This is a genomic window from Pseudomonas sp. F-14 TE3623, assembly GCF_053629015.1.
Genome location: NZ_JBRJHM010000001.1, coordinates 3609555 through 3667225, shown reverse-complemented (window position 1 = coordinate 3667225; position 57671 = coordinate 3609555). Strand labels below are relative to the sequence as shown.

Annotated in this window: 47 protein-coding genes (1 of these 47 only partly in view); 21 read left to right on the top strand and 26 right to left on the bottom strand. The window is 60.2% G+C overall.

The features are described 5' to 3' along the window. Positions 1-498 precede the first annotated feature (498 nt). Positions 499-939 (bottom strand): carboxymuconolactone decarboxylase family protein, encoded by a 441-nt coding sequence (locus AB7M29_RS17140; RefSeq protein WP_217854730.1) that lies wholly within the window; start codon positions 937-939, stop codon positions 499-501. Positions 940-1143: 204 nt separating this feature from the next. Here AB7M29_RS17140 and pdxR point away from each other — a divergent pair, with 204 nt between their 5' ends. From pdxR to AB7M29_RS17125, 3 genes are all read left to right on the top strand, one after another. Continuing rightward, entirely contained in the window at positions 1144-2577 is a 1434-nt protein-coding gene (gene pdxR / locus AB7M29_RS17135) for a MocR-like pyridoxine biosynthesis transcription factor PdxR (protein WP_217854729.1), read from the top strand. Positions 2578-2700: 123 nt separating this feature from the next. Next, the gene (locus AB7M29_RS17130) at positions 2701-2994 is read left to right on the top strand and encodes an antibiotic biosynthesis monooxygenase family protein (protein ID WP_008010413.1); all 294 of its coding nucleotides are present in this window, start codon (positions 2701-2703) and stop codon (positions 2992-2994) included. 225 nt (positions 2995-3219) lie between these two features. Beyond that, entirely contained in the window at positions 3220-3636 is a 417-nt protein-coding gene (locus AB7M29_RS17125; protein WP_454247364.1) for a cupin domain-containing protein, read from the top strand. 202 nt (positions 3637-3838) lie between these two features. Here AB7M29_RS17125 and AB7M29_RS17120 read toward each other — a convergent pair whose 3' ends face one another. After that, positions 3839-8746, bottom strand: coding sequence for an NAD-glutamate dehydrogenase (locus tag AB7M29_RS17120; protein WP_217854727.1), 4908 nt, complete (start codon positions 8744-8746; stop codon positions 3839-3841). Between the two features lie 502 nt (positions 8747-9248). Here AB7M29_RS17120 and AB7M29_RS17115 point away from each other — a divergent pair. From AB7M29_RS17115 to AB7M29_RS17085, 7 genes are all read left to right on the top strand, one after another. Next, positions 9249-9602 (top strand): hypothetical protein, encoded by a 354-nt coding sequence (locus tag AB7M29_RS17115; RefSeq protein ID WP_123494334.1) that lies wholly within the window; start codon positions 9249-9251, stop codon positions 9600-9602. Positions 9603-9890: 288 nt separating this feature from the next. Continuing rightward, complete coding sequence (locus tag AB7M29_RS17110) at positions 9891-10850, top strand: AAA family ATPase (protein ID WP_007901181.1); 960 nt, start codon at positions 9891-9893, stop codon at positions 10848-10850. A 5-nt stretch (positions 10851-10855) separates the two neighbouring features. Beyond that, a complete protein-coding gene (locus AB7M29_RS17105; protein WP_052967568.1) occupies positions 10856-11800 on the top strand; it encodes a DUF58 domain-containing protein in 945 nt (314 codons plus the stop codon). Next, positions 11797-12291, top strand: a complete 495-nt coding sequence (locus AB7M29_RS17100) for a DUF4381 domain-containing protein (protein WP_038984065.1) — start codon at positions 11797-11799, stop codon at positions 12289-12291. The genes AB7M29_RS17105 and AB7M29_RS17100 overlap by 4 nt, the downstream gene beginning before the upstream one ends. After that, positions 12284-13363, top strand: a complete 1080-nt coding sequence (locus AB7M29_RS17095; protein WP_454247363.1) for a vWA domain-containing protein — start codon at positions 12284-12286, stop codon at positions 13361-13363. The genes AB7M29_RS17100 and AB7M29_RS17095 overlap by 8 nt, the downstream gene beginning before the upstream one ends. Beyond that, on the top strand, positions 13360-15096 hold the full coding sequence (locus AB7M29_RS17090) for a tetratricopeptide repeat protein (RefSeq protein WP_454247362.1): 1737 nt from the start codon (positions 13360-13362) through the stop codon (positions 15094-15096). Before AB7M29_RS17095 ends, AB7M29_RS17090 begins: the two co-directional genes overlap by 4 nt. Continuing rightward, positions 15093-16745: a BatD family protein gene (locus AB7M29_RS17085; RefSeq protein ID WP_454247361.1), complete on the top strand. Its 1653-nt coding sequence runs from the start codon at positions 15093-15095 to the stop codon at positions 16743-16745. The genes AB7M29_RS17090 and AB7M29_RS17085 overlap by 4 nt, the downstream gene beginning before the upstream one ends. 93 nt (positions 16746-16838) lie before the next feature. On the opposite strand, the gene AB7M29_RS17080 is transcribed toward AB7M29_RS17085, so the two are convergent. Then, on the bottom strand, positions 16839-18428 hold the full coding sequence (locus tag AB7M29_RS17080; protein ID WP_454247360.1) for an ABC-F family ATP-binding cassette domain-containing protein: 1590 nt from the start codon (positions 18426-18428) through the stop codon (positions 16839-16841). 213 nt (positions 18429-18641) lie between these two features. Here AB7M29_RS17080 and AB7M29_RS17075 point away from each other — a divergent pair, with 213 nt between their 5' ends. Genes AB7M29_RS17075 through AB7M29_RS17065 form a run of 3 tightly spaced genes read left to right on the top strand, consistent with a single transcriptional unit; the run spans position 18642 to position 24117 of the window. Further along, the gene (locus tag AB7M29_RS17075; protein ID WP_454247359.1) at positions 18642-19886 is read left to right on the top strand and encodes an exonuclease SbcCD subunit D C-terminal domain-containing protein; all 1245 of its coding nucleotides are present in this window, start codon (positions 18642-18644) and stop codon (positions 19884-19886) included. Next, positions 19883-23524, top strand: coding sequence for an AAA family ATPase (locus tag AB7M29_RS17070; RefSeq protein WP_454247358.1), 3642 nt, complete (start codon positions 19883-19885; stop codon positions 23522-23524). Before AB7M29_RS17075 ends, AB7M29_RS17070 begins: the two co-directional genes overlap by 4 nt. Continuing rightward, complete coding sequence (locus tag AB7M29_RS17065) at positions 23521-24117, top strand: glutathione S-transferase (protein WP_454247357.1); 597 nt, start codon at positions 23521-23523, stop codon at positions 24115-24117. Before AB7M29_RS17070 ends, AB7M29_RS17065 begins: the two co-directional genes overlap by 4 nt. Positions 24118-24136: 19 nt before the next feature. Here AB7M29_RS17065 and AB7M29_RS17060 read toward each other — a convergent pair whose 3' ends face one another. The 9 genes from AB7M29_RS17060 to AB7M29_RS17020 form a co-directional block, all read right to left on the bottom strand. Then, a complete protein-coding gene (locus AB7M29_RS17060; RefSeq protein WP_217854719.1) occupies positions 24137-24394 on the bottom strand; it encodes a hypothetical protein in 258 nt (85 codons plus the stop codon). After that, positions 24391-24603, bottom strand: a complete 213-nt coding sequence (locus AB7M29_RS17055; RefSeq protein WP_048394513.1) for a hypothetical protein — start codon at positions 24601-24603, stop codon at positions 24391-24393. The genes AB7M29_RS17060 and AB7M29_RS17055 overlap by 4 nt, the downstream gene beginning before the upstream one ends. A gap of 115 nt (positions 24604-24718) precedes the next feature. Then, the gene (locus tag AB7M29_RS17050; RefSeq protein ID WP_264082243.1) at positions 24719-24844 is read right to left on the bottom strand and encodes a hypothetical protein; all 126 of its coding nucleotides are present in this window, start codon (positions 24842-24844) and stop codon (positions 24719-24721) included. A gap of 206 nt (positions 24845-25050) precedes the next feature. Continuing rightward, the gene (locus AB7M29_RS17045) at positions 25051-25230 is read right to left on the bottom strand and encodes a hypothetical protein (RefSeq protein WP_007901164.1); all 180 of its coding nucleotides are present in this window, start codon (positions 25228-25230) and stop codon (positions 25051-25053) included. 155 nt (positions 25231-25385) lie between these two features. After that, positions 25386-26555, bottom strand: a complete 1170-nt coding sequence (locus tag AB7M29_RS17040) for a lactonase family protein (RefSeq protein WP_454248721.1) — start codon at positions 26553-26555, stop codon at positions 25386-25388. Further along, entirely contained in the window at positions 26548-26844 is a 297-nt protein-coding gene (locus AB7M29_RS17035; protein ID WP_038984082.1) for a DUF5629 family protein, read from the bottom strand. Before AB7M29_RS17035 ends, AB7M29_RS17040 begins: the two co-directional genes overlap by 8 nt. A 200-nt stretch (positions 26845-27044) precedes the next feature. Next, positions 27045-28625 carry an aldehyde dehydrogenase (NADP(+)) gene (locus AB7M29_RS17030; protein WP_454247356.1) on the bottom strand — a complete coding sequence of 527 codons (1581 nt, stop codon included), beginning with the start codon at positions 28623-28625 and terminating at the stop codon, positions 27045-27047. Positions 28626-28635: 10 nt separating this feature from the next. Further along, positions 28636-29628 carry an AraD1 family protein gene (gene araD1 / locus AB7M29_RS17025; RefSeq protein WP_454247355.1) on the bottom strand — a complete coding sequence of 331 codons (993 nt, stop codon included), beginning with the start codon at positions 29626-29628 and terminating at the stop codon, positions 28636-28638. A gap of 152 nt (positions 29629-29780) precedes the next feature. After that, on the bottom strand, positions 29781-31103 hold the full coding sequence (locus tag AB7M29_RS17020) for an MFS transporter (RefSeq protein ID WP_217854717.1): 1323 nt from the start codon (positions 31101-31103) through the stop codon (positions 29781-29783). A gap of 193 nt (positions 31104-31296) precedes the next feature. Here AB7M29_RS17020 and AB7M29_RS17015 point away from each other — a divergent pair, with 193 nt between their 5' ends. Both AB7M29_RS17015 and AB7M29_RS17010 read left to right on the top strand, forming a co-directional pair. Then, positions 31297-33033, top strand: coding sequence for an IlvD/Edd family dehydratase (locus AB7M29_RS17015; protein ID WP_217854716.1), 1737 nt, complete (start codon positions 31297-31299; stop codon positions 33031-33033). A gap of 222 nt (positions 33034-33255) precedes the next feature. Beyond that, positions 33256-33975: a FadR/GntR family transcriptional regulator gene (locus AB7M29_RS17010; RefSeq protein ID WP_032835696.1), complete on the top strand. Its 720-nt coding sequence runs from the start codon at positions 33256-33258 to the stop codon at positions 33973-33975. Between the two features lie 177 nt (positions 33976-34152). On the opposite strand, the gene AB7M29_RS17005 is transcribed toward AB7M29_RS17010, so the two are convergent. The 8 genes from AB7M29_RS17005 to AB7M29_RS16970 all read right to left on the bottom strand — a co-directional run bounded on the left by AB7M29_RS17005 (position 34153) and on the right by AB7M29_RS16970 (position 45268). Beyond that, positions 34153-36537 (bottom strand): efflux RND transporter permease subunit, encoded by a 2385-nt coding sequence (locus AB7M29_RS17005; RefSeq protein WP_048394525.1) that lies wholly within the window; start codon positions 36535-36537, stop codon positions 34153-34155. Between the two features lie 28 nt (positions 36538-36565). Beyond that, positions 36566-37633, bottom strand: coding sequence for a WD40/YVTN/BNR-like repeat-containing protein (locus tag AB7M29_RS17000; protein WP_454247354.1), 1068 nt, complete (start codon positions 37631-37633; stop codon positions 36566-36568). A gap of 1118 nt (positions 37634-38751) precedes the next feature. After that, entirely contained in the window at positions 38752-41409 is a 2658-nt protein-coding gene (gene pepN / locus AB7M29_RS16995; RefSeq protein WP_454247353.1) for an aminopeptidase N, read from the bottom strand. A gap of 10 nt (positions 41410-41419) precedes the next feature. Continuing rightward, positions 41420-42250, bottom strand: coding sequence for a DUF2797 domain-containing protein (locus AB7M29_RS16990; protein ID WP_454247352.1), 831 nt, complete (start codon positions 42248-42250; stop codon positions 41420-41422). Further along, a complete protein-coding gene (locus tag AB7M29_RS16985; RefSeq protein WP_038984092.1) occupies positions 42247-42507 on the bottom strand; it encodes a YeaC family protein in 261 nt (86 codons plus the stop codon). Before AB7M29_RS16985 ends, AB7M29_RS16990 begins: the two co-directional genes overlap by 4 nt. A gap of 30 nt (positions 42508-42537) precedes the next feature. Continuing rightward, the gene (locus AB7M29_RS16980) at positions 42538-43410 is read right to left on the bottom strand and encodes a rhomboid family intramembrane serine protease (protein ID WP_454247351.1); all 873 of its coding nucleotides are present in this window, start codon (positions 43408-43410) and stop codon (positions 42538-42540) included. Beyond that, positions 43407-44381 carry a metallophosphoesterase gene (locus tag AB7M29_RS16975; protein ID WP_195840098.1) on the bottom strand — a complete coding sequence of 325 codons (975 nt, stop codon included), beginning with the start codon at positions 44379-44381 and terminating at the stop codon, positions 43407-43409. The genes AB7M29_RS16980 and AB7M29_RS16975 overlap by 4 nt, the downstream gene beginning before the upstream one ends. Then, the gene (locus AB7M29_RS16970) at positions 44378-45268 is read right to left on the bottom strand and encodes an NAD(+) kinase (protein WP_007906781.1); all 891 of its coding nucleotides are present in this window, start codon (positions 45266-45268) and stop codon (positions 44378-44380) included. The genes AB7M29_RS16975 and AB7M29_RS16970 overlap by 4 nt, the downstream gene beginning before the upstream one ends. Before the next feature lie 124 nt (positions 45269-45392). On the opposite strand from AB7M29_RS16970, the gene AB7M29_RS16965 reads away from it, so the two are divergent. Continuing rightward, positions 45393-46343, top strand: a complete 951-nt coding sequence (locus tag AB7M29_RS16965) for a DUF1853 family protein (protein WP_217854711.1) — start codon at positions 45393-45395, stop codon at positions 46341-46343. Positions 46344-46553: 210 nt separating this feature from the next. Here the strand turns inward: AB7M29_RS16965 and AB7M29_RS16960 are convergent, their stop codons facing one another. Then, positions 46554-47114, bottom strand: a complete 561-nt coding sequence (locus AB7M29_RS16960) for an NADPH-dependent FMN reductase (RefSeq protein ID WP_052964269.1) — start codon at positions 47112-47114, stop codon at positions 46554-46556. Positions 47115-47298: 184 nt separating this feature from the next. On the opposite strand from AB7M29_RS16960, the gene AB7M29_RS16955 reads away from it, so the two are divergent. Together AB7M29_RS16955 and AB7M29_RS16950 are read left to right on the top strand one after the other, a co-directional pair. Then, positions 47299-47535, top strand: a complete 237-nt coding sequence (locus AB7M29_RS16955) for a hypothetical protein (RefSeq protein WP_052964268.1) — start codon at positions 47299-47301, stop codon at positions 47533-47535. Positions 47536-47623: 88 nt separating this feature from the next. Next, positions 47624-48517 carry a LysR substrate-binding domain-containing protein gene (locus tag AB7M29_RS16950; RefSeq protein ID WP_454247350.1) on the top strand — a complete coding sequence of 298 codons (894 nt, stop codon included), beginning with the start codon at positions 47624-47626 and terminating at the stop codon, positions 48515-48517. On the opposite strand, the gene AB7M29_RS16945 is transcribed toward AB7M29_RS16950, so the two are convergent. The 5 genes from AB7M29_RS16945 to AB7M29_RS16925 form a co-directional block, all read right to left on the bottom strand. Beyond that, positions 48483-49097: a GNAT family N-acetyltransferase gene (locus AB7M29_RS16945; RefSeq protein ID WP_052964266.1), complete on the bottom strand. Its 615-nt coding sequence runs from the start codon at positions 49095-49097 to the stop codon at positions 48483-48485. The two genes, AB7M29_RS16950 and AB7M29_RS16945, sit on opposite strands and share 35 nt — an antisense overlap. Before the next feature lie 14 nt (positions 49098-49111). Then, positions 49112-51367 carry an Orn/Lys/Arg family decarboxylase gene (locus AB7M29_RS16940; protein ID WP_454247349.1) on the bottom strand — a complete coding sequence of 752 codons (2256 nt, stop codon included), beginning with the start codon at positions 51365-51367 and terminating at the stop codon, positions 49112-49114. Positions 51368-51594: 227 nt separating this feature from the next. Next, complete coding sequence (gene dnaQ / locus AB7M29_RS16935; protein ID WP_052964264.1) at positions 51595-52353, bottom strand: DNA polymerase III subunit epsilon; 759 nt, start codon at positions 52351-52353, stop codon at positions 51595-51597. 290 nt (positions 52354-52643) lie between these two features. Further along, entirely contained in the window at positions 52644-53096 is a 453-nt protein-coding gene (gene rnhA / locus AB7M29_RS16930) for a ribonuclease HI (protein ID WP_003180633.1), read from the bottom strand. A 91-nt stretch (positions 53097-53187) separates the two neighbouring features. Beyond that, a complete protein-coding gene (locus AB7M29_RS16925; protein WP_454247348.1) occupies positions 53188-53946 on the bottom strand; it encodes a methyltransferase domain-containing protein in 759 nt (252 codons plus the stop codon). A gap of 65 nt (positions 53947-54011) precedes the next feature. Here AB7M29_RS16925 and gloB point away from each other — a divergent pair, with 65 nt between their 5' ends. The 3 genes from gloB to AB7M29_RS16910 form a co-directional block, all read left to right on the top strand. Then, on the top strand, positions 54012-54779 hold the full coding sequence (gene gloB, locus AB7M29_RS16920; protein WP_217854708.1) for a hydroxyacylglutathione hydrolase: 768 nt from the start codon (positions 54012-54014) through the stop codon (positions 54777-54779). A 99-nt stretch (positions 54780-54878) separates the two neighbouring features. After that, positions 54879-56345: a transglycosylase SLT domain-containing protein gene (locus AB7M29_RS16915; RefSeq protein ID WP_217854707.1), complete on the top strand. Its 1467-nt coding sequence runs from the start codon at positions 54879-54881 to the stop codon at positions 56343-56345. 285 nt (positions 56346-56630) lie between these two features. Beyond that, a protein-coding gene (locus AB7M29_RS16910; protein ID WP_454247347.1) for an extracellular solute-binding protein crosses the window boundary here: on the top strand, positions 56631-57671 show its 5' portion. The gene runs 792 nt beyond the window's last position; 1041 of the gene's 1833 nt are visible here — the first part of the coding sequence; the start codon lies at positions 56631-56633; the stop codon falls past the right edge of the window.

Here is a 57671-nt window from a genome sequence, read left to right as displayed (position 1 = left end):
TCGTTCATCCTATCGAAGAATCGCGCACCTTTTATTTGAAAATATAAAAGGCATCCATGACACCATCTGAAAGTTTTCAATTAGCAACCTCAAGAATGACGTTGTCGATGCGAGTGATACGCCCACCGCAATAAATCTGTCTACTGTCAAACTTGACAGTAGACAGATTTACAGCATGAGGGGCATTCTTTTCTGTTCAGAAACAAACCGGCCAAATATCAACTATCTGTGACGTCAAGGCATAGACGATTTTAGTATCGCTGTGCCGATCGGGAGCGGCTCAGGGTTTCGTTTTCGTGCGCGATTTTGAGGGTGGGGTACTGTTGGCGGGAATTGCACTTGAGTCGCTCGAAGAGATGGAGCATCTGGAAGTGTCGTTTAAACAGTGCTTGTTTAGTGGTCTCACTGTGGGTCTTGTGATGGATGGGCCGGCCTCTTCGCGAGCAAGCCCGCTCCCACATGGATTGCGGCAAGCCTCCTCGCCACACTCCTCATTGATCAATCACTGGGCGTTTGCCGAAAGCTCACCGCCAGCCGATTCCAGCTGTTGATGGTGCTGACGGCCATTGTCAGGTCGACCAGTTCACCTTCGCTGAACTGCTCCCGGGCCAGTGCGTAAACGTCGTCCGGTACGTGGCTTTCCGAAAGCAGGGTTACCGCTTCGGTCCAGGCCAGGGCGGCTCGCTCCCGAGGATTGAAAAAGTTGCTGTCGCGCCAGACCACGATCGCATACAGCCGGCGATCGCTCTCACCGAAGCGGCGCGCGTCCACCGAGTGCATATCGGTGCAGAACGCGCAGCCATTGAGCTGCGAGGCGCGGATTTTGATCAGGTGCAACAAGGCCGGTTCGATGCTCAGGTCGCGGGTCAAGGCCTCCAGGGCGATCATGGCTTTCATCGCTTTGGGCGATGCGCTGTAGTAATCAAGACGGGCGTTCATGGGCGACCTCATGGATCGAATCAGTGCCTCCACACTAGCCACCGATGCACCCGTGTTACAGACCCAATTCAGCGAAAAAACCATTGACCGCCCGGCAACAGGCCAATCGCAGGTTTTTCGACCACGCAACTTCTGCGCAGCCGTTCATGCGGGTAATCTGGCGCGACGCACAGTCGCCTCAACCGCCCCAGGAGCCCCGCCGGTATGGAACTTCATGTTGTCATCAACGGCCGCAAGGACCTGGCAGGCCAGTTGTACCGGCAACTGCGCGACGCCATTGAATCCGGTCGCCTGACAGCCGGGACGCAGCTACCGCCCAGCCGCTTGCTGGCCGAGCAACTGGGGATTTCGCGCAAGACCATTTCCGATACCTATGCGCAACTGACCTACGAGAACTTCCTCACCGGGGTGATCGGCAAAGGCACTTATGTCAATGCCCGGCCGGCAAAAATCGTCCGCAAGCAGAGCCATTCGGAGCTGGCGAGCTTTGATGTCATCGAACGCTGGCGCAGCCTGCCGACATTCTTGCGCCACCCGACGCTGGAAGGCTCGCTACGTTACGAGTTCATCGGTGGTGCCACCAGCAAAGGCCAGTTTCCGCAGGACGATTGGCGCCGCTGCACCTCCCATGCCTTGCGCCAGATTGCCGGTTCCAAAGGTTTCTACAGCCTGCCTGAAGGCCTGCCGGCGCTGCGCAATGCGATCGCACGGCACATCGCGTTTTCGCGCGGGGTCAATTGTCAGGACGAAGACGTGGTGGTGTGCAACGGCGCGCAGCAGGCGCTGGACCTGATTTCCCGGGTGTTGACCCAACCGGGCAGTCTCGTCGCCATGGAAGACCCCGGCTACCCGCCAGCGCGTCTGTTGTTCGGGAGCCATGGCGCGACGGTGGTTGGCGTGCCGGTGGATGCGCAAGGCATTCAGGTCGAGCACATTCCCGATGGCACCCGGCTGATTTACGTCACCCCGTCCCACCAGTTCCCTTTGGGCATGCCCATGAGCCAGCCCCGCCGGGAAGCACTGCTCGCAAGGGCCTATGAGCTGGGGGCGATCATTATCGAAGACGATTACGACAGCGAATTCCGCTACGAAGGCCGGCCCACCGACTCGCTGCAAAGCCTGGATGAGCGCGGCATCGTCGCCTATGTCGGCACTTTCTCGAAGACCCTGTTGCCGGAGCTGCGGCTGGGTTACGCGATTTTGCCGCCGGCGATTCTCGAAGCGGTGATCCGCGCCAAGCAGCTCACCGACTTGCACACCTCTACCCTGCCCCAATGGGCGCTCGCCAAGTTCATCGCCGAAGGCTGTCTGCTCAAGCACATCCGACGCTGCCATACGATTTACGCCGGGCGCCGTGAACGGATCCTGGCGCGCATGGCGGGTGACCTTTCGCCGTGGTTTGAAGCGGTGCCGACCACGGCCGGGTTCCACATGGCGGTGCTGTGTAAGGTGCCGGTGGATATTCCATTGGTGATCGAGTTGGCAAAAAAAGTCGAAGTGGGGCTCTATGCACTGGACAGCTTTTTTTACCAGCAAGCGCCGCGGACCGGGCTTTTCCTGGGGTTCGGCGCGATCGAAACCCTGGACATCGACATCGCCCTGGACCGTTTGCGGGACATTTTGCAGCAACTCGGCTGAAGGATTGGTCTGCGGCTTTATCTGGCGATTGGCTATTGGCGGTCTGGGGGGGCAGGCCTATCCTGATTGGGCGTTATCCCTCAATGAGCAGGATTCGTCCGGCCTGATTCAGGAGTGTGAGTAATGTCCAACGAAGTGATCAACACCGTAAAGGTGCAGGCCGCCGCCGGCCGCTCGGACGAACTGGGTAAGCAACTGCAAAAGATTGTCGACACCCTGCGTGAACTTCCGGGCTGTGACTCCTATATGGTAGACCGCTGCCCCGAGGACGACACCCGCTGGACAGTCAGCGCCCGCTGGCAATCGGAAGCGGCCATGCAATCGCATTTCAACTGCCCCGAAGTGCAAGGCTTTATCGGCCTGATCGACAGCCGACTGGCCAATGCCGTCGACTTCAACAGCTTTCCAATCGTCTAAAACAAGATCAAAAGATCGCAGCGTTCCGCAGCTCCTACATTGGAATCGCGTACCCCCTTGAAACATCGGGCGGACGCAAATTCTGTAGGAGCTGCCGAACGCTGCGATCTTTTGATTTTGACTTGCTTGATTGGTCCCCTCACCTTCCCGAAAATTGGCCGTTTGATTGCCCGATAGCGCGGCTTACTGTGGTCCCTGACGACTCACCACCTCAGGTAATCAACCATGAATGCGCTCCGTTTTTTTGCTGCCCCTTTCGCCGCCCTGACGCTTAGCGTCTCAGCCTCGGCCTTCGCCCATGAGACTGCCCCTGCAGAAAAAGTCACCATCCTGCAGGACCAAATGCTGAAGAATGCACCCGGTAAAAAAGCCTTGATGATTGAAGTCGATTACGAGCCGGGCCAATCGTCCATCGCCCATAAACACCAAGGCACGGCGATGGCCTATGTGCTTTCGGGCGAGATCATTTCGCAAGTCAAAGGTGAAAAAGCGATTACCTACAAGGCCGGCGAGTTCTGGTACGAACCGGCCGGGTCGGAACATCTGGTCTCGAAAAACGCCAGTGCCACCCAACCCGCCAAGCTGTTGGTGTTCATGGTGTTGGCCCCGGATGAGCAAGTGTTGATTCCTTTGGAGAACTGATCGCGGAGGTGATGCTGATGGCCTCTTCGCGAGCAAGCCCGCTCCCACATTTGAACGTGGGTGTATGTGGAATATATGCACAACAGAAATCCACTGTGGGAGCGGGCTTGCTCGCGAAAGCGCCAGACCAGACACCACAAAACCTTCAGACAAAAAAAAGCCCCATCTCTTTCGAGACGGGGCTTTTTCATTTAACGCCTGATCAGGCTGCCGGTTCCAGCTCGGCGCTGGCAGTCATATTGGCAGTGGTAGGCACCACCGCTTGACCGCTCAACGCCAGGTCCAGCAGTTCGCGGTTGGCCACCGCGTACATGGCGTAGTCGGTGCCGCTGGCGGCACGGATTTCCACCAGCATGGCGCGCCAGCGTTCGATCATGCCTTCGTGCTCTTCCATCCACAGCGCCAGGCGTGTTTCCACGTCCTGGGTGCCGTCGCCCTGTTGCAGGACGGAGATGGTGATCGCACGTTGTTGCCAGTCGACGTCATCACGGAACGCTTCACGGGCCAGGGCCTGCCAGTTGTTTTCAACCGGCAGAGCGCTGATCTGTTGCAGGTACCAGGTGATGTCCAGCGCGCTGCCCACGGCGAAGTAGGCCTTGGCCACGTCCGCTGCGTTCTGGCCGGTCACATCCGAAGCTTCGATGATCGGCAGCAAGGTGTACAGGTGAGTGGTGCCTGCAACCATGCGCGCCAGCAACTCAGGCACGCCAGCAGCGACGTAAGCCTGGTAGCGGGTCTGCCAACCTTCGCGGGTCGGGCCTTCCAGCAGTTCGTCGAGCTTGAGGCCCAACGCGGCCAGGTGCGGACCGAAGTGTGCGACGTCACGGGCAGCGTTCTGCTCGTTGCGACGGCTGCGCAGGAACCAGCGCGTAGCGCGGCGACCCAGACGCATCAGCTCATCCATCAGCTCCAGTTGCACGTCAGCGGAAACCTGGTAGTCCAGGGCTTCGATCTGACGGAACCAGTGCGGGAGGTGGAAGATGTCGCGAACGATCACATAAGCACCGGCCACGTTCGCCGGGCTCATGCCGGTCGACTCTTTGAGTCGTTGAACGAAGGTGATACCCATGTGGTTTACCAGATCGTTGGCGATCTGGGTGCTGACGATTTCGCGCTTCAGACGGTGACGGCGCATGGCAGCGGAGAACTTGCTCACCAGCGTCGGCGGGAAAGCGGTTTCCATGTCGCGGGTCAGGTAGTCGTCGTCCGGCACCAAGGAGTTGAGCAGCGCTTCCTTGAGGTCGATCTTGCTGTAGGAGATCAGCACCGACAGCTCGGCACGGGTCAGGCCATGGCCCGCCGCGACGCGCTCGTTGATTGCCTCTTCAGCCGGCAGGAACTCGATGGCGCGATCCAGCTTGCCGCGGCCTTCCAGATCGTTCATCAGACGCTTGTATTCGGCAATCCGCGGCAAGGCACGGCGTGCCGCCAGGGACAGGGCCTGAGTCTGCTTGTAGTTGTTGCCAAGCACCAGGTTGCCCACTTCGTCGGTCATGCTCGCCAGCAACTGGTTACGTTGCTTGTCGGTCATGTCACCGGCGTGTACCACTTCGTTCAGCAGGATCTTGATGTTCACTTCGTGGTCGGAGCAGTCCACACCACCGGCGTTGTCGATGAAGTCGGTGTTGGAACCGCCGCCATTGAGGCCGAATTCGACACGACCCAGCTGAGTCATACCGAGGTTACCGCCCTCGCCCACGACTTTGCAGCGCAGTTCGTTGCCGTTCACGCGCAGTGCATCGTTGGCCTTGTCGCCGACATCGGCGTGGCTTTCGGTGCTGGCTTTCACGTAGGTACCGATACCGCCGTTCCACAACAGATCCACCGGTGCCTTGAGCAAGGCGTTCAGCAGTTCGGTCGGGGTCAGTTTGTCAGCCTGAATGTCGAAGCGCTCTTTCATCTGCGGGGAAATCGCGATGCTTTTTGCGCTGCGCGAGAAGATCCCGCCGCCTTCGGACATGATGCTGGTGTCGTAGTCCGACCAGGCCGAACGCGGCAGATCGAACAGACGCTGACGCTCGGCGAAGCTGTTGGCAGGCTCCGGGTTCGGGTCGATGAAGATGTGCAGGTGGTTGAATGCAGCGACCAGTTGCAACTTCTCGGACATCAGCAAGCCGTTACCGAACACGTCACCGGCCATGTCGCCGACGCCCACCACAGTGATGCTGTCTTCCTGAACATTGATGCCACGCTCGCGGAAGTGGCGTTGTACGCCGACCCACGCGCCCTTGGCGGTAATGCCCATTTTCTTGTGGTCGTAACCGGCCGAGCCGCCGGACGCAAAGGCGTCGCCGAGCCAGAAGCCGTAGTCGATGGCGATGCCGTTGGCGATGTCGGAGAAGGTCGCAGTGCCCTTGTCCGCCGCTACCACCAGGTACGGGTCATCGTCGTCATGACGCACGACGTTGGCCGGCGGTACCAGCGCGCCGTCTTTCAGGTTGTCGGTGATGTCCAACAGGCCCGAGATGAAGATGCGGTAGCAGGCGATGCCCTCGGCCGCGATCTCGTCACGGCTGCCGCCCAGTGGCAGGCGACGCGGCAGGAAGCCGCCCTTCGCACCCACCGGCACGATGACCGAGTTCTTCACTTGCTGGGCTTTTACCAGGCCCAGGACTTCGGTACGGAAGTCTTCTTCACGGTCGGACCAGCGCAGACCACCGCGAGCTACGTTGCCGAAGCGCAGGTGCACGCCTTCAACGCGAGGCGAATAAACGAAGATTTCGAACTTCGGTACCGGCTTCGGCAGCTCTGGAATCTGGTGCGGGTTGAACTTGAAGCTGAAGTAGGACTTGTTCTGACCATGCGCGTCGGTCTGGTAGAAGTTGGTCCGCAGGGTCGCTTTGATCAGGTCCAGGTAGCGACGCAGGATGCGGTCTTCGTTCAGCACCTGAACATCGTCCAGAGCTGTCAGAATCGCGTGTTCCAGGCGTTGCTGCTTGTCTTCCAGATCATCGCTGGTCAGCTTGCGCGCCAGGTAGAAACGGGTCTTGAACAACCGGGTCAACTCGCGAGCGATGTCGGTGTGGTTGTTCAGGGTGCTGGCGATGTAACCCAGGTCGAAGCCCAGGCGGATCTGCTTCATGTAACGGGCGTAGGCACGCAGCAGCGCCACATCGCGCCATGGCAGGCCAGCGGTCAGCACCAGGCGGTTGAATGCATCGTTCTCGGCATCGCCACGCACGATGTGGACGAAAGCGTCCTGCAAGGTGTCGTTGAGTTGCTGGATGTCGAGTTCCAGGCCTTCGGCGGCGGTGAACGCGAAATCGTGAATCCAGAATTCGCGGCCATTGTTGTGACGCAGGCGATACGGGAACTCACCCAGCACGCGCAGGCCGAGGTTTTCCAGGATCGGCAACACGTCGGACAACGCCAGCGGCGTATCGGCGTGATACAGCTTGCAGTGCAGCATGCGCTGACCGGAGACCTGGGCCAGCGGCTGATAGAAGCTCATGACCAGCGGATTTTTTTCGCTCAGGCTCAGCAGGTGCTGCATGTCGACCACAGCCGAGTGGGCGGCGAAACGCTCGCGGTAGCCGGCGGGGAAGCCTTTCGGGAAGTCGGCCAGCACGTTGGTGCCTTGGGCTTCGCCGAAGCTCTCGACCACCAGGCTCGCGTAGTCGTCCTGCCAGCTGCGGCAGGCCTGTACCACTTCTTTTTCCAGCAGAACCGGGTCGATGTCCAGACGGTTCTTCGGATCGACGCGCAGAATCAGTTGCACACGGGCCAGCACGGACTCGGAGAAGAAGGTCCAGAACTCGCAGTCCGAGGCTTTCAGGCGATCCATCAGCACTTGCTGGATCTTCTGGCGCACTTCGGTGGAGTAGATGTCGCGCGGCACGTAGGCCAGGCAGTAGCAGAAACGGCCGTACGGGTCTTTGCGCAGGAACACGCGGATCTTGTTGCGTTCCTGGATCTGCACGATCGACATCACGGTGGTGAACAGCTCGTCCACCGGGGTCTGGAACAAGTCGTCACGCGGCAACACTTCAAGCACCTGGGCCAGTTCCTTGCCCAAGTGAGCCTTGGCCTGGAAGCCCGAACGCTGTTCGATGATCTCGACCTTGCGACGGATGTAAGGAATGACCCGCACGCTTTCGCCATACACCGAGGAGGTGTACAGGCCCATGAAGCGGCATTCCTTGACGACTTTGCCATTGGCATCGATCTGGCGGATCGACACGTAATCCGGGTACGCCGGACGGTGGACACGGCTTGGGTGTGCGGCCTTGGCGAACGACAGTGGCGTTGGTTCGCGCAGGTAGTTCACGGCGTAGTCTTCGATGCGCAGATCATCGACGGTCAGGCCGGCGCGCAGCAGTTTGGTCAGGCCGAGGAACGAGTTCTGGTCATATTCAATGTGACCGCCGTTCTGATCTTCGCCTACTACGAATTCTTCGTAGCCCAGGAAGGTGAAGTGGTTGCCCACCAGCCATTCCAGGAAGCTCTTGATCTCGGACTTTTCGTCGGCGTTGATGATGAACTGGCTGTTGTCGATGCCTTCGATCAGCTCCTGGACCTTGGCTTTCATCGGTTCAAAATCAGCGACCGCGACGCGGACTTCACCGAGAACCTGCTCCAGCTCTTTGCTCAGGACATTCAGTTCGGCCGTGTTGGCGCAACGGTCGATTTCCAGGTACATCAGCGATTCTTGCAGAATTCCTTCGCCCTGGGTGCCTTTCGGCAAGATTTCCAGCAGCTCGCCCTTGCTGCCGCGACGCACGCTCAGCACAGTGGTTTGCAGGGTATGAATGCTGTAGCCGCGACGGTTCAGCTCGGTGCGCACCGAGTCCACCAGAAACGGCAGATCGTGGTGCAGCACTTCGACCGCGGTGTGGGTCGACTGCCAGCCGTGGCGTTCGTAATCAGGGTTGTAGACGCGCACTTGCGGATGCGCGTGATCGAAGCGCTCAAGCAGGCGCCACGCAGAAAGGGTGCAGCCGGCGAGGTCGGACAACCGACGCTGGGTCAGCTCGTCCAGGGAAATAATGCCGAAGAATTGTTCAGCGAACAGCGCCACTTGTGGCAGTGCCTGTTCACTGATGTGCTGCGCCAGTGCCGCTTGCAGTTGGTGCTGGAAGTCGGCTTTGCTGGCTGCGGTGAAGAACGCCATCTGTGGTACTCCGCTTGGGCTTGTTATTGATGGAAGCGTCGCGTGCAAACCCCTTTCGGGGCAATCCCGTCACCCTGTTCCTGATTCTCGGGCAGAGGAAACAGGATGACAGGTGGGTGAAGCTGGACGAGACACTCAGGTCACATTCACCTTCCAAGAATGGGCATCTGCAAAAACGACTGCCAGGGCAACAGGCAATGCCTTTACGGGTGCTCATCCGTTGCGCAGCTTAACGAGTGCGGCAAGGGCCGTGCTTGCAGCGCTGCGACATATTCGGTCATCGGCACGCAACTCGCGGCATGTGCCTTGAACAACACTAGCAGCCGCGCAGCAAAACGGGCGCTTTATGCCCGGTTTTGCGGTACATGCGTGCCAAAAATGACCAGTAACACCCCGAATGTTCACGACACATCTTCTGACACTCAGCCGAGCAGAAATTCCCCGAGGCTGGCAGAATTGCCTTTTGTTACGTTCACCACGCTCGCCGAGCCAGGATTTTCCCATGCAAATGACAACTGACCTCTTGATCGTCAATCCGTGCGACGAAGAAGAAGACAACTTGGCCATGCTCTGCTGCACCAGCGCCGAGGGTGAAATGTTCCTGATGAGCCGCTTTCCGGACGAGGATGAGCTGGAGATCATCTTCCACGACAAGCCTTCGGCCCTCAACGGTGTGAAAGTCACCTTAAGCCCTGACCGCCTGCTGATCGAAATCGCCGCCGCGGACGCCGATGTGCTCGATGGCGAAGATTCGCTGGAGATCCTGCATAGCACCGATGCGCAGGATTTGGCTGAAGTGGAAGAGACTTTGCAGAACATCCTCAAGGGGACTGGTACTTATATAAGCCAGCTCTGAGTTTTAGGGTCTCTGAACGGACGCCTTCGCGAGCAAGCCCGCTCCCACATTCGATTGCATTTTTCCTGGAAGAACGCGGTTAACTGTGGGAGCGGGCTTGCTCGCGAAGAGGCCAGCCAGATCACCACCCTGTCCCTCGCCTACAAATTTCCAACAATTTCACCCGTCAATTCCCGCACTTTGCACAAAATGCCGTTAGTCGCCGCACCCCGCGATGGATTAAAGTAACGCCCCCAGCCCTGGCGTTATTCGAACGTCTTCGGTCACCCTTTCCAGGAACAGTCATCGATGGAACATCGTGAAGCGCTGCTCGCGCTGCGAACCTTTCTTTCAACGCAGATTCTCGGCCAGGAAAAACTCATCGAGCGCTTGCTCATCGCCTTGCTCGCCGACGGCCACATGCTGGTCGAGGGCGCCCCGGGGCTGGCCAAGACCAAGGCCATCAAAGAGCTCGCCGAAGGCATCGAAGCACAGTTCCATCGCATCCAGTTCACCCCCGACCTGCTACCGGCCGACATCACCGGCACGGAAATCTATCGCCCGGAAACCGGCAGCTTCGTGTTCCAGCAAGGTCCGATTTTCCACAATCTGGTGCTGGCGGACGAAATCAATCGTGCCCCGGCCAAGGTTCAGTCGGCCCTGCTTGAAGCCATGGGCGAACGCCAGGTCAGTGTCGGGCGCAGCACCTACGACCTGTCGCCGCTGTTTTTGGTCATGGCCACGCAAAACCCCATCGAGCAGGAAGGCACCTACCCGCTGCCCGAAGCCCAGCTCGACCGTTTCCTGATGCACGTAAAAATCGGCTTCCCTGACGCCGCCGTCGAGCGCCGGATTCTGCAACAGGCTCGCGGCGAAGCGCTGCACGGCGAAACCAAACCTGAACGCCGAGTCAGCCAGCAGGCGATCTTCGCCGCGCGCAAGGAAATCCTCGGGTTGTACATGGCCGACGCCGTGGAGGAATACCTGGTGCAACTGGTCATGGCCACGCGCACGCCGGCCAAGTTCGACCCGGAAATGGCCGAATGGATCGCCTACGGCGCCAGCCCGCGCGGCTCCATTGCCCTGGACCGTTGCGCCCGGGCCCACGCCTGGCTCGCCGGTCGCGACTTCGTCAGTCCGGAAGACATTCAGGCGGTGCTGTTCGATGTGTTGCGCCACCGCATCATTCTTTCCTTTGAAGCCGAAGCCGCTGGCATCGACCAGGACCGGGTGGTCCAGCGGATTCTCGACGTCGTAGCCGTCGCTTGACCCCGATGAACGCCCACCTGCCGCCCGAGCCGGGCATCCGTGTCAGCCTCGCCGAGCTGATCGAGATGCGCCATCGCGTGCGTGAAGTGCAGCTGTTTTCCACACCGAGCCAGCGCAGCCCGTTGATCGGCCTGCACCACTCAAAACTGCGCGGGCGCGGGGTGGACTTCGATCAGGTGCGGGTCTATCAGGCCGGTGATGACGTGCGCAGCATCGACTGGCGCGTCACCGCCCGGACTCAGGAGCCTCATACCAAGCTGTTTCACGAAGAACGCGAGCGACCGATTTTCATCATGGTCGAACAAAGCCGCCGGCTGTTTTTCGGCTCGGGGCTGATGTTCAAATCAGTGCTTGCCGCCCAGGCAGCGAGCCTGATTGGCTGGGCCGCTTTGGGCCATAACGACCGGGTCGGTGGGCTGGTGTTCGGCGACGACGAGCACTACGAAATCAAACCGCGACGCAGCAAACAGAGCCTGCTGCAATTGCTCAACCGACTGGTGCGGGTCAATCAGTCGCTGCACACCGAACGCGAGCCGGACCGCGACGCCTTCGGCATTGCCCTGCGTCGCGCCCGGGAAGTATTGCGCCCCGGCAGCCTGGTGATCGTGATCTGCGACGAACGCGCCTTGTCCGACGGTGCCGAGCAGCAGTTGAGCCTGTTGTCACGTCATTGCGACCTGTTGCTGCTGCCCGTGTCCGATCCGCTGGATCATGCCCTGCCCGCTGCCGGCCTTCTACGCTTTGCGGAACGGGGCGCGCAGCTGGAACTCGACACGTTGAATTTCGACTTGCGCCAAGCCTATCGCGCACAAGCGGAAGCGCGTATCGCCCGTTGGGAGCTGCTGGCGCAAAAGTTGCGGGTATTGCTGATGCCTTTGAGCACCCAAAGTGAAATGGTCGAGCAACTGCGCGAATACCTGAACCCGCAGCGTCCGGGGAAAGGTCGATGAGCAGCCTCGATCAACTGCAACCGCTGATTTCCCCGCCACCGATCGGCTTCTGGCCGCCGGCGCCGGGCTGGTGGCTGCTGCTGTTATTGCTGCCATTGATCGGTTTCGGCCTGTGGCAGTTGCGTCGTTTCATTCCGAACAAGCGCCCTGTCGTCCGCGCCGAACAACCGCTGGACCCGGTGCGTCTCGCGGCGCTGGCCGAACTCGCCCGGATGCCCAAGCCCTACGACGGCGCCCCGGCCGGTGCCTGGCTGCAGCAACTCAATGGCTTGCTCAAACGCCTGTGCCGCAACCATTACCCCTATAGCCAGAGCCACACCCTTAACGGGCGCAAATGGCTGGCATTCCTCGATAACCGCTGCCCGGCTGCAGGCCTTACGCGCTGGATGGTGCTGGTGGAAGGCGCCTACAAACCCGAATGCAAACTCGACGACAAGGCCATCGCCGGCCTGACTCAAGCAGTCGACACCTGGATTCGCAAACATGTTTGAGTTCGCCTGGCCGTGGATCTTCGCCCTGCTGCCACTGCCCTGGCTGATGCGGGTGCTGCTGCCAGTCGCCGACAGTGGCGAACCGGCGCTCAACGTCAGCTTCCTCAGCGACCTCGAAGGCCTCGCTCGCCGCCGTGCCCGGGCGAATCTGCCGGCGTGGCGTCAGCAAGCACCGTTCATTTTGCTGTGGCTGTTATTGCTGATCGCCGCCGCGCGCCCGCAATGGCTCGGCGAACCCCTGCCGGTTGCCGCCAGTGGCCGCGATCTGCTGGTGGCGGTGGATGTATCCGGCTCCATGGATTTCCCCGACATGCAGTGGCAGGACGAAGACGTCAGCCGACTGTCGTTGGTGCAGCATTTGCTCGGTGATTTTCTTGAAAGTCGCGACGGCGACCGGGTCGGGTTGATCCTGTTCGGCAGTCAGGCCTATCTGCAAGCGCCACTGACCTTCGACCGGCACACCGTTCGCGTGTGGCTCGACGAAGCGCGGATCGGCATCGCCGGCAAGAACACCGCCATCGGCGATGCCATCGGCCTGGCCCTCAAACGCCTGCGCCAACGCCCGGCACAAAGCCGTGTGCTGATTCTGGTCACCGATGGCGCCAACAATGGCGGCGAGATCGACCCGCTGACCGCCGCACGACTGGCGGCCAACGAAGGCGTGAAAATCTACCCGATCGGTATCGGCGCCGACCCGGAACAAAGCGGCACCCAGGGATTCCTGGGCATCAACCCGAGCCTGGACCTCGACGAACCGGCCTTGAAAGCCATCGCCCAAGCCACCGACGGCCAGTACTTTCGCGCCCACAACGGCGAGGAACTGCAGGCGATCAAACGCACCCTCGACCAACTGGAACCCGTGACTCAACAACCCACCCAAGCCCGCCCGGCCCAAGCGTTGTATCACTGGCCTTTGGCGATGGCGCTGCTGTTGAGCATGCTGCTGGTGATCCGCGAACGCTGGCCGGATAACCCGTTGCAACGGCTGTTTAGCAAGGAGCGGTTCCTACAAACGCAACTGCCCGACTGGCGTCAGCGACTCAAACGCCTACGTCTGCGGAGGCGTCGATGATTGCGCTCTGGCCGCACTGGTTCCGTCCCTGGTGGCTGCTGTTGTTGCCGTTGCTGGGCTGGCTGCTCTGGCAACTCTGGCACCGGCAGAAACGCGCCGGCCGCTGGCAAATGATTCTGCCGCCGGCCTTCCATGCTGCGTTGCTCAGTGGTGGCAGCGGTCGCGAAAGCAAACTGCCATGGATCGCCCTTGGTCTGGCTTGGGTATTGACCGTGTTGGCCTTGCTGGGCCCGAGCTGGCAGCGTGTCGAACAAACCAGCCAGAAACCCGCCGACCCGCTGGTGGTGTTGCTTGAGCTGACCCCGGAAATGCTCGCCACCGATATGGCGCCGAACAGGCTGGAACACGCCCGGCGCAAGTTGTTCGACCTGCTGCAAAACCGCAGCGATGCGCAGACGGCAATCATCGTCTACGCCGGCAGTGCCCACACCTTGGTGCCGCTGTCGGATGACCTGTCGACCAGCCGCAACCTGGTGGATGCACTCAAGCCGTCGCTGATGCCCCTGGCCGGTCATCGTGCCGATCTGGCGGTGGCCAAGGCCCTTGCGCTGCTGGATCAGGGCGCCCTCGGCCAGGGTCGGATCCTGCTGATCGGTTCGTCACTGACGGAACAGGAACGCCAAGGGATTCGTCAGGCGCTGGACGACACGTCCACGCAATTTCTGATGCTCGGTATCGGCACCGCCGAAGGTGCGCCGGTGGCCCAGGACGACGGCAGTTTCCTCAAGGATGACGTAGGCGCAATTCTGGTGCCCCGTCTGGACGGCCCCAGCCTGAAAGCCTTTGCCAACAGCCTGGGCGGACGTTATCGCCAGGCGCGACTGGACGATGCCGACCTGCGCGGCCTTGGCCTGTTCGATGGGCCACGGGATCTGCGCAACGACGGCCAGACATTGCGCCTCGACACCTGGGCCGATCAGGGCTACTGGCTGCTGCTGCCACTGTTATTGCTGGCAGCCTGTGCCGGGCGCCGGGGTTGGCTGTTCTGCCTGCCGCTATTGTTTCTGCTGCCGCAACCGAGTTACGCCTTCGATTTCGAAGACTTGTGGCTGCGTCCCGATCAGCAGGGTCTGCATTTGCTCAAACAAAAGCGCCAGGCCGAGGCCGCGCAGCATTTCGAAAATCCGCAGTGGCAAGGCGTGGCGCTCTATGAAGCCGGCGACTACAGTGGCGCCGCCCAGCGGTTTGCCCAAGGCACCGACGCCCACGCCCACTACAATCGGGGTAACGCCCTGGCCAAAAGCGGTGAGCTGGAAGCAGCGCTGGATGCTTACGATCAAGCGCTTGAACGTCAACCGGATCTGCGTCCGGCCCTGACCAACAAGGCGCTGGTGGAAAGCCTGCTCAAACAGAAAACCTCAGCGCCGCCTGTCGAGCCGGACAAAACCGCCGATGGAAAAACCGAAACCATCGCCCAGGAACCGCCGCCGGGCAGCGCCACCCAACCCAGCAATGGCGAGCCGAAAGCCGACGCCGAGCAAACCACCCCGGACGCCGAGCAGCCGCCCACGACGCCACCGCAACCGGGCGCCAATGAAGTCCCGGGCAGCGAGTTGGGGGATGAACAAAGCACCACGCCACCGCGACGCCCGGCCAGCGACATGATTGAAGGCGAACAGCGCCAGGCGCTGGAGCAATGGCTGCGCAAGATCCCGGATGACCCCGGCGAACTGCTCAGACGCAAATTCTGGTACGAACAGCAACAACATCAGGATCAGGAAAAAACTCGATGACCCGCTTCACCGCCTTCTTGCTCGCACTGTTGTCCGCCCTGTTGCTCTGCACCGTTCAGGCCCAGGCTGCGGAGCTGGTCGCCAGCGTCGATCGCAGCCGCCTGAATTCCGGCGAGACGGTCGAACTGACCCTGGAAACCAGCGACGTGACCCAGTTCGGCAAACCCGACCTGACCCCGCTGGAGCCGCTGTTCGAAGTGCGCGGCACCCGTCAGGTCAACCAACTGAACACCCTCAACGGCGACACCCAAGCGACCACCCGCTGGATCATCACCCTGCTGCCCCGGCAAAACGGCAGCGTGGTGATTCCGTCGCTGCAACTGGGTGACGTCCAGAGCCAGCCAATTACCGTGCAAGTGATCGAGAGCGAAACCCAGGACAGCAGCAACACACTGGCGCCGGTGTTCATAGAGGCCAGCCTCGACCAGAGCAGCGTCTATGTGCAGGCGCAGGCAATCCTGACCTTGCGCATCTACCATTCGGTGTCGCTGTACGACGACAGCAGCCTGACCCCGCTGCAGATTCCCGATGCGCGCATCGAACAGCTGGGCGAGTCGCGCACCTACGAAAAAGTCATCAACGGATTGCGCCATGGCGTGATTGAAATGCGCTACGCGATCTACCCGCAACACAGCGGTGAATTGACCATTCCGGCGCAGATGTTCAGTGCCACGCCGGTCGATACCCGGCCGTCCCAGGACGCAACACCTCAAGGGCCGAAACCGGGCAAGCTGATGCGCGTCAAATCCGCCGAGATCCCGCTGACGGTCAAGGCCAAACCCGGCACGTATCCGGCTGATGTGCCCTGGCTGCCAGCCCGCAGCCTGAGCCTGAGCGAAAGCTGGAGCCCGGAACCGGATCATGCGCAGGTCGGCGACTCGCTGACCCGCAGCCTGACCCTGAACGCCGAAGGCCTCGCCAGTTCGCAATTGCCACCGTTGCCCGCCACCGAAATCAACGGCCTGCGGCGCTATCCGGATCAACCGGTGCTGGGCAACCAGAGCAGCGAGCGCGGCTTGATCGGCAGTCGCGAGGACCGTGAAGCCCTGGTGCCGACCCGCACCGGCAACATTGACTTGCCGAGCGTTGAAGTGGTCTGGTGGAACACCTTCGAGGACCACCTGGAACACAGCAGCCTGCCGGCCCGCACGCTACAAGTGGCGAGCAATCCAAGCCTGATCGTCGATACACCGGCGGGCAGCCCGCAGGCGATGTCCGGCGCCAGCAACGAAGCCCTCTGGTGGTGGAAACTCAGCACTGTGATTCTGGCCTGCACCACCCTGCTGGGCTTTGGCCTCTGGTGGCGCGCTCGCTGGCAACCGGCGATCCTGCGTGCCGCGCAAACCGGCCCGAGCCCACGCACCTTGCTCGACGACCTCAAACGCTCCTGTCAGGCCAACGACACTCATGCCACCCGCCAGGCCCTCGACGCCTGGGCCCGGCAACAACCGGAAACCCTGGCCGACATGGCGGCGCGTTTTGTGCCGCTGTCCGATGCGCTGGACGGCCTGAACGGCGCGCTGTACAGCGAAACCGGCCAGTACTGGCAGGGCGAAGATCTCTGGCGCGCGATTCGGGCGATCCCGACGGCCGAAGGGGTTCAGGATCTGGTTGGCGATACCGGGTTGCCGCCGCTTTATCCGAAATAGATCAAAAGATCGCAGCCTTCGGCAGCTCCTACGGGTGTACGCCATTCCAATGTGGAGCTGCCGAAGGCTGCGATCCTTTCTGCCCTGACACGGTCAACCCTGGCTTTTGAGATGGAACTCGGCGTCCAGATGAATGGCCTGTAAAAAAGCGCTGTCGTGAGAGACCACGATCAATGCCCCTTGGTACTGATTGAGCATCTGCTCCAGCGCAATTTTACTCGGCAAGTCCAAATGGTTGTCCGGTTCGTCCAGCAATAGCAATTGCGGTGGTCGCTGTGCATATAACTGCGCAGCCAGTGCTATTTTCAGGCGTTCGCCGCCGCTCAACCGACAGGTCTTGAGCATCGCACGATCCGCATCAATGCCCATCTGCGCCAACCGGGTTCGCGCCTCAGCTTCGGGCAACTCCGGATTACTCTCGTAGAGCCATTGCACCGCGGTGCGTTCGGGGTACTGTAATCCGGCGTGTTGATCCAGCCAGCCAACATGGCAACTGCGGATGAGTTCGCCTTCGCGCACCGGCAGTTGGCCGGCGATCACTCGCAGCAGGGTCGACTTGCCGCTGCCGTTCGCTCCCAGGATTGCCATGCGCATAGGCCCGGTCAGCGTCAGATTGACCGGCGCCGCGTAACCGAACGGGAGAATGACGTCGTTGAGCTGCACAATCAGCTTGCCATTGGGCACTACGCTTTCCGGAGACAACATCATGCGTTGAATGTCCGGAGCGCACCGCGCACGGGCCTCGGCGATACGTTGTTGTTGCTGCTCCCGGGCCACCTGTTGATTGAGGCGCAATTTTCCCTGACTGTTTTCACTACGCTCTTTCTGGGCGTTGGTAATCAGCTTGGTCTGATTGCCGTCACGGGCCTGACGGTCGCCGCGGGCATTACGCCGTTGCTGACGCTCCATCTGCACGGCCATCTCACGTTGCTCGCGCTTGGCCTGCGCCCGCTCCCCTTGCAACGCCGACTGGAACGACTGCTGTTCTTGCTCGCGTGCCGCCGCATACTGACTGTAGTTGCCGCCATAAACCGCCAGCCCCAAGGGTGAAAGCTCGACAATTTCGTTCACGTGCTCCAGAAGGCCCCGGTCGTGGCTGATCAACACCAGGCCGTTGGGCCAGCGAGCGATCTGCTGCGCAAGTTTGTGTTGCTGATCAATATCCAGGTGGTTGCTGGGCTCATCCAGAATGAGCCAGTCTGCCCTGGATAACCACGCCCCCAGCAGCGCCACCCGTTGCCGTTCGCCACCACTGAGGGCGTCGGTGCGCGCGTCGGCATTCAAATGACCCAGACCGATCTGCTCCAGCTCCGCCTCAAGACGTGTCGCGCAATCCCACTGATCAACCGCCAGCGAATGGTCGTCATCGTCGACGCTGCCTTGGGCAATGCGATCCAGCGCCGTCAGAATATGGTCGACCCCGGCCAGCGCGGCAACGCTGGGATAGCGCTCGGGTTCCAGTAACTGCGCCACGGCGTAAACCCGACCTTCGCGACGGACGATTCCGGTAGTGGGCAGCTGTTTCCCCGTCAGAAGCCGGCCAAGCAAGGACTTGCCACAACCATTGGCACCCACGATACCGGTGGCCCTGGCGCTGAAGGTGTGGTTCAAGTCATCTAACAGAACGCGCCCGTCGGGCAGGTTGAATGACACATGATCAAGTTGAAGTAACCGTTGGGTCATGACGTCTCCTTAAATATTTAAAACTCCCTGGTGTTGCGCAACAGCGTTCGCCTCGTCACTTCGGCCCGCCATCTACCATACTGAGGCCCCATCCAATCGATAGGCAATCTTTCAGGGTATTCAGCATCCCCGGTCTTTTGCCAGTAAACTCTCCTCCCTTTAGTCGCTGTCATTTTCCTCGCGACCATCACCTTATTTCCTACGGAGTACGCCTTGCGTCTGTTTCACACCTCCGACTGGCACCTTGGGCAGAACCTGCACGGCCAGGAACGCGATTTCGAGCACGGTTGCTTCCTCGAATGGCTGCTGCGTCAGCTGAAACTTGACCAGCCCGATGTACTGCTGATCGCCGGCGATATCTTTGACACGGTCAACCCGCCGGTCAAAGCCCAGGAACGTCTCTACGATTTCATCGTCAGCGCCCATGAACAGCAGCCCTTGCTGACCATCGTGATGATCGCCGGCAACCATGACTCCGGCTCGCGGATCGAACTGCCCGCGCCGTTGATGCGGCGATTGCGCACTCACGCCCTCGGTCGCGTGCTGTGGCTCGATGACGGTCAACTGGATGCCGAGCGCCTGTTGTTGCCGTTGCCTGATGCCAGCGGCGAAGTTGCCGCCTGGTGCCTGGCGCTGCCGTTCCTGCGCCCCGCCGAAGTGACCGGCGCGCATTTAGGCGATAACTACTTGCGCGGCATCGGCCAAGTCCATGAATGGCTGATCGAAGCGGCTAACATCAAGCGCAAACCAGGCCAGGCGCTGATCGCCATCAGCCATGCGCACATGGCCGGCGGTTCGGTTTCGGAAGATTCCGAACGCAGCCTGATCATTGGCAACGCCGAAGCCCTGCCCGCCAGCCTGTTCGGGCCGAGCATCAGCTACGTCGCTCTCGGGCATTTGCACAAGCCGCAGAAGGTCAATGGTGAAGAGCGGATTCGCTATTGCGGCTCGCCGATTCCGTTGTCGTTCTCCGAGATCAATTACCAGCATCAGATCCTCGACATTCAGCTCGATGGCGAAACATTGGTCAGCGTCGAACCGCGTCTGATTCCGCGTTCCGTCCACTTGCAACGACTCGGCTCCGCGCCGTTGGCGGAGATCCTGCTGCAACTGGCCGATCTGCCCAACATCGACCTGCTCGCCGATATCCAGCGTCAGCCGTGGCTGGAAGTGCGGGTCCGTCTCGACGAACCGCAACCGGACCTGCGCCATCAAGTGGAAACGGCGTTGCAAGGCAAAGCCGTGCGGCTGGTGCGGATTGCCGCCGAATACGCCGGCAATGGCAGCCGCGACGGCATCGATGACGGCACAACCTTGATCGAACTGGATCAGCTTTCGCCCCAGGAACTGTTCAGCCGCGCGTGGCAGGACAACTACGGCAGCGAGGTCGACGAGCAAACGCTCAAGGACTTCGCCGAGCTGTTGCAAGACGTGCAGATGGAGAGCGAACAGCCATGAAGATTCTCGCGATCCGCCTGAAAAACCTCGCCTCCCTGGCCGGGCCGTTTGAAATCGACTTCACCGCGGAGCCCTTGGCCAGTGCCGGTCTATTCGCGATCACCGGGCCGACCGGTGCCGGCAAAAGCACGCTGCTCGACGCCCTGTGCCTGGCGCTGTTTGGCGCCGTACCGCGCCTGAACAACACCGGCCGCGACGCCAAGGTCCCGGATGCCGATGGCGAAATCGGCACCGGCGACCCACGCACCCTGCTGCGTCGTGGCACCGGTGAAGGTTATGCGGAAGTGGATTTCGTCGGCATCGACGGTCGTCGCTATCGCGCGCGCTGGGAGGCCAATCGCGCCCGGGAAAAGGCCGGCGGCAAGCTGCAAGCCAGTCGCCAGAGCCTGCGCGACATCGATCAGGATCAACTGCTGGCCAGTCAGAAAGGCGAATACAAAGCTCAGCTTGAAGCCGCGCTGGGCCTGAACTTCGAACAGTTCACCCGCGCCGTCATGCTGGCTCAGAGCGAGTTCAGCGCCTTCCTCAAGGCGGACGACAACGACCGCAGCGAACTGCTGGAAAAGCTCACCGATACGGCGCTCTACACCCGCCTCGGTCGTCGGGCTTTCGACAAGACCAAAGAAGCTCGCGAAGCCCATAAGTTGCTGCAGGATCAGGCCACCGGAGTTACGCCGCTGTCGCCGGAAGCCCGGGCCGAACTCGATGAGCGTTTCAACGACGCTCAGCAGCAACTCAAGACCCAACAGGCGCAGCTCAAACAGTTGGAGTTGCAACACACCTGGCTCAAGGACCTGCGCCAGTTGCAGGACGCGCAACAGAGCACCGCCGAGCAACTGCACTCCGCCCAGCAACACTGGAACAGCCTGGCCGGCGAGCGCTTGAAGCTGACCCGTCTGGAACAATTGGCGCCGCAACGGCATCAGTTTGCACGCAAGACCGAACTCACCGCCCAGCTCACCCCGCTGGCGGCGCAGATTCAGCAACACACGCAACAGCAAAGCGAGCTGACCGAGCGACAGACTCAACTTGAACAGAGCCTGAGCACTGCCCAAACGGCGCTGACCCACGCGCAAAGCCAACACACCTCCAGCGCGCCACTGCTGCGCCAGGCCTTCGAAGAGCAAAGCACCCTCGCCCGCCTGGTCAAGGATGCCAGCCTCAGTGCCGACCTCAAGCAGCAGGCGGAACAAGCCTGCACTCAGGGTCAGGGCACGATTCAGGGTTTGCTCGACCAACAGAAACAGGTCGCCGAACGGTTGCAGCGGATTGCCGGTGAGCTTGAGCAAAGCACTCATCTGGCGCCGTTGAGCGATGCCTGGAACGCCTACCGCGATCGTCTGCAACAACTGATGCTGATCGGTAATCGCCTGAACAAGGGCCAGGCCGAACTGGCCGCTCTGGAGCAAAGCGCCGCCCGCGCTGCCGAGGAACTGGCCACCCAGCGCCAGAGTCTTGAGGTGCTGTACAAAGAGGCCGGCGCCGAACCTGAAGCGGTGGCTGAGCAGATTCAGATTCTCGGCAGCCTGCTGCAGGACAACCGCAAGCAACTGCGGGCCTTTGAAGAGCTGACACGACTGTGGGCCAGCCAGCAGGAACTGGACAAACGCGGTGCCGAGCTTCAGCAGCGGCAACTCGCCGCTCAGCAAGACCGCGATCGTCTGACCCAGGACGGCGTGAAGACCAAGGCCGAACTGAGCGTCGCCGAACAGACCCTGACCGTCACCCGCGAACTGCTTGAGCGTCAGCGCCTGGCGCGCAGTGCCAGCGTCGAAGAACTGCGCGCGCAGTTGCAGGACGATCAGCCGTGCCCGGTTTGTGGCAGCCCGGACCATCCTTATCATCAGCCCGAAGCTCTGCTGCAAAGCCTCGGCCGCCATGATGAAAGCGAACAGGCCAACGCCCAGAAAGCCGTCGACCTGCTCAAGGAAAAACTCACCGATCTGCGCGCTGAAGTCGGCGGTTTGATTGCTCAGCAAAAGGAATTGCTGCAACAGCAAGAACAGCTCGCGGCTCAGCAACAAGGCCTGACGCCAAGCCTGGAAGCGCACCCACTGTCCGCGCAACTGTTGGTCCAGGACGCCAGCAAACGCGATGCCTGGCTAACGCAACAAAGCAGCCAGTTGAACCAGAGCATCACGCAGGACGAACAACGGCAAACCGCCCTGCTCACCCTGCAACAGGATGCCGCACGTCTTGCACAGCAACTGCGCAGCGCCGAAGCGGCGAACCAACAGGCAACACAACACCTGCTCAACCAGCAACGCGAGTTGAGCAGCGATAGTAAACGCCTGGACGATGAACTGGCGGCGTTCAGCACCCTGCTCCCGGCCGACACGCTCGAGTCCTTGCGCAATGAACCCGCCGCGACCTTCATACAGCTCGACCGGCAGATCGCCCAGCGCCTGCAACAACTTGACCAGCAGCGCGAAGAACTCGGCGAACAGCAACAACGCCAGCAGACGCTGGAGAAAGAACAGTACCAACAGCAGACCCGCACCCAGCAGTTGGACGCCGCGCAACAACAGTTCACGGCGTTGGCCGGGCAGCAACAGGCTTGCCAGGAAAAACTGACGCAACTGCTGGGCGAACATGCCAGCGCCGAACAGTGGCAGCAGCAACTGGATCAGGCCGTCGAGCAAGCGCGCACTGCCGAAGCGACGGCCAATCAGCAATTGCAAACCGTGCGCACGCGGTTGGTGCAACTGGCCGCTGAACTCAAAGCGCAGCAGGAACGTTCGCAGGCCCTGGAAACTGAAGATCGCGAGCTGAGCGGCAGGATCGCCGACTGGCGCGCGCAGCATCCAGAGCTGGACGACGGTGGACTGGAAGATCTGTTGAGCGTCGACGACCAACACGTCAGCGAACTACGTCAACGCTTGCAGCAGAGCGAAAAAGCCATCGAGCAAGCCAAGGTGCTTTTGCAGGAGCGCGATCAACGCTTGCTCGATCATCAGGCGCAGCACAACGGCAATCTCGATGCCGAACAACTGGCCTCGACGCTCGCCGAGCTGCAAAACCTGTTCGCCGCCAGCGAACATCGCTGCGCCGAATTGCGCGCCGAACAGGCCGAGGATCAGCGTCGACAGAATGCCAATCAGGCCCTGGCGCAGCAGATCGCCGACGCCTACACCGAGTATCAGCGCTGGGCGCGGCTTAATGCATTGATCGGTTCGGCCACCGGCGACACCTTCCGCAAAATCGCCCAGGCCTACAATCTCGATTTGCTGGTGCATCACGCCAACGTCCAGTTGCGGCAACTGGTGCGGCGCTATCGTTTGAAACGTGGCGGCAGCATGCTCGGGTTATTGGTGATGGACACCGAGATGGGCGATGAACTGCGCTCGGTGCATTCGCTGTCCGGCGGCGAGACGTTCCTGGTGTCGCTGGCCCTGGCGCTCGGTTTGGCGTCAATGGCTTCGAGCACGCTGAAAATCGAATCGTTGTTCATCGACGAAGGCTTCGGCAGTCTCGATCCAGAATCCCTGCAACTGGCCATGGACGCCCTCGACGGTCTGCAAGCGCAGGGACGCAAGGTCGCGGTAATTTCCCACGTGCAGGAAATGCATGAACGGATTCCGGTACAGATTCAGGTCCACCGCCAAGGCAACGGCCTGAGTACGCTGGAGGTGAAATGAATACGCTGTATTCGTTCCGCCGCTGCCCCTACGCCATGCGAGCACGCATGGCGCTGCACAATTCGGGGGTTGCGGTGCAGATCGTCGAGGTCAGCCTCAAGGCCAAACCTGCCGAAATGCTCACGCTGTCGAGCAAAGGCACGGTGCCTGTGCTGAGTGTGGATGGGCGGGTGATCGATGAAAGCCTGGAAATCATGCACTGGGCATTGGCGCAGAACGATCCGCAGGACTGGTTGCTCAAGGATGATCACCAAGGACAGGAACACAGCGCCGCGTTGATTGAAGAGAACGATCAAGTGTTCAAGGTGCACCTGAATCGCTACAAGTACGCCGAGCGTTATCCCGAGCAGCCGATGGAGTTTTACCGGTCAGAGGGCGAGGTGTTCTTGCGCAAGCTGGATACATTACTGGAGGGGCGCGACTATCTGTTGGCCGAGCACCCGAGCCTGGCGGATATCGCCCTGATGCCGTTCGTGCGGCAATTCGCCCACGTGGATCGCGAGTGGTTCGGGCAGACGCCTTATGTGCGGTTACAGGCATGGTTGCAGCGCTTCATCGAGTCAGATCTGTTCACATCAATCATGAAGAAATAACCGAGCCCCCTACGGCGATTCATGCCAATACCGAGCACATCCCCAACGCCGAGCAATCAACCTGGAACGGCCCGAAGAATCCGCCATTGGGTTTGATCGGCGGATTGCCCACCAGCAACCCCAAGGCCTTGGCCATCTGAATGTTGTGGGCGATGTTGTGGTTGCATTCGATGGCCCGCGCCACCGACCCCGCCGAGCCCTGCCCGATCCCCAACAAAGAAGCTCCATTGGTCATGAACGCCAGGAAGGCGATGACCCAGAGTTTGCGTCCTTTCATGCCCCCACCACTCCCGCGACGTCAACGTGATCGACCGTTACGTTTTGCGCGCGGTGTTCAAATTGAATGGCGGGATAAGCGACCTGGATCGGTGCTTGATGGCTTTGTTGCGATTGAGTCGAAAGGCTGACGACCAACACCATGGCCACGTAAAGACCGATGGCCAGGTAGGCGCCGTATTTGGCAGAAGTGATGATTGCGCTGGCCATGGTGTTCTCCGTGGGCATGTTTCAGTGCCCACAGAATCGATCAAAAAACAGAAGATAACTAGCGACCTTTATACATAGTAGCTATCAGTTTTATTGATCATGAACCCAGCGTGTTTCAGTCCTCGATAAAGCTCATCAAGCGCTCGCGGGCCGCATCCGGCTCGTTGGGAACGGGCTCGGCGGCCGACAGAATCGGGGTGGAATAGAGAAACAGGAGAACCACTGCCAGACGCATCGCCATGCTGTCGATCCTTTTAGGGAAGGAGTCAAAAAATCAGCGTCAAATCTAAACTAATGGCTATGTGATATCAATCAATACATTGATAGCAATATGATACTGTCGTAAACGCGTTATGCAGGAGCGACATCACTTCGGCGCTTTTCGATACTTACAACTCGATCGGCAAGTGACTTCGCTCCTGCATAAAAGGTGCAGGGCTTTATATTTCAGTGTTGGGTTTTGTGATCCAGCGCGGCGTAGAAGTTGGCGCTCTGTTGCAGGTATTTCTGGGTATAGCTTTGGGCGTGGGATTTTTTGTCGCTGATTTCAACGTTGGCGCTGGCAGGCAGTGCAACAGTGGCGGAGATAGCGGAAGCGGCGATGACAGAGAAGAGATTGAAGTTCATGGCGGTATTCCTCGATTCAGTTGGCTTGCTTGCCCGGTGGGGCCGTGAAGCAAACTTAACTCCCAAGGGTCGGCGCCTTGAAATGCTTTGTAGCATTAGCCGATATCAGTCTCATTAATAGAAGGTTGCAGGCCCCATCAACCGGGGCCTGCGGTCTATTGACGCACCAGGAACTTGAGATCGCTCGGGGCATCCATCGGCAGTTTCTGCACGGTTTTACCCAACAGACCGGTCTTGGCATCGCGCTCGACGACGACAATCTGGTTGCTCTTCTGGTTGGCAATCAGCACGAACTTGCCACTCGGATCGAGGCTGAACTCGCGCGGGTGATCACCGTCCACGGAGCGACGCTGAAGCTCCTTGAGGCGCCCGGTCGCCGGGTCGATGGCGAACACCAGCAACTGATTGGCGGTGCCACGGTTGCTGACATAAAGGAACTTGCCATCGGCCGAGGCGTGAAGCGCAGCCGCAGCCTTGCCCGATGTCGGCAGGCCCGCCGCCAGATCGACCAACTGCGTTTGCTCAAGCTTGCCATCGCGGTATTCGAACACCGCGACCTGCGCGCTCATTTCCATGGTCAGCCAGGCGTGCTTGCCATCGGCGCTGAACAGCAAGTGTCGCGGCCCGCTACCGGGTGGCAACTGGACGGACGCAGGTTTGGCGGCGGTCAATGGCAGCTCCGGGTTGGCCTTGGGATCGAAGCGATAGACAAAGATCTTGTCCGCCCCCAGGTCGTTGGAAAACACGTATTGGCCATCCGGGGATGAAATCACCGAATGCACATGCGCCGACTTCTGTCGCTCGGGGTTGACCCGGCTGGCCTGATGACTGCTCATCTGCACCACCGGTTTGAGTGTGCCATCGGTGCCCACCGGCAACACCGCCAAGGTGCCGCCCGGGTCTTCAGCCACCGAGTAGTTGCTGACAAACACGTGACTGGCGTCGCCGCTGACGCTCGAGTGCGTCGGCTCGTTGCCCAGGGTTTGCGCCTGACTGATCAGGCTCAATTCATGGGTCTTTGGATCAATCGCATAACTGCTGACACGCCCTACCGGATCGGCCTGCCCCGGGCCGTTTTCGTTGACCGCGAACAGGCGCTGTTGGTCCTTGGACACGGCGAGCCAGGACGGGTTGGCGCTCTTCACCACTTGCAGGGGTTTGGCGTCGATCTGCCCGGTACGGCTGTCGAAGCTCAGGCGATAAATCCCCTGGCTCTGGCCGGCGGTGTAGGAGCCCACCAGCAACTCGTAACTGTCGGCCGGTGCCGCCTGCACGCCCATCGCACCGACGCTGCCGGCCATCAACAGTGGCCAGAAGTTACGCATCCTCATTCGTTTCGTCCTCGTCGTCACCACCGCCGAATGCTTCCATGGGCACCAACCGGTGCTCGCCGGAATCGCCGGTAATGATCCAGCTCTTCAAGTCGGGATCAAACGTTGCCGCCGCGATCTGCGCCACGCTGAACTCCCAGCGCTTGAGCGCCCGACCGTCCATGCATTCGATGTGCAGGTTATCGTCTTCATCGAGGGAGAAGTCGAACGCGTGCAGGCCGTCGATCTCCAGCATGTCGCAGTGTTCGAGGGCGTTGATCAAGGTGTCGTTTACGGCAGTCATGGCAGTCAATCTTTGAATGGGAAAGAGGCAATGATAGCTCAATGTGGAAGCGGACTCGTGTCGGTCACAACACTCGCACACGACACCGAACACATGTGGGAGCGAGCCTGCTCGCGAAGACGGTGGCACATCTAACATCGCAGTGACTGTCAGATTGCTATCGCGAGCAGGCTCGCTCCCACAGGGATGGTGATCAGCCGTTAGAGCGCGTCGCGCGATGACTTGCCATCGACCAGGCGCTGGATGCGCAGCGGATTGCCATTTTTCAGCACTTCCGGCAGCAGGCTGTCGGGGTAGTTCTGGAAGCACACCGGGCGCAGGAAACGGTCGATGGCCAGGGTGCCCACCGAGGTGCCGCGCGCATCGGATGTCGCCGGGTACGGCCCGCCATGGACCATTGAGTCGCAGACTTCCACGCCAGTCGGATAGCCATTGAGCAGAATCCGCCCGACCTTCTGCTCCAGCAACGCCGTCAGCTCGCCGAACTGTTCGAAGTCCGTTGGCTCACCGATGATCGTTGCCGTCAGCTGCCCATGCAGGCCGTTCAACGCGGCACTGAGTTGCGCCTGATCCGCCACTTCGACGAACACCGTGGTCGGGCCGAACACTTCCTCTTGCAGCACTTCATCGCCATCGAGCAACAGGCTCACCTCTGCCTTGAACAATTGCGGCTGCGCCTGATTGCCTTGTTGCGGGTTGCCGGCCAAATGCTCAATTTTCGGATGCGCAAGGAGCTTCTGCAGGCCTTTGCCATAGCTGCTCAACGTACCGGCATTGAGCATGGTTTGCGCCGGTTGATCGCCAATCAGCCCCGCCACCTGCTGCACGAACGCACTGAACTGCGGCGAACGAATGCCGATCACTAACCCCGGATTGGTACAGAACTGACCACAACCCTGCACCACCGAAGCCGTGAGGTCACGGGCAACGCTTTCAGCGCGAGTTTCCAACGCTTGAGGCAACACGATCACCGGGTTGATGCTCGACATCTCGGCAAACACCGGAATCGGCTGCGCACGTGCCGCGGCCATGTCGCACAGCGCACGACCACCCTTCAGTGAGCCGGTAAAACCGACCGCCTGAATCGCCGGGTGCTTGACCAGCGCTTCACCCACCCCGCCGCCGTAAATCATGTTGAACACACCGGCCGGCATCGACGTTGTCTCGGCGGCGCGGATCACCGCGTCGGCCACCCACTCGGCGGTTGCCATGTGGCCACTGTGGGCTTTGAACACTACCGGGCAACCGGCGGCCAATGCCGAAGCGGTGTCGCCGCCCGCCGTGGAAAACGCCAACGGAAAGTTACTCGCGCCAAACACAGCGACCGGCCCGAGGCCGATGCGGTACTGACGCAGATCCGGACGCGGCAATGGCGTACGTTCAGGCAGCGCGCGATCAATCCGCGCCCCATAGAAATCACCGCGACGAAGGACCTTGGCGAACAGACGCATCTGGCCGCTGGTGCGACCACGCTCACCTTGAATACGGCCCGCCGGCAACGCGGTTTCGCGGCAGACCACGGCGACAAAGTCATCGCCCAGCGCGTCCAGCTCATCGGCTATCGCATCGAGGAATTGCGCACGACGTTCAGCGCTCAGGCTGCGATAGGCCGGGTAAGCAGCGGCGGCAGCCTTCGCGGCGGCGTCGACTTCTTCAAGGGTGGCCTGATAGAAATCGTGAGGCAAAGCCTCGCCAGTGCTGGCGTCGACGCTCTGGAGTTTGACGGTGCCGGTAGCGCTGCGCTGACCGCCAATGTAGTTGTGACCAAAAATCCGGGTCATGGGTGTCTCCTTAAAGTGTGCCGACGGTGCCGGGTTCGAATGCCGCTTCAACGGGTTCAATGCCGTTGATCAAGGGCGCGCCGAACTCGGCCTGACTGATCTCGAACACATCACCCGGTTGGGTGCGGATGCCGTCAGCGAAAGACAGGGTCGCGGTGCCGAAGAAGTGAATGTGCACGTCACCGGGGCGCAGGAACTGGCTGTATTTGAAATGGTGGTACTCGAGGTTTTCCAGGCTGTGGCACATGTTCGCTTCGCCGCTGAGGAACTCGTTCTGCCACAGCACTTCACCATCGCGCAGGATGCGGCTGGTACCGGCCAGATGCTGGGGCAATTCGCCGACCCGAAGCTCCGGGCCATAGCTGCAACTGCGCAATTTCGAATGGGCCAAATAAAGGTAATTCTTGCGCTCCATCACATGATCGGAGAACTCGTTGCCCACCGCGAAACCGAGGCGATACGGTTTGCCGTCGTGGCCAATCACATAGAGACCGCTGAGTTCAGGCTCCTCCCCGGCATCTTCGGCAAACGGCGGCAGCGGGAACGGCTTGCCCGGTCGCACGACGATACTGCCATCGCCCTTGTAGAACCACTCCGGTTGCACGCCGGCCTGGCCAGTCGCGGGTTTACCGCCCTCCACGCCCCACTTGAAGATGCGCATGGTGTCGGTCATCGCGGTTTCGTCACCGACCTGCTGATGCATTTTGTCCCGGGCCGAAGCGCTGCCCAAATGGGTCAGGCCGGTGCCGCTGACCAGCATGTGCGCCGGGTCCGGGTGATCCAGCGGCGGGAGGATTTGCAGATTGGCCACCAGCGTTGAATAGTCGTGGCTGATGCCCAACCCCAGGGTTTGAACCTGTTGCTCAAGATTGCCCCCCGCCTCGATCGCCGCCAGCGCCAGATCCCGCACCGAGCGCGCATCCTGCACCTCGCGCACCAGGCCGTCCTCGACCACGCCGACACGGCGTTCGCCGTTACTCAATTCGAACTGAACTAAACGCATGATTTTCTCCTGTTGACGCAAAACTTCAAAACAACGCAGGACCCATGTGGGAGCGGGCTTGCTCGCGAAGAGGCCATCACATTCAACATCACTGGTGACTGACACGACGCCTTCGCGAGCAAGCCCGCTCCCACATTTGAATTGTGTTGACCTCAGATACGGGTAGCCCCACGCGCACTGGCCGCAAACTCATCGGCCGGCAGCACATGCTTACGCTCCAGCAGCCGATAAACCACACCCGTCAGCACCAGGCCGAACACCATCACGCAGGACAGGAAGTACAACCCCGACGCCAGATTGCCGGTGTACTCCTTCAACGCACCGATCACGAACGGACCGATGTAGCCGCCGAGGTTGCCCACCGAGTTGATCAACGCGATCCCCGCCGCCGCACTGGCGCCGGCGAAGAAGCGACCCGGCAAGGTCCAGAACACCGCGGTGCAGGAAAACAGCGCGAACGCCACCAGGCACAGTGCCGCCAATTGCAGCACCGGCACCGTCAGCCAGGCGCTGAGGAACAGACCGATGGCGCCCAACACATACAGCACCGCCAAATGACCGTAGCGATCATTCAAGCGATCAGAACTGCGCGGAATAATCAGCAAACCGATGATCCCGAAGATGTACGGCACCGATGACACGAAACCGGTCACCAGATCAGTGCCACCGAACTGCTTGATCAACGTCGGCAACCACAAACCGAGACCGTAGATGCTCAGGGTCACCGGCAGATAGAACAGCGCCAGCAGCAACACACGTTTGTCCTTCAGCGCATGCAGCGGATTGCCGTGGCGGGTCTGGCCGTACACCTCCAGGTCTTTTTTCAGTTCGCCGGTCAGCCAGTCTTTCTCGGACTGGTCCATCCATTTCACCTGTTGCGGGCCGTCCGGCAGGTAACGCAGTACCGGCCAGGTCAGCAGGATCGCGGGTGTACCGATGACGATGAACAGCCACTGCCAACCGTGCAGCCCGAGAATGCCGTCCATGCCCAGCAAGCCGCCGGACACCGGGCCGGTGATCATCATCGCGATGGGTTGGGAAAGGATGAACAACCCGAGGATCTTGCCGCGATGGCGGATCGGGAACCATTGGGTGATGTAGTACAGAACGCCCGGGAAGAACCCGGCTTCGGCCGCGCCGAGCAGAAAGCGCATCACATAGAAGCTGTTCGGTCCCTGGACGAACGCCATGCCGATGGTGATAGCGCCCCAGGTGACCATGATCCGCGCGAACCAGCGCCGGGCGCCGAAGCGGTCGAGCATCAGGTTGCTGGGGATTTCCAGCAGGAAATAACCAATGAAGAACAGCCCGGCACCCAGGCCATAAGCCGCGTCACCCAGGCCGATGTCGGCGCCCATGTGCAGCTTGGCGAAACCTACCGCGGAGCGATCCACATAGGCGATCAGGTACAGCAGGATCAGGAAGGGAATCAGTTTCAGCGTGATGCGACGAATAAGCCGCAGTTCCTGGCTCATGAGTTCGGTCTCCGATTGTTGTTGTTATAGAACCTCGGGGGACGCCTCTCGCAGAAAACCGCCAGGGCCATCCCTCCGTTGAAAACGACTATATAGTAATACTATTTAACCAACAACACTTCCAAACAGCCGAAATTGAGCTTATGTTACGCCGTAGCTCGAACAATATAGTCATACAATAAGAGAACCGATCATGTCTGATAAGAAACCCACCCTGCGCTCCGCCCAATGGTTTGGCACCGCCGACAAGAACGGCTTCATGTACCGCAGCTGGATGAAGAATCAGGGCATCGCCGACCATCAGTTCCACGGCAAGCCGATCATCGGCATTTGCAACACCTGGTCGGAACTGACCCCGTGCAACGCGCATTTCCGGCAAATCGCCGAGCACGTCAAGCGTGGGGTGATCGAAGCCGGCGGCTTCCCAGTGGAATTCCCGGTGTTCTCCAACGGCGAATCGAACCTGCGCCCCACCGCGATGCTCACCCGCAACCTGGCGAGCATGGACGTCGAGGAAGCTATTCGCGGTAACCCGATCGATGGCGTGGTGCTGCTCACCGGCTGCGACAAAACCACCCCGGCGCTGCTGATGGGCGCGGCCAGTTGCGACGTGCCAGCAATCGTCGTCACCGGTGGGCCGATGCTCAACGGCAAGCACAAGGGCAAGGATATCGGCTCGGGCACGGTGGTCTGGCAGCTCAGCGAACAGGTCAAGGCGGGCACCATCACCATTGACGATTTCCTCGCGGCCGAGGGCGGCATGTCACGCTCGGCCGGCACCTGCAACACCATGGGCACGGCCTCGACCATGGCCTGCATGGCCGAAGCCCTCGGCACTTCCCTGCCCCACAACGCGGCGATTCCGGCGGTCGATGCGCGCCGCTATGTGTTGGCACACATGTCCGGCATGCGCGCGGTGGAGATGGTTCGCGAAGATTTGAAACTGTCGAAAATCCTCACCAAGGAAGCCTTCGAAAACGCCATTCGGGTGAACGCCGCCATCGGCGGTTCAACCAACGCGGTGATCCACTTGAAGGCTATCGCCGGGCGCATCGGCGTCGAGCTGGACCTGGATGACTGGACCCGCATCGGTCGCGGCATGCCAACCATCGTCGACCTGCAACCCTCCGGGCGCTTCCTGATGGAAGAGTTCTACTACGCCGGCGGCTTGCCCGCGGTGCTGCGTCGCCTCGGCGAAGCCAACCTGATTCCGAATCCGAATGCCCTCACCGTCAACGGCAAAACCATCGGCGAAAACACCAAGGACGCGCCGATCTACGGCGAGGACGAAGTGATCCGCACCCTCGACAACCCGATCCGCGCCGACGGCGGTATTTGTGTGTTGCGCGGCAATCTGGCGCCACTCGGTGCGGTGCTCAAACCTTCCGCCGCGAGTGCCGAATTGATGCAACATCGTGGCCGTGCGGTGGTGTTCGAGAACTTTGACATGTACAAGGCGCGGATCAACGACCCGGAATTGGACGTGGATGCCAATTCGATTCTGGTGATGAAAAACTGCGGGCCGAAGGGTTATCCGGGCATGGCCGAAGTCGGCAACATGGGATTACCGGCCAAGCTGCTGGCCCAGGGCGTGACCGACATGGTGCGGATTTCCGACGCACGCATGAGCGGCACCGCGTACGGCACGGTTGTACTGCATGTGGCGCCGGAAGCGGCGGCCGGCGGCCCCTTGGCGACAGTGAAGGAAGGCGACTGGATCGAGCTTGATTGCGCCAACGGGCGTTTGCACCTGGACATTCCAGATGCAGAGCTGGCGGCGCGCATGGCGGATCTGCAGCCGCCACAGCAATTGATCGTGGGCGGTTATCGTCAGTTGTACATCGACCATGTGCTGCAGGCGGATCAGGGTTGCGACTTCGACTTCCTGGTTGGTTGCCGAGGGTCCGAAGTGCCGCGCCATTCTCACTGACACCATCAATCTAATGTGGGAGCGGCGGTGCGACGATTCGACTTGCTCGCGAAGAGGCCATCACATTCAACATTGATGTTGACTGATAGTCCGCCTTCGCGAGCAAGCCCGCTCCCACATTTAATCCCCGTATGCTTCAGGACTGCGCTTGCTCTGGCGACCGTCCTCGCCGCGCCTGCTATCATGCGCGGCACCCCATCGCACAGGATCGCGCCGTTCCCCATGGATTACCGCAAACCCTCCGACCGCAAAAGCATGCACTCGCGCATCGTCCAGGAACTGGGCATGCAGATCGTCTCGGGACGTTTCAAACCGGACGACAAACTGCCCGCCGAAGCCCTGCTGTGCGAGGAATACGCGGTCAGCCGGCCGGTGCTGCGCGAAGCCACTCGCGTATTGGTCGCCAAGGGCCTGGTGTATTCCCGTCCGCGGGTCGGCACGGTGGTCAAGCAGCGCAAGGAATGGCACATGCTCGACCCGGACGTGCTGCACTGGCTGATGCAAAGCAGCCCGCAAAATGAATTCTTTGATCTGCTGACCAGCGTGCGCAGCATCATCGAGCCGGCCGCCGCCGCGTTGGCCGCGCAGTTCGCCACAGATGAAGACATCGCCTCCATCGGTGAAGCCTACCAGCGCATGGAAGCGGCACCGACGCCTGAAGCCTTGTTGCAACCGGACCTTGATTTCCACAGCCGCATCGCCGACGCGACTCATAACGACTTGCTGGCGAACCTGTGCAACATGCTGTCGGTGGCGATTGCCGAAGCCTTGAAGCATTCAAATCAACGGCCGAATCTGCATGAATTGGCGATGCCACGGCACAAGGCGATCCTGACCGCTATCGAGAATCGTGATGCGCTGGGCGCGCGGCATGCGACGCTGGTGCAGCTGGATGATGCGCGTAGTGCGCTGAATGTGGTGCTGGGAACCGATCCCTCATAACCGCCACAAATCCAATGTGGGAGCGGGCTTGCTCGCGAAGGCGGAGTATCAGTCGACATCAATGCTGAATGTACAACCGCATTCGCGAGCAAGCACGCTCCCACAGGGGGTCTGTGTCGAACTTGAGGTATAAAAAAGCCGCAACCTTGGTTGCGGCTTTGTTGTTTCAGCAACCGGTCAGTGAGCAAACAGCGAGTTGCCCTTCTGCCCTGCCAGCTTTTCCGGCTTGATCAGGAACCGTGCCAGCGCTGGCAGCAGCCACAACGCGCCGAACATGTTCCAGAGCAGCATGAAGGTCAGCATCAGGCCCATGTCAGCCTGGAACTTGATCGCCGAGAAGATCCAGGTGCACACGCCGATCGCCAGGCACAGACCGGTGAACAGCACGGCCTTACCGGTGGATTTCAGCGTCTGGTAGTACGCCTCTTGCAGCGGCAGACCTGCACGCAGGAAGCTTTCCAGACGGCTGTAGATGTAGATCCCGTAGTCCACGCCAATCCCCACCCCAAGCGCCACCACCGGCAAGGTCGCCACTTTCACGCCGATGCCCATGAACGCCATCAACGCGTTGCCGAGGACCGAGGTCAGTACCAGCGGCAGCACGATGCACAAGGTCGCCGCCCAGGAACGGAAGGTGATCATGCACATGGTCGCGACGCAGATGTACACCAGAATCAGAATGGTCAGTTCGGAGCGTTTGATCACCTCGTTGGTGGCCGCCTCGATCCCGGCATTACCGGCGGCGAGGATGAATTCCAGGCCTTCCTTGTTGTTCTCCTTGGCGAAGTCCTGCACCGCATGCACGGCGCGATCCAGGGTTTCGGCCTTGTGGTCGTTGAGGAACACCAGCACCGGCGCCAAGGAGCAATTGTTGTTGTACAGGCCATCGGCGCGGGCGATGGAGTTGTTCAGCACGTCCGGGTTGCGCGACAGGGTTTCCCATTTCAGGTTGCCCTCGTTCATGCCCTTGATCATCTGCTTGGACACGGTCACCAGCGAGATCGCCGACTGCACGCCCTCGGTGTTCTGCATTTTCCACATCAGCTCGTCGATCGGCGCCATAGCCTCATAACGCGAGCAACCTTCGGACTTGGTCTTGACCATCACCACCAATACATCAGAGCTGGTGGAGTAGTTGTTGATGATGAAGCTGTTGTCCTTGTTGTATCGCGAGTCCGGACGCAGCTCCGGCGCGCCTTGGTCGAGGTCGCCGATTTTCAGGTTCTGGCTGTACCAGAGGCCACCACCGAAAGCGATCAGCGCCAGGGCAATGGAAATCGGTGCGACTTTCGGGCTGGCAAAGTTCGACAGCAGACGCCAGAACGGATGTTCGCGGTGCGCATCTTTCTTGCTGCGTTCGACCGCGCGTTTGCTGATACCGACGTAGGAAATCGCCACCGGCAGCAGGATCAGGTTGGTGAACACGATCACCGCCACGCCGATGGACGCGCCGATGGCCAGCTCACGAATCACGCCAATGTCGATGATCAACAGCGTGATAAAGCCCACCGCATCCGCGAGGATTGCGATCATCCCCGGCAGAAACAGCTGACGGAATGTGCGGCGTGCCGCAGTCAGCGCGTTCTCCGCCTCGCTGGACTGCAGGGCGATACCGTTGATTTTCTGCACGCCGTGGGAAATCCCGATGGCGAAGATCAGAAACGGCACCAGCATCGAATACGGATCAAGCCCGAAACCGAAGAAGTGCATCAGGCCCAACTGCCAGACCACTGCCACCAGCGTGGTGCTCAAAACCGCCACGGTACTGCGCATGCAGTTAGTGAACCAGTACAGCAGGATCAGGGTAATGACGAAGGCGACGCCGAAGAACATTACCACCATGACCAGCCCATCGATCAGGTCGCCGACTTTCTTGGCGAACCCGACAATGTGGATCTTCACGTTGGGGTTCTGGGCTTCGAACTTGTTGCGGATCTTGTCTTCAAGTTCGTGAGAGAACTTGCGGTAATCCAGCGCCAGCAACTTGCCCTGGTCCTGCGGGTCCGGGTAGGACTCCAGCAGCGGGATGTCGACGATGCTCGACTTGAAGTCGTTGGCCACCAGACGCCCGACTTGCCCGGACTTGAGCACGTTGTTACGCAGCAGGTCGAGGCTTTGCTGGGAGCCGTTATAGCTCTGGGGAATCACTTCACCACCGGCGAAGCCCTCCTCCGTCACCTCGGTCCAGCGCACGCTCGGGCTCCACAACGATTTGAGGCCGGAACGGTCGACACCGGAAATGTAAAACACCTCGTCGTTGATCTGACGCAGGGTCTCCATGTATTCCTTGGAGAAGATGTCGCCGTCGGTGGCTTCCACGGAAATCCGCACCGTGTTGCCCAGGTTCGCCAAATCGTTGCGGTGCTCCATCATTTTTTCAATGAACGGATGCTCGAGCGGGATCATTTTTTCGAAACTGGTGGACGGCCGGATCAACGTCGCCTGCCAGAACAGGAAAACGCTGACCAGCAGGCAGATGACGATGACTGCCGGGCGGTTGTTGAAAATCAGGCGTTCAAGAAACGTCGCCTTGTCCTGATGAGGAGTGCTTAAGGATGTCATAGACCCGCCTTCTTATTATTTGCCCGGCTCATTTGGACGACCCGTTTTTTCCATTCTCTGCGCCGGTGGGCGAAGTGACGCGAACGCCACCCTGTCCAGCCAGAATCAGATTGCCGTTGCCTGCCGCAGTCACCGCCGAGACGGAGATGCGATCCGGACGGTTGAACACGCTGAAGGTTTCGCCGTCGTCTGTGCTGCGAATAATGCTGCCGCCGTTGCCGACGATCACGATGGAACCGTCATCGAGCAATGTCGCGCCGGACAGACCGAACTCCAGTGCGCCGCGTGCAGCCTTGAGCTCGACCTGCTCCCAAGTACTGCCGAAATCCGTGGAACGGTAGAGATTGCCGCGCAACCCATAGGCCAGCAGTGTGGCCGGTTGCGCGGTGCCGATCACACCGAACAGCGAGCCTTCATAGGGGCCTTCAAGCCTTTCCCAGGTCTGCCCTTCATCGGTGGAGCGGAACATGCTGCCCTGCTCGCCGACGATGAAAATGCCGGAATCCTTGACCGCAGCAATGGCATTGAGGTGGTACTGGTCTTCGTTGTCGAGGCGATCGCTGACGTTTTCCCAGTTTTTACCGCCATCGGTGGTTTCCAGCAAGGCACCGTAAGCGCCCACGGCAAAGCCGCTGTTAACGTCCTTGAACCAGACGTCGAGCAGCGGCGATTCGCGTGTCAGGTCTTCGAATTGTTTGGTCCAGGTGATGCCACCGTCTTCGCTGGCGAGGATCTGCGCGTCATGGCCAACGGCCCAGCCGTGTTTGTCATCGACAAAAAACACCGCCGTCAGCAGTTGCCGGGTCGGTACTTTGGCCTGGGTCCAGGTCGCGCCCTGGTCATCGGAATACAGAATGTGCCCGCGATCGCCGACCGCCACCAGGCGTTTGCCGGCGTGTACGACATCAAGCATCAGGCCTTTGCTGGCCTTGGCGGACTCAACGGAATAAACCACGTCGGAGGCCGACGCGGCAGCGGCCAGCGCAGGCGCCGACAGCACGGTACAGCCCAACAGCGAGAGCGCTGTAGCCAGCAACGCGAACCTGCGTAACGCCGGCGGGCGGCCAATACTCACACCCATGACAGGCTCACTCATAGACCTTCCCCCACATTATTATTGTTAGGTCGTTCAACCCTTCAGGGCGCCGTAAGGGATGCGCATCGGGATTGACCTATTCAGGAGCATAGTCCTGAAACCCGCAATCCAGAGCCCCTTCGGAAGCTGGCTTATCCTATCGGGGTTTGGAAAGGTCTGACAATCGACACCACGTTATGTTTTGTTAACCTGAGGGGTATGGGGTGGGGGTGAATGATTGGGTATCAGGTGGGGTGATTGGTTTTTTTGTGTACATATCCGTTTCTGCGGTTACGGCGGCTATTGGTTCCGCTCTTACAGCGGGTCACTTTGGAAAAGCGCCAAAGTAACCAAAGCGCTTTTGCCCCTTTCGTTCGGTGCCTCGCCCAGGCTCGGCATGCCCTCGCTCCGGTCCTGCTCCGTGGGCCCGCCGCCATCGGCCATCCATGGCCGGGGGCGGCTAACCCGGCATCCATGCCGGGTTGCCCACTGCGCAGAACCTCCTCTCGGCCTCTCGAGGGGGCGGTGCGTCAACATCAAAAGCTGCAGGCGAGCTAACGCTCGGCCTGTTGAGTGGTGAAAAGCAGAGCGGATATGCTCTGATTTTGGATGTGCTCTGATTTTTTGTGGGAGCTGGCTTGTCGGGTCGCCGCATCGCTGCGATGGCGCCTGTCAGCCGACCAATTTTCCCCGGATGTACCCAGTCCAACTGTGGGAGCGGGCTTGCTCGCGAAGCTGTTGATCTTGCCGTTGCCGTTGCTGTTGCTGTGGCTTTTGATCTTGATCTGCCTGCCCCTTTCCCAGAGGCCGAACGCAGGTATTGCGCAGGGGGCACCGCGGCAAGGATGCCGCGGTAGCCGCCCCCGGCCATGGATGGCCGATGGCGGCGGGCCCCCGGAGCAATGCCTTCGTTATGGCATGCCGAGCCTAAGCGAGGCACCGAATGGAGGGGCAAAGCCTTTTGGTTCCTTTTCGGCGTTTGGAAAAGGGACTCGCTGTAAGAGCGAAACCGCCAGCCACCGTGACCGCAGAAACGGATATGTACACCATCAAAAATCCCGGTCGGCTATCAGGCCGCCTTCGCGAGCAAGCCCGCTCCCACAGGGGTCCGAGTGAACCCTGCGGGAGCAAGGCCAAACTCAGGCCAGGCTTTTGCTGACCACTTCAAACACATCGCTGGACAGTTGCCCCGAAGCGCGAATCCGCTCCAGCTCACCTTTCATCAACGCCTGACGAGCGCTGTCGTATTTGCGCCAGCGAGTCAGCGGCGCCAGTTGGCGAGAGGCGATCTGCGGGTTAAACCCGTTCAACTCGATCACCAGATCCGCCAGGAACCGATACCCGGAACCATCGGCCGCGTGGAAGTTGATCAGGTTCTGCCCGGCAAACGCGCCGATCAGTGCCCGCACCTTGTTCGGATTCTTGATCGTGAACGCCGGGTGTTGCATCAAGGCTTTGACCCGCTCCAGACCGCCCGGCAACGTGCTACCCGCCTGAACGCTGAACCACTGATCCATGACCAGCGGATTGTCCTTGAAGTGTTCGGCGAAGGTCGCCAACGCCGTGGCTTTCTGTTCTTCGAACGGCGAATTCACCACCACCGCCAACGCCGTCAGACGCTCCGTCATGTTGTCGCTGGTGTCGAACTGTTCAAGGGTCGCCGCCAACACTTCCGGCTTGCCGCTGAGCATCAGGTACGACAGCGCAATGTTTTGCAGCGCGCGGCGGGCGAAATGCTCGGCCTCGGCCACATACGGCGTTTTCTTCGAAAGATCGCGATTGGCCTGATAACGCAGCCACAATGCCTCGAACAAGCCTTCAGCCAATTGCTTACGGGCAAACTCGCGGGCCGTGTGAATGGCGTCTACGTCAGCCACTTCACTGATCTCGGTCAGATACGCCTCGCCCGGCAGCGAAAGCATCTCGGCGACCATCGCCTGATCAAGCGTATCGTCGGACAGCACAGTACGCAGCGCAGAAACCAAACGCTGATCCAGCACCAGCGTTTCACCCTTCTGTTGCTGTTCGATCAACTCTTGCAGCACCTGCACCGACAATTGCTGACCGGCATCCCAGCGGTTGAAACCGTCGCTGTCGTGCTGCATCAGGAACATCAGCTGATCGCGGTCGTACGGGAAGCTCAGTTTCACTGGCGCCGAGAAGCCACGCAGCAACGAAGGCAGCGGCTTTTCAGCAATGTCGATGAAGGTGAAGGTCTGCTCGGCCTCAGTCACCGAAATAACCCGCGAGGTGCCTTGAGCACTGGTTTCACCGGCAAGACGCAGGCCAATTTCGCCGCCCTTGCTGTCCAGCAGGCCCAGTTCCACCGGAATCACGAACGGCAGTTTTTCCACCTTGTCCGGGGTTTCCGGGCAGCTCTGGCGGAAGGTCAGGCTGTAGGTTTTCGCTGCGGCGTCGTAGGACTCGCTCACCGCCAAACGTGGTGTGCCGGCCTGGCTGTACCAGCGTTTGAATTGGGTCAGGTCAACACCGTTGGCGTCTTCCATGGCCTTGATGAAGTCGTCGCAGGTCACGGCCTGGCCGTCATGGCGTTCGAAGTACAGGTCGCTGCCTTTGCGGAAACCGTCAGCGCCAAGCAAGGTGTGAATCATGCCGACCACTTCCGAGCCCTTTTCGTACACGGTCAGGGTATAGAAGTTGGAAATCTCGATGAAGCTGTCCGGGCGCACGGCATGAGCCATCGGGCCGGCGTCTTCGGCAAACTGGTGGGTACGCAGGTAAGCCACGTCCTGGATGCGCTTGACCGTGGCCGAGTTCATGTCGGCGGAGAAGCCGGAATCGCGGAACACGGTGAAGCCTTCCTTCAGCGACAACTGGAACCAGTCGCGGCAGGTCACGCGGTTGCCCGACCAGTTGTGGAAGTATTCGTGGGCAACGATCGCTTCCACACGCTGGTGCGCGGCGTCGGTAGCGGTTTCGGCGCGGGCCAGTACGGCGCTGGAGTTGAAGATGTTGAGGCCCTTGTTCTCCATGGCGCCCATGTTGAAGTCGTTGACCGCGACGATCATGAAGATGTCCAGGTCGTACTCGCGACCGTAAACCTCTTCGTCCCAGCGCATCGACTTCTTCAAGCTGTTCATGGCGTGCTGGCACTTGTCGATGTTTTCCGGCTCGACATAGATGCGCAGCGCCACGGAGCGCTCGGTCATGGTGGTGAAGGTGTCTTCGACGCACCACAGGTCACCGGCCACCAGCGCAAACAGGTAAGCCGGTTTCTTGAACGGGTCTTCCCAGGTCGCCCAGTGCCGGCCGTCTTCGCCCGGACCTGAGGCAATCGGGTTGCCGTTGGACAGCAGCACCGGATAGCTGTGCTGCTCGGCGACCACCGTGGTGGTGAACGTGCTCATCACGTCCGGGCGGTCGAGGTAATAGGTGATCTTGCGGAAACCTTCGGCTTCACACTGGGTGCAGAACATGGTGCCGGATTTGTACAGGCCTTCCAGGGCCGTGTTGGTTTCCGGGTGGATCTTGACGCTGGTGTCGACCGTGAAGCTTGTACCCGTTGGTTGCAGGGTCAGGTGATTCTCGGTCAACTGGTAGTCGGCGGCGCTCAGCTCACGGTCGGCCAATGTCACCGACAGCAGCTCGAGTTGCTGACCGTCCAGCACCAGCGGCGGCAGGCCCGGGCCACGTTCAGGATTGCGGCGCATCACCAGTTGCGCATGGACCAGGCTGTGGTCCTCGAACAACTCGAAGGTCAGGTGCGTCTCGTCGATCAGGTACTCAGGCGCCTGATAGTCCTTCAGGTAGATCATCTTCGGTTGTTCGGTGCGCATACTGGAATCCTTACTGATGCACGGCGAGCTGGTAGGCCGTGTATTTACGAATATTGATCACGCCGGTGTCGAAAATCAGGTACTGGCCCTTGATCCCCAGCAGCGTGCCTTCGGCAATCGGGTTCTTGTCCAGGTTGAAGCTGACAATCTTGGCCGGGTATTGCTCGACCGGATAGCGGATCTCGAGCGGTTCGACATCGGTAATGGTCTGGATTGCTTGTAGGCCAAATCGTTCCTGCAAACCTTGCAAACCTTGCGCACAACTTTCAAACAGCTGATCGCGAACCTGCGCCAGGTCCACAGATACGGCATCGCCCTTGAGTAAAGCACGCCAGTTGGTCTTGTCGGCTACCTGGCTGCGGAACAGGTCTTCGACGAAGCCCGACTGCTGACGGGTCGCGACGCGCATGATCGGCAATGCCTGGCTGGCGCCCTGATCGAGCCAACGAGTGGGCAGCTGCGTAGCACGGGTTATGCCGACTTTGATCCCCGACGAATTGGCCAGATACACCACATGATCGGTCATGCAGAATTTTTCGCCCCACGCAGGCTCACGGCACGTGCCGGCATCGTAGTGGCAACGTTCCGGACTCATGATGCAAATGTCGCACTGCGCCAGTTTGGTCATGCACGGGTAGCAGTAACCCTGGCTGAAACTGGTTTTGGTCTTGCGTCCGCAATGGGTGCAGTGGATCGCCCCCAGGTATTCCAGGCGTACCGTGCTGCCGATCAACGGATTGACCGGTACCTCGGCGTCGCCCAGACGAAAGGCGTACTGAACGTTCGGCCCGTCAAGGCGCGCCGACATTTTGCTGATTGCACCGCGGCCAATCTCGATCAATGGATGGCATCCGATTTGAACAGAATGTTTGGCACTTCAATCGACTTCGACTCGCATTCCTGCGGGCCCATGTAGCCGGTGCGCTCTTCCTCGGGCAGGTTCTGGATTTCCCAGGCGATCATCGCTTGCAGAGACAGTTCGCGCTGCTCGGCGGTGAGTTTGCCACCGTCGGACCATTTGCCGATTTCCACCGCCAGTTTCAGGCTCTGGTAGATATCCGGGGTGATGTTTTTGATCATTTCGTTAAAAGAGGACATCAAGGGCTCCGCGCTCTTTAATCACATAGCTTATTTGGAAGTCAGTTTACGGCGGTTGTACAAACCGCCCAACAAACCGGTGAAGCATCCGATGAGTAACCCGCTGACGTGGGCCGCGTTGGCAATCTGGCCGAAGCCGATCATCGAAACCAGCCCGGACAGGCACACCAGCAACCACACCAGCATCATCACCAGCACCCCTCGGGGCAGGCGATACGCCGGGTTCGGCGACAGGATCTGAAAGATCCAGCAATGCCCGAGCAGGCCGTACAGCACCCCGGACAACCCGCCAAACAGGCTCGGGCCGCTGAAAAGGTATTGGGTATAGTTGGACACCAGGCTGAACAGCAGCGTCAGGCCGATCAAATTGATGCTGCCCTGACGCGACTCGATGCGCCGCCCCAATTCCCAGTACCACATGCCATTCATGGCCAGGTGCAGGATGCCGAAGTGGATCAGCATCGGCGTCACCAGACGCCACCACTGCCCCGCCGCCAAGCTGTCGGCCAATGGCGTGAAATGGATGTACTCGCCGACCACGCGGAAATCGAGGAAGGTCAGCCAGCGTATCGTTTCGAGATTCTCGCCAAGCAGCGTCACCATGGCGACGATCAGGCTCAGCAACAGCACCAACGCCGTAGCCTTGCTGTGGCGCAATTGCTCGACGAAGCCTGGACGCTGCCGTGTCTGCGTGATCGGGATATCCAGTTGCTGATCGGGGTCGCCTGCCGGAAAGCGTTCGTACAATGAGCGCACGTCTTCGCTGATGTTGGCCGGCACCCACAGCACCTGTTCGCCCGCCTCTTCGCTGACCCGATGGGGCACTTGCATGCGCTGCAGCAGTTTGACGAACCCGCTCAAATCCACCGCCAGAGGCAGACGCAATACCGCCACCGCCGTCATCGCAACACCTCCGGGCGCTCGACATCGACCCAGACAAATTTATGCGGGTCGAGACGGGTTTCCTGATCCAGACGATAAGCGACCAGTTTGCCGTAGAGCACCGCGCTGTAATCCAGGCACGCCAGGTTCGGACGGATCGGCGCCGGTTTGCCGCTGCGCCAGTAGTGGCCGACGAACAACAACGGCTCATCGACGCCGTAGCGCAGCAAGTTGTCTTTTTCGGTGGAGGACAGTGGCGTCCGGGCCACCGGCTCAGGCAAGGCGTCGGGCTGGAACACGATATCTCCGTAGGTTTGCGGGTCGTCTTCCCAGAACTTGGTGCGGAAAAACGAGCGCGTCAGGCCGTCGCCACTGGTCATGGTCAACCCATGGGGCAAACGCATGTCGGTGCCGCGCAACAGGCGATCGAACACGGTGCAGGCAAAACTGCCCGGCACCGCGGAGGCCTGGAGGAAGTGCTCATCGATGCAACCGTCGGGGAACAACCCGCGTAAAGGCTCGATCAGGCTGGCGTCCCAGCAGGCATGCACTACGCGAAAGCGCCCGGCATCGACGAACAATGGCAATTCATAGAACCATTGCAGGAAGTCATGCCAATCTTCGGGGTGATCTTCAAACTGGGTCAGGGTTTCCTTGAGCAGGCGACCGTGGCGCGGCGTATGTTCACGCACGAACTGCTGGCCGCTGCCCGGTAACGCCGGAGTGCTCCAGCCGAGGGCGTTGAATTCATGGTTGCCCATGATGCACAGCGCCTGGCCGGCCTCGACCATATCGTGGACGATATGTAGCGCCTCGCGAATTCGCGGGCCGCGGTCAATGATGTCGCCGAGGAACACCGCCATGCGCGACGGATGCCGCCAGACGCCAGCCTGCTTGTGGTAACCGAGCCGGTCGAGCAAGTGCTCAAGGGTCAGAGCGCAACCGTGCACGTCACCGATCAGGTCGTAGCTACGCGCGGGATCGAGCATCAGTCGCCTCCACCACCCAACTTGCTGCCCCAGCCGAGCTTGGTCCGGCAGACTTCATAGTAGTTGTGATCGAGCGGATGAATCAGCCGCAGTTTCTGCGCTTTCTTGCTGATAGTGATGGTGTCACCGGGCGCGCAGGTGAAGTGATTCTGCCCGTCACAGGAGACTTGCGGGTAAATCTGCATATCTTTGGACACGACGATTTTCAGCTCACTATTGCCATCGACCACGATCGGTCTACCTGACAAGGTATGGGGGTACATCGGCACAATCACAATAGCGTCGAGCTTGGGATGCATGATCGGGCCGCCCGCCGACAGCGCGTAAGCGGTCGAACCGGTCGGCGTGGCAACGATCAGGCCGTCGGCCTTCTGACTGCAGACGAATTGGCCGTCGATGTACAACTCGAACTCGATCATCCGCGTCGATTTGCCGGGGTGCAGCACCACGTCGTTCAGCGCATCGCCCTGGCCGATGGCCTCGGCGTGGCGACGGACTTCGGCTTGCAGCAGGAAGCGGTTTTCCACCAGATAGTGGCCGTCGAGCACTTCGGCGACTTTGACTTCCAGCTCATCGGGACGAATATCGGTCAGGAATCCCAGGCTGCCCCGGTTGATGCCGAGCACCGGAATATTGTGTCGGGCCAACGCCCGGGCGGCGCCCAGCAGACTGCCGTCACCACCGACCACAATCACCATGTCACAGACTTCGCCAAGCATCTTGCGCGACGAAGTTTGCAGGCCATGACCCGGCAGGACTTCGGCGATGGTGTCTTCGAGGATCACGTGCAGGTGACGATCGAGCAGAAACCGTTTCAGTCGGCGGACGGTATCCAGCACCTGAGAACTGCCCAGGCGACCGATGATGCCGATATTACGAAATTGCTCCATGGGGCTCCTATTGGGACGCGGAGGGCCTGCGACGGCGAAAAACACGATTATGGGCGAAAGCGCGGCGTAGACAAAACCCTTTCAGCCACGACGGTGCGCTCGCGTTTCGGGCTATGCTCGCAAGATGATCCTATTTCCAGATTTGCTCCAGTTACCTCACCAGTTGCGCCACCCTGAAGTGCGCGACCTGGCTTGGGTCATCCTCGCACCGCCGATGCTCAGCGTCACCCCGTGGCCACAGCGTCATCCGCTGGCGGGCAGCGACTGGGTGCAGGCACCGGAGCGCCTGGAACACTGGCTCAGGCAACTGGATCGCGACAGCTACGACTTGCTGCACTGGCTGGCCCAGGCCAGAACCCGGCGCCTGGGTCTGTACTACGAGCGGCTGTGGCAATACGCCGTGCGACACGCGCCGGGTATCGAACTGATTGCCGCCAACATGCCGATCCGCCGTGAAGGCCACACCTTGGGTGAACTGGACATGCTGCTGCGTGATCGCGATGGCGTGCATCACCTGGAACTGGCGATCAAGCTCTACCTTGGGCCACAGAACGGTGACGGCCACGACACCGCGCAGTGGCTCGGACCGGGTTGTCATGATCGGCTCGACCGTAAACTGAAGCACCTGAGCCAGCATCAATTACCGATTTCCGCGCGGGCGGAGAGCCGTGCAGTGCTGGCGTCGCTAGATATCCAGCAGTTCAGCGCGCATCTGTGGCTGGGCGGCTATCTGCTCTATCCGTGGCCGGGGCAGGCCGAATCACCCAGCGGCGCGCACCCTCAGCATTTGCGTGGTAGCTGGCTGCATCAGAAGGATTGGGCGGACTTTGTCCTGCAGCGCCCATTCGGTCGCTGGCAACCCCTGCCCCGCCATGCCTGGCTGGCGCCGGCGCACTATCCCGAAGAGCAGACCTGGAACGCTGAACAACTGAGTGCATGGCTGAGCGATCTGGACCCGCTGGCACCGGCGCAATTGATGGTGCGGCTGACAGAGAATGGCAAAGGGGATTGGGAAGAAGCCGAGCGGCTGTTTCTGGTATCCGATCTTTGGCCGAATGTGCCGGGTAATGGTTGAGTTTTGTAGCGTCTGGGCGGGCGTTTTCGCGGGCAAGCCTCGCTCCTACAAGGACCTTCGCCATAAGGAGATCCAATGTGGGAGCGGGCTTGCTCGCGAAGACGGTGTGTCAATCGACATAAACGTTGAATGTTAAACTGCATTCGCGAGCAAGCCCGCTCCCACAGGGATTGTGGCTGACACAACAACTAATCAGCGCCACATAACGGGTCATTGCTTTTTATGCTGCTCAACCCACTGCGCATACGCATCGATGAATTTCTGCAAGAACGGCCTGACCGACTCCGACAAATTGCCCGCCTCGTCGAACGCTGAACCGGCACCGCCCAGATAGGCTTCAGGCTGTTGCATACACGGCACATTGAGAAACACCATGGACTGGCGCACGTTGTGGTTGGCGCCAAATCCGCCAACGGCGCCCGGTGAAGCGCTGATCACCGCACCCGGCTTGCCGTTCCAGGCGCTCTTGCCATAGGGGCGCGAACCCACGTCGATCGCATTCTTCAACGGCGCCGGCACCGAACGGTTATATTCCGGGGTCACGAACAGCACCGCGTCGGATGAACTCACTTGTTGTCGGAAAGTGCTGTAGGCTGCCGGCGGTGATTCGCCATCGATGTCTTCGTTGTAGAGCGGCAAATCGCCGATTTCGACGATATTCAGCTTCAGATTGGCAGGCGCCAGCTCGGCCAGCGCCAGCGCGACCTTGCGGTTGATCGACGCTTTTCTCAGGCTGCCGACCAGAACGGCGATCTCGTAGACGTTGCTCATGGAGGATTCTCGACTGTCCGATGGGAAGAGCTTCTAGTTATAGATGATCAAATGACGATTCAACCAGTGGGCGACGGAAAAACACCGCCCCTGACTATTTTTTTCCTGTAGGAAAACTTACCTCGCCCAACCACGGTCTACAGAACCGCAAATTGAGTGATTTATCTCCAGAGGTTCTAAGCAGATGGCAGCAGTACTCGTCGGTCAGTTCCATGCAAGAGACGCGGAAGGCCGCGTTTATTCCGTGCATGAGTTCCAGGAATCCACCCCGTCGCACGACGGCCTCGCCGGCTCGGTGCCTGTCACCACCTATAAGCTGGCCATTGGCGACCGGCTCAACAAACTCGACGACAACGAATTTGTGCTGGTGCAATCAGGCGTCACCCTCACTCGCGAACCTGAAACGAACGTGGCCTCATAACCCGCTGTTATGAGCAGAAGTCATATGCGCGCACTTGAGTTAGGATTCAGTGACTGACTCCCTCACCTGCTGAACATGGACTTCACGCATGCGTTTACGTCATATCGAAGTGATCCAGGCGCTCCTGCAGACCGGTCACCTGGGCACCGCCGCCGAATGGCTGCAGCTGCCGGTGGCCGAGGTTGAACGCACCCTGCGTGATGCCGAGGATCAGTTGGGCTTCATGCTGTTCGCCAGCGTGCGTGGTCGCCTGCAAGCCACGCGCGAGGCGCGGGAGTTGCAGGTCGAGATCGCCCACGTCTACGAAGCCCTCGAGCCGGTCCAGCGACTGGCCAGCAGCCTCAAGCAATATTTGGCCCTGCCCCTGCGAATCATCTGCACCCCGCCGTTGGCACAACAACTGTTGCCACACAGCATTGCGGCCCTGCGCCGACGCCTCCCCGACGCACCTTGCACCCTCCTGAGCCAGCCGACCCGCGAAATTGTCAGAAGCCTGCTGCTGCGTGAAAGCGATCTGGGCCTGAGCCTGCATGACCCGGAGCACGCCGATATCCATTGCCAGGTCATCGCTCAAGGCAAGCTCCAGCTGCTGGCGCCCCATGGCTGGCTGCAACCGAAACAGAAGTACATCTCGCTGCAGGACCTGGCCGGCCAGTCGATGGTAGGCCTGGAAGGTCACGATCCGTTAAGCCCGGCGCTGGACAACAAGCTGCATGCGCTGCGCCCTGCCCCGGTCATCCAGACCCGGGTACAGACTCATCAAATGATGCGCAGCATGGTCGAGGCCGGTGAAGGCCTGGCGATCGTCGACCCGTTTACCGCCCTCGGCGCCAAATCGGCCGGGCTCGATGCCTGCCCACTGGCGCCTGCCGTACCGATCAACGTCTATGCCTTGAGCCTCAAGAGCGCCGAGCCCTCACCGGCCGCTCAGGCGCTGCTGGACATCATCACGGAACAAGCCGTGGCGATGCTGGCGAGCTGAGCGGGTTTTCCAGCGGATTATCGAACAGCCGATACCAGAACAGCGCCACCTCAGCGGTGTTCGGATCGATCCCGCGGTAGCGCAGATGATCGATCCCGCCGACCACATAGCCACAGCGCTCATAAAGCCGACAGGCGCCCAGGTTGTTGTTCTGGGTTTCCAGCATGATGCCCGGCAGTTTTTTCTTGCGACTCCAGAACTGCGCCACATCCAGCAGCGACTTGGCCACGCCATGACGGCGCGCCGGAGCATGCACCGCCAATTCGTCGATATGGGCGAAGCCGTTCCAGTTGGTGCTGACCACCAAATGACCCACCGGCTCGTCATCCAGATAGGCCATGAAAATCGCGCTGTCAGTGGCATCGTGAAAACTGCTGAATTCCTCGGGATCGATGCCATAACACTTGCGATACGGGGTGATTGGCGTCACCGGCCACTGCGCCACCGGCTTACCTATTTGCGCGGCACCATAGGCGGCGACTTCAAAACTGAAATCACTGCCCCAGATATAAGCCGCAAACCCCTCATCGGCGACACGCACCGAGAGGCCTGGGTATTTGGGATTCATGACTGGTTGCATACTCGGAAAGGTCCTCATTCCTTGATGCAATCGACGGTGTAGTGCCGTCCATTGCCCTCGTCTTCGTGTTGCAAGCCATGCACATCGGCGACAAATCCGGGGAAACTACTGTCGAACGTACGGGCAAACTTCAGGTAATCGATGATCGAACGGGTCGACTCGGTGAAACGCTCGCCGGGCATGATCAACGGGATCCCCGGCGGGTATGGCACCAGCATTACCGCTGCGATCCGCCCGTCCAGAGCATCGATCGAAACAGCCTCAACCTCCCCGCGTACCAATTGATCATAGGCGTCCGCCGGCTTCATCGCGACTTCCGGCAGTACGGTGTACATGCGTTTGAGGTGTTTGGCCGTGGCGTTGCTGCGATAACAGGCGTGCAATTGATCACACAGATCACGCAAACCCATGCCTTGATAACGGGCAATATTGTGTTGCGCCACGCACGGCAGGCAGTTGGCCAGGCTGACGTTGGCGTCGTAACTGCGCTTGAACTCCAGCAACTCGGTTAGCAACGTGCTCCATTTGCCCTTGGTAATGCCCATGGAGAACAGCACCAGGAAGGAATATAGCCCGGTCTTTTCCACGACCAGCCCGCGTTCCCAGAGGAATTTGCTGACCACCGCCGCCGGAATCCCGCGCGCGCTCAGGGCACCACCTGCCGTCAAACCCGGCATCACCAGCGTGACCTTGATCGGATCGAGCAACACGTAGTCGTCGGTCACGCCGCCAAAGCCGTGCCAATCGGCGTCGGGTTGCAGCAACCAGTCTTCGGTGACCACCTGCTCGATACCTTCGGCCGAAGGTGGTTGCCAGATGGAAAACCACCAGTCATCGGCGGCGATATGCTGACGCAGATTGGCCAGGGCCCGGCGAAAACTCAGGGCCTCGTCGAACATTTCCTGCAACAGCGAACGCCCGGCTGGTCCTTCCATCATCGCCGAGGCCACGTCCAGCGAGGCGATGATGCTGTATTGCGGCGAGGTCGAGATGTGCATCATGAACGCTTCGTTGAAACGGTCGCGATCCAGCTGCCGCGCGCCGCCGTCCTGAACATGAATCATCGACGCCTGGCTGAACGCCGCCAGTAGTTTGTGCGTTGAGTGCGTTGTGAACACCAGCGGGCTGTCTTCGCTACGAGAGGTGCCCATGCCGTAACGGCCGGCGAAGAACTCGTGGAACGCCGCGTAGGCGTACCAGGCCTCGTCGAAATGCAGCACCTCGACGCTGTTGCCCAAACTTTGCTTGATCAGCTCGGCGTTGTAACAGAGGCCGTCGTAAGTCGAGTTGGTCACCACCGCCAACTTGACCTTGGGCTCGCGGCCCTGGGTCAGCGGGCTGGCGTCGATCTTGGCCTGGATCGATTCGCGGCTGAATTCGCTCAACGGAATCGGCCCGATAATCCCCAGCTCATTGCGCTCCGGGCACAGGTACAGCGGGATCGCGCCAGTCATGATGATCGAGTGCAGCACCGACTTGTGGCAGTTGCGATCTACCAGCACCAGATCATCGCGGGCCACCATGGAATGCCAGACGATCTTGTTGGCGGTCGAGGTGCCATTGATCACGAAAAAGGTGTGATCAGCGCCGAAATTGCGCGCTGCTCTCGCTTCCGCCTCGGCCAGCGGGCCAGTGTGATCGAGTAGCGAACCGAGTTCCGGTACCGACACCGATAAATCCGAACGCAGGGTGTTTTCCCCGAAAAACTGGTGAAACGCCTGCCCTACCGGGCTCTTGTGATACGCCACGCCACCGCCATGGCCGGGGGTGTGCCAGGAATAATTGGAGTCGGCGGTGTGCTGCACCAGCGCCTTGAAGAACGGCGGCAACAGACCGTCCAGATATTTGCGCGCCGCACGGGCGACCTGACGGGCGAGGAAGGGCACGGTGTCTTCAAACAAATAAAGAATGCCGCGCAGTTGATTGAGCTCGGCCATGGCGTCGGCCGGGGCATTTTCCAGGGTCACCTGCTCACCGAGGGCAAAGATCGGCAGGTCCGGTGCCCGAACCCGTGCCAGGCGGATCAGCTCGGCCATGTTATGTAGAAGATGAGCATTGGTGCTGGCGTCTTCGGCGGCAATCAACATGCAAGAGAGGCCGTGATGAGTCGAGGCGACCAGACGCCCTTCGTTGTAATCGACCGCCGAGACGATGCTGAAGCCTTCCTGCTCAAGCTCCCGGGCGATGCCACGCACGCAATCACCGGCAACGGTGTCGGCTTTGATGTCGCGGTGGACGATCAGCACCGGGAATTTCAAATCTTTATACATGGGGCTCGGTGTCCTGAGGCGGCAGACCGTGGCCTGCCAATAACCTCAGGGTAGAGGGTTGAAGCGCATGTGGCGAGCGGGATGCCCTGAAGTGGGGCATTGGTTGCGTTTGCGAAGATCAAAAGATCGCAGCCTGCGGCAGCTCCTACAGGATCGGGGCCACCGTTGATTTGATGCTCGACACGGTTGGCGTAGGAGCTGCCGAAGGCTGCGATCTTTTAAGGCCTTTAGGCCTGAGCCTTGGCCTCAGCCAATTGCTGCCACAACGACGGAGCGCCGGCGGATTTGGCGATGGCTTCCAGGCGCGCAATATGCTGGGCCAGATCTTCTTCACTGGCGCGGATGATCCGGATCGGCTGACGATCGGCCGGCAGACGACGGATTTCGGTGGCGGAGTTGTCCGCGCCTTCGCCTGAACCATTGCCATCGGACGCATTGCCAGCCAGCGACAGGCTGGTCTGGCCACCCGTCATGGTCAGGTAAACGTCGGCGAGAATCTCGGAGTCGAGCAAGGCGCCGTGCAGCTCACGGCCGGAGTTGTCGACGCCATAGCGTTTGCACAAGGCGTCGAGGCTGTTGCGCTGCCCCGGGTGACGCTCCCGGGCCATCATCAGGGTGTCGAGGATCGAACAGTGTTGCGTGATGTCCGCGCGATCGTGGTGGCCCATCAGGGCGAATTCGTTGTTGATGAAGCCAACGTCGAACGCCGCGTTATGGATGATCAGCTGCGCGCCCTTGATGAACTCGAAGAACTCATCGGCGACTTCAGTGAAACGCGGCTTGCCCACCAGGAATTCGTTAGTGATGCCGTGGACGCCGATGGCGCCCTCATCACTTTCGCGATCCGGTTGCAGGTAAACGTGGAAATGCCGGCCGGTCAGGCGCCGACCGATCAACTCGACACAACCGATTTCGATAATCCGGTGGCCGTCGGTCACCGGCATGCCGGTGGTTTCGGTATCGAGTACAACGGATCTGGTGGCCATCAGTGCTCAGCTCTCAACGGGTCAATCGTGCAAAAGCGGCGATGTTAACACGCTCGCAGGATCGTCAACGACCGGTATTCAGACCAGCAACTGACCGCCGTGATTTGATGCTGTGATTCCTTGAGGGGCCGGGTTTGCCCGCGATGCGCCCTGCCAGGAACACCGAGTCGTGGCCTTCGCGAGCAAGCCCGCTCCCACATTTGATCGCATTCCCGTGAGAGAACTCGGTCGAATGTGGGAGCGGGCTTGCTCGCGAAGAACGATGACGCGGTGCATCGGTAGAACCGGAATCAAGCCTGCTTGTACCCACGCACTTCATCCACACCACGGTTGGCCAGTTGGTCGGCCCGTTCGTTGCCGTGATGGCCGATGTGCCCGCGCACCCATTTCCAGGTGACGTTGTGGCGGTTAACCTGCTCGTCGAGCAGCTTCCACAGATCGGCGTTTTTCACCGGTTCCTTGGCCGCGGTTTTCCAACCGCGCTTCTTCCAGTTGGCCATCCACTCGTTGATGCCTTTCATCACGTATTGGGAGTCGGTCACCAGCAGCACATCGCAGGAGCGCTTGAGTTCTTCCAGGCCGCGAATCGCGCCCATCAACTCCATGCGGTTGTTGGTGGTGTTGGCTTCGCCGCCCCAGAGTTCTTTTTCAACGCCCTTGCACACCAGCAACGCGCCCCAGCCGCCCGGACCTGGGTTGCCCTTACAGGCGCCATCGGTGAAGAGTTCTACGCTATCGCTCATGCCAATCTATCCAGAAAATGCGGTGGCTCGCCGATCGGTGACCGACGATGCCCGAGGCCAGGGCGAACCCGGCCGGGAAATAAAATATGTATTACGGTTCGAGGTGACGACGGTTGACCTTGGCCATCGGCAATGGAATCAGCTTGCCCATCGGTTCGCGCCGTTCCTGGCGCACCGGCCGCAAGCCCACCACGATCTTGCGCGCGACCAATAAATAGAAGCCACCACCCGACAACTGCCAGTCACCGGCCTTGCGCTCCCAACCGGCCAGACGGGCTTGCCAGGCAGGCGACGCAAGCGGCGGACGATAGCACCCGAAGCGGCGTTTCTCCAGCGCGAAGCCCAGCAGGTTCAGCCAATCGCCAACCCGCGACGGCGAAATGCAACGGGCCTTGCGCAAGGCGTCATGGGCGAACACATGACGCAGCCCCCAGCTGCTCCAGGGATTGATCCCGACAATCAGCAGATGCCCGCCGGGGCGCACGCTGCTTGCCGCTTCGCGCAGCAAACCGTGGGGCGACAGGCAGAAATCCAGCCCGTGCTGCAACACCACCACATCGGCGGCGTGCTCGCTCAAAGGCCAGGCTTGCTCTTCGCAGACGATCTCGACCCCCGGTAACGGCGCACCGAGCCGCACATTGCGCTGGACCTGCGGCGCCGATGGCGGTGTCTGCGCCGAAGGGCCATAATGCACCAGATAGCCGCCGAAGAAGCGCTCCAACTCGTCTTCGAGCATGCGTCGTTCTTCGTCCAGCAGAAATTGCCCGATGGGCCCGGACAGCCATTCACGGGCCGCGCTGATCAATGTCAGCCACTCAGGATCGGCCTGAGCGAACGCTTTATCGGTCATTGCATTCTCCAACGCGCCAGGAAGTTCTAAGATGCGCCAATGTTTTCTGCTTGGCGAATCCGACGATGATACAGATCAGTGCCCTGCCCGCCTTCACCGACAACTACATCTGGTTGTTACAAGACCACAACACCCAGCGCTGCGCCGTGGTCGATCCGGGCGATGCCGCGCCAGTACAAGCCTGGCTCGCGGCGCACCCGGGTTGGGTGTTAAGCGATATTTTGATCACTCATCACCATCATGACCATGTCGGCGGCGTCGAGCGGCTGAAAAAAGCGACAGACGCGACAGTCTACGGCCCGGCCAGCGAAAGCATCCCGGCGCGGGACGTGGCGCTCAAGGACAATGACCGCATCAACGTGCTGGGCTGGGACTTCGACGTCATCCAGGTGCCGGGCCATACCCTCGGGCACATCGCCTTTTATCACCAGGGCCATTTGTTTTGCGGCGACACCCTGTTCGCTGCCGGTTGCGGACGGTTATTCGAAGGCACGCCCGAGCAAATGCATCACTCGCTGAGCCGCCTCGCAGCGCTGCCCGAAGACACGCTGGTCTACTGCACTCACGAGTACACCCTGAGCAATCTGAAGTTCGCCGCAGCAGTCGAACCGAACAACCCCGATACCCTCGAACGACTGGCCAAAGTCGCCCGTCAACGCGAAGCCGGAATCATGACGCTGCCTTCGACGCTGGCACTGGAAAAGCTCACCAATCCGTTTTTGCGTACCGGCGAAACATCCGTTCAAGAAAAAGTGGACGAACGGAACGGACCCGACAACCGGGCTCCGAGTGCGGTTTTTGCGGCTCTTCGCGCTTGGAAAGATACGTTCTAGGGAGGCTGCTTGATGATACAAAAATTCTGAATGGTTGACCGCAGGGGGTGCGCTTTCTAGAATCGCCCGACATTTTTGCCCGGAACTTACTTCCAGCCAATGTCGTCACCTATTCGTAAAGCCATCAATTCAGACGCATTGACCCGCTTGGCTCAAGCCATCGCGGTGGCTGTGTCCGCCACTCTGGCGGGCTGTTCCAGCCATGTGCCGCAGACCGAAGCGACACACACTCCGAATATCGCGGCTCGAGCCAAGCAAAAACCCATTTGGCTCAGCGAAAAACCAACACCGCAAATTCCACAGGACGTCTGGGAGCGCATGCGCCAGGGCTTCCAGTTGCAGGACAACCTGGGCGTCAACCCGCGCATCGAGCAACAGCGTCTGTGGTTCGCCAGTAACCCGTCCTTCCTCGAAAATGCCGGCGAACGCGGCAGCCTCTACATTCATTACATCGTCGAACGCCTTGAAGAACGCAACATGCCGCTGGAACTGGCGCTGTTGCCGGTGATTGAAAGCGCCTACAACCCGATGGCCTATTCCCGGGCCGACGCGGTGGGTCTTTGGCAATTCATTCCTTCCACCGGGCGTTACTTCAACCTGCGTCAAACCCGCTTCTATGATGGCCGTCGCGACATCACCGCCTCGACCACCGCAGCCATGGATTACCTGACCCGCCTGCACGACATGTTCAACGGTGACTGGCTGCTGGCCCTGGCAGCCTACAACGCTGGCGAAGGTACGGTCAGCCGGGCCATCGAGCGCAACGAACGACTCGGCCTGCCGACCGACTACTGGAACCTGCCGCTGCCAGCGGAAACCCAAGCCTATGTGCCTAAGTTGCTGGCCCTGTCGCAAGTGGTATTGGCGCCCGAAGCCTATGGCGTGAACCTCAACCCGATCGCCAACGAACCGTACTTCCAGGTCGTCGAAATCAACCAGCGCATGGACCTGTCCAAGGTTGCCGCGGTGGCCAACATCGACGAAGACGAACTGTTCCAGCTCAACCCGGCCTTCAAGCAGCGCACCACCATCGACGGCCCCCAGCATCTGCTGGTGCCAACGTCCAAGGCGCAACTGCTGACCGCCAGCCTGTCGACCATGCGCCCTGACGAGCTGATCAGTCAGCGATCGCTCAAACCAGTGTTCGAAGGCGCAGACGACCGCGAAGTCGCCAGCCTCAAGCGCGCCTACCGGGTCAAACGCGGCGACAATCTGGGCACCATCGCCAAGGCCAACAAGGTCGACATCAAGGACCTGCAACGCTGGAACAAACTGACCGGCAAGAACCTCAAGGTCGGCCAGACCCTGGTGATGCAGGACACCACCAAGCGCAAATCCGGGCGCGTCAACACCGTGGTCGCGGCGAACAGCAAGGCGAACGGCAAGGCGAACGGCAAGGTAACCAACAAGACGCAAAAGACCCAATACAAGGTCAAGCAAGGCGACTCGCTGTACATGGTCGCCAAACGCTTCAACGTTGAAATGCAGCACCTCAAGCGCTGGAACCCTCGGGTTGGCCAGGCGCTGAAGCCGGGGCAAATGCTGACGGTTGCTTCGCCGAATTAAGCTGGTTCAGGCAATGGGGGCTTTTTGTGGCGAGGGGGCTTGCCCCCGTTGGACCGCGAAGCGGTCCCAAAACCTGTAATTGCATTTCAACAGACACACCGCGTCAGCCGCCATCGCGCCTGCTTCGCAGCCGAACGGGGGCAAGCCCCCTCGCCACAGGTTTTGCGCTTGCAGGCCAATCCTCTCGACAATTAACAACGCATTACCCCCCCGTCTTTTTCCTGTCGATACAAGCTGTTACTGTACGGCCCACAAAGCCCAAGCCGCCTGGATCGGATCTCTGACTTGAAGCGTCCCCTCCTTCTGCTCCTGATCAGCCTGGCCTTGAGCTCCCCCGCAAGCGCGACGATCAGCGAAAGCCATGGTTATGCGCAGTTCGGCACGCTCAAGTACCCGGCCAGATTTACCCACTTCGACTGGGTCAACCCGCAAGCGCCCAAGGGCGGTACGTTGCGGGTGATGGCGTTTGGCACCTTCGATACGCTCAACCCTTACACATTCAAAGGCTCAAGCCCGGTTTCCACCGGCAACTTCCTGCAATACGGCATCAACGAACTCAATGAACCGTTGATGGTCGGCACCGGCCAATACGCGCCGTCCGGCGATGAGCCAACCTCCAGTTATGGCCTGATAGCCCAATCGGTGGAATACAGCGAAGACCGCAGCTGGGTGGTGTTCAACCTGCGCCCCGAAGCGCGTTTCCACGATGGCACGCCGATTACCGCTTACGACGTGGCGTTCTCTTACCGTCTGCTGCTCAAGGAAGGTCATCCGCAATACCGCACCAACCTTCAGGAAGTGTCGCGGGTGGATATCCTCAACCCACGGCGTATCCGCTTCGTCTTCAAGCGCGCCGGCAATCCGCTGCTGATCCTGCGCCTGGGCGAGTTGCCGGTGTTGTCTCAGCATTACTGGGAAGGTCGCGACTTCAAGGCCACCACCTTCGAGCCGCCATTGGGCAGCGGGCCGTATCGCATCACCTCGGTAACGCCCGGGCGGCAGATCGTCTTCGAACGGGTTAAGGATTATTGGGGCAAAGACCTGCCGGTCAATCGCGGCAAGTACAACGTCGATCGCATGGAAGTCGAGTTCTACCGTGACAGCGACGTGGCTTTCGAAGCGTTCAAGGCCGGTGAGTTCGACATCTACATCGAGCACCAGGCAAAGAACTGGGCCAACGGATACAACTTCCCCGCCGTGCGCCGTGGCGAAGTGATCAAGGCGCAAATCGCGCATCAGATCCCGACCCAGAGCCAGGGCCTGTTCATGAATACCCGGCGACCCGCTTTCGCCGAGGCCAAGGTCCGCGAAGCGCTGGGGCTGATG

Coding starts and splice junctions, on each gene's coding strand:
- AB7M29_RS17090 (WP_454247362.1), top strand. CDS start 13,360: ATGATTGCGCTCTGGCCGCACTGGTTCCGTCCCTGGTGGCTGCTGTTG.
- AB7M29_RS16970 (WP_007906781.1), bottom strand. CDS start 45,268: ATGGAGCAATTTCGTAATATCGGCATCATCGGTCGCCTGGGCAGTTCT.
- AB7M29_RS16980 (WP_454247351.1), bottom strand. CDS start 43,410: ATGACGGCGGTGGCGGTATTGCGTCTGCCTCTGGCGGTGGATTTGAGC.
- AB7M29_RS17050 (WP_264082243.1), bottom strand. CDS start 24,844: ATGGCGATGCGTCTGGCAGTGGTTCTCCTGTTTCTCTATTCCACCCCG.
- AB7M29_RS17070 (WP_454247358.1), top strand. CDS start 19,883: ATGAAGATTCTCGCGATCCGCCTGAAAAACCTCGCCTCCCTGGCCGGG.
- rnhA (WP_003180633.1), bottom strand. CDS start 53,096: ATGAGCGATAGCGTAGAACTCTTCACCGATGGCGCCTGTAAGGGCAAC.
- AB7M29_RS16960 (WP_052964269.1), bottom strand. CDS start 47,114: ATGAGCAACGTCTACGAGATCGCCGTTCTGGTCGGCAGCCTGAGAAAA.
- AB7M29_RS17060 (WP_217854719.1), bottom strand. CDS start 24,394: ATGAAAGGACGCAAACTCTGGGTCATCGCCTTCCTGGCGTTCATGACC.
- AB7M29_RS17005 (WP_048394525.1), bottom strand. CDS start 36,537: ATGACATCCTTAAGCACTCCTCATCAGGACAAGGCGACGTTTCTTGAA.
- AB7M29_RS16965 (WP_217854711.1), top strand. CDS start 45,393: ATGATCCTATTTCCAGATTTGCTCCAGTTACCTCACCAGTTGCGCCAC.
- AB7M29_RS17080 (WP_454247360.1), bottom strand. CDS start 18,428: ATGACCCAACGGTTACTTCAACTTGATCATGTGTCATTCAACCTGCCC.
- AB7M29_RS17110 (WP_007901181.1), top strand. CDS start 9,891: ATGGAACATCGTGAAGCGCTGCTCGCGCTGCGAACCTTTCTTTCAACG.
- AB7M29_RS17065 (WP_454247357.1), top strand. CDS start 23,521: ATGAATACGCTGTATTCGTTCCGCCGCTGCCCCTACGCCATGCGAGCA.
- AB7M29_RS17020 (WP_217854717.1), bottom strand. CDS start 31,103: ATGAGCCAGGAACTGCGGCTTATTCGTCGCATCACGCTGAAACTGATT.
- AB7M29_RS16915 (WP_217854707.1), top strand. CDS start 54,879: ATGTCGTCACCTATTCGTAAAGCCATCAATTCAGACGCATTGACCCGC.
- dnaQ (WP_052964264.1), bottom strand. CDS start 52,353: ATGGCCACCAGATCCGTTGTACTCGATACCGAAACCACCGGCATGCCG.
- AB7M29_RS17040 (WP_454248721.1), bottom strand. CDS start 26,555: ATGCGTAACTTCTGGCCACTGTTGATGGCCGGCAGCGTCGGTGCGATG.
- AB7M29_RS17055 (WP_048394513.1), bottom strand. CDS start 24,603: ATGGCCAGCGCAATCATCACTTCTGCCAAATACGGCGCCTACCTGGCC.
- AB7M29_RS17095 (WP_454247363.1), top strand. CDS start 12,284: ATGTTTGAGTTCGCCTGGCCGTGGATCTTCGCCCTGCTGCCACTGCCC.
- AB7M29_RS16925 (WP_454247348.1), bottom strand. CDS start 53,946: ATGACCGATAAAGCGTTCGCTCAGGCCGATCCTGAGTGGCTGACATTG.
- pdxR (WP_217854729.1), top strand. CDS start 1,144: ATGGAACTTCATGTTGTCATCAACGGCCGCAAGGACCTGGCAGGCCAG.
- AB7M29_RS17105 (WP_052967568.1), top strand. CDS start 10,856: ATGAACGCCCACCTGCCGCCCGAGCCGGGCATCCGTGTCAGCCTCGCC.
- AB7M29_RS17000 (WP_454247354.1), bottom strand. CDS start 37,633: ATGAGTGAGCCTGTCATGGGTGTGAGTATTGGCCGCCCGCCGGCGTTA.
- AB7M29_RS16955 (WP_052964268.1), top strand. CDS start 47,299: ATGGCAGCAGTACTCGTCGGTCAGTTCCATGCAAGAGACGCGGAAGGC.
- AB7M29_RS17100 (WP_038984065.1), top strand. CDS start 11,797: ATGAGCAGCCTCGATCAACTGCAACCGCTGATTTCCCCGCCACCGATC.
- gloB (WP_217854708.1), top strand. CDS start 54,012: ATGATACAGATCAGTGCCCTGCCCGCCTTCACCGACAACTACATCTGG.
- AB7M29_RS17045 (WP_007901164.1), bottom strand. CDS start 25,230: ATGAACTTCAATCTCTTCTCTGTCATCGCCGCTTCCGCTATCTCCGCC.
- AB7M29_RS17010 (WP_032835696.1), top strand. CDS start 33,256: ATGGATTACCGCAAACCCTCCGACCGCAAAAGCATGCACTCGCGCATC.
- AB7M29_RS16945 (WP_052964266.1), bottom strand. CDS start 49,097: ATGCAACCAGTCATGAATCCCAAATACCCAGGCCTCTCGGTGCGTGTC.
- araD1 (WP_454247355.1), bottom strand. CDS start 29,628: ATGCGTTTAGTTCAGTTCGAATTGAGTAACGGCGAACGCCGTGTCGGC.
- AB7M29_RS17085 (WP_454247361.1), top strand. CDS start 15,093: ATGACCCGCTTCACCGCCTTCTTGCTCGCACTGTTGTCCGCCCTGTTG.
- AB7M29_RS17140 (WP_217854730.1), bottom strand. CDS start 939: ATGAACGCCCGTCTTGATTACTACAGCGCATCGCCCAAAGCGATGAAA.
- AB7M29_RS16985 (WP_038984092.1), bottom strand. CDS start 42,507: ATGTCCTCTTTTAACGAAATGATCAAAAACATCACCCCGGATATCTAC.
- AB7M29_RS16950 (WP_454247350.1), top strand. CDS start 47,624: ATGCGTTTACGTCATATCGAAGTGATCCAGGCGCTCCTGCAGACCGGT.
- AB7M29_RS17115 (WP_123494334.1), top strand. CDS start 9,249: ATGCAAATGACAACTGACCTCTTGATCGTCAATCCGTGCGACGAAGAA.
- AB7M29_RS17130 (WP_008010413.1), top strand. CDS start 2,701: ATGTCCAACGAAGTGATCAACACCGTAAAGGTGCAGGCCGCCGCCGGC.
- AB7M29_RS17120 (WP_217854727.1), bottom strand. CDS start 8,746: ATGGCGTTCTTCACCGCAGCCAGCAAAGCCGACTTCCAGCACCAACTG.
- AB7M29_RS16940 (WP_454247349.1), bottom strand. CDS start 51,367: ATGTATAAAGATTTGAAATTCCCGGTGCTGATCGTCCACCGCGACATC.
- pepN (WP_454247353.1), bottom strand. CDS start 41,409: ATGCGCACCGAACAACCGAAGATGATCTACCTGAAGGACTATCAGGCG.
- AB7M29_RS17035 (WP_038984082.1), bottom strand. CDS start 26,844: ATGACTGCCGTAAACGACACCTTGATCAACGCCCTCGAACACTGCGAC.
- AB7M29_RS17015 (WP_217854716.1), top strand. CDS start 31,297: ATGTCTGATAAGAAACCCACCCTGCGCTCCGCCCAATGGTTTGGCACC.
- AB7M29_RS17030 (WP_454247356.1), bottom strand. CDS start 28,625: ATGACCCGGATTTTTGGTCACAACTACATTGGCGGTCAGCGCAGCGCT.
- AB7M29_RS17125 (WP_454247364.1), top strand. CDS start 3,220: ATGAATGCGCTCCGTTTTTTTGCTGCCCCTTTCGCCGCCCTGACGCTT.